This window comes from Streptomyces sp. HSS9-12, from assembly GCF_054963655.1.
The window spans coordinates 1-56,964 of record NZ_JBUEGC010000043.1 but is presented as its reverse complement, the minus strand read 5'-3'; the positions used below and the strand labels follow the sequence as shown (position 1 = coordinate 56,964).

The following is a 56,964-nucleotide window of genomic DNA, read 5'->3' as shown; positions in this document are numbered from 1 at the left end:
GAACGAGATGCTCTTCGCCCGCGTGCTGACGGGGGTCACCGCGCAGACCGCGCCGGTGTTTCTCACCGGGTTCATCACCAGCCAGGGGCTGTTCCTGGCACAGGTGTGCGCCGCCTCGACCGTCATCTCCCTGCCGGTGGTCGCAGCCGGTTTCGCCGCCCAGGACAAACTCGTCCAGGGCCTGTCCCTAGGAGCAGTCAAATGAGGGCCGCGATCGTGGAAGCCGCCGGCAAGGTCACGCTCACCTCGGTGCCCGACCCGGCTCCGGGGCCGCGCGAGGTCGTCGTCGATGTCGCGGCCTGCGGCCTGTGCGGCACCGATCTACACATCCTTCAGGGCGAGTTCGCACCCACCCTGCCGATCACCCCGGGCCACGAATTCGCCGGCGAGGTCGTGGGCGCCGGCAGCCGGGTCACCGAACTGACCGTGGGCGACAAGGTCGCCGTCGACCCCTCCCTCCCCTGCCACGAGTGCCGCTACTGCCGCATCGGGCGGGGAAACCTCTGCGACCGGTGGGCCGCCATCGGCGTCACCGTCCCCGGCGGCGCGGCCGAGTACGTCGTCGCCCCCGTCGCCAACTGCGTACGGCTGCCGGAGCACGTCGACGTACGGGACGCCGCGCTGATCGAGCCGCTCTCGTGCGCGGTGCGCGGCTACGACGTGCTCGCCAGCAGGATCGGCGCCGACGTGCTCATCTACGGCTCGGGCACCATGGGCCTGATGATGCTGGAGCTGGCCAAGCGCACCGGGGCCACCCGGATCGATGTGGTGGACATCAACCCGAAGCGGCTGGCGACGGCGCAGCGGCTCGGCTGCTCGCAGGCCGCGGCCTCGGCCGACGAGCTGGACCGGCCGTCCGGCTGGGAGGTCGTCATCGACGCCACCGGCAACGCGGCCGCCATCCAGGACGGGATCGGGCGAGTGGCCAAGGCCGGCACGTTCCTGCAGTTCGGCGTCGCGGATTACGCGACCAGGGCCGTCATCGAGCCGTACCGGATCTACAACCAGGAGATCACCATCACCGGCTCGATGGCGGTGCTGCACAGCTACGAGCGCGCCGCCGAGTTGTTCGCGACAGGCGTCCTGGACCCGGCCGTCTTCATCAGCGACCGGCTGCCGCTGGAGCAGTATCCGCAGGCCCTCGACCAGTTCCGGTCGGGGCAGGGCCGCAAGATCGTCGTGGAGCCATGAGCGGGCCGGGCGGGTACGTCGTAGCGGGGCGTTCAGCCGCCGGACGTTGGTGCCGTCAGGTAGGTCAGATACACCCCAACGGCGCCTGGGTCTGCCTGGACGGCACCGTCAGCGGCCGATCAGGCAGTCCGGCGCCGGTCAAGCCAGGCCATGCGCCTTCTGCGAGCGGCGCGTCAGCGAGTCGATGACCACGGCGGCGAGCAGCACACCACCGGTGATCATGAACTGGACGGCCACCTGGATGCCCAGCAGGGCCATGCCCGAGGCGATCGACTGGATGACCAGCATGCCCAGCAGCGCGGACCAGGTGGTGCCGTGCCCGCCGAAGAGGCTGGTGCCGCCGATGACGGCCGCGGCGATGGCGTTCATCAGCAGATTGCCGCCGCCCGAAGTCTGGCTTGCCGAGGTGATCCGTGAGGCCAGGAACAGGCCGCCGATCGCGGCCATCGTCCCGGACAGCATGAACACCGATATCCGGATCCACACCACACTGACGCCGGCGCGGCGGGCCGCCTCGACACCCCCGCCGACGGCGAAGACTCGCCGTCCGTAGGCCGTACGGCGCAGCACATAGTCATAGCCGGCGACGAACATCAGGAAGATCAGGAGGGCGAGCGGCAGCCCCTGGAACTGGTTGAGCACATAGGCCACGGCGAACGCGACAGCCGCCAGCAACCCCGTGCGTACCCCGATCTCGCCGAGTGGCCGGTGCGGCACCCCGGCGGCTCTCCTGCGGCGCGCATCGCTGCAGGAGATGAGGAAGAACGCGGCTGCGCTGATCGCCGCGACGCCGTACGCGGCGGCGATGTCGTTGAAGTAGTAGCTGGTCAGCTTGGCGACCAGGCCCTCGTCATCGAGATTGACGGTGCCGCTGGTGCCCAGGACGTAGAGCATCAGGCCGTTCCAGGCCAGCAGTCCCGCCAGGGTCACGACGAACGCGGGCACGCCGATCTTGGCGAAGAAGAAGCCGTGCAGGGCTCCGATGACAGCGCCGCACAGCACCGCGACGATGACCGCGAGCCATTCCGACATGCCCTGGTTCACGTTCAGCACCGCGAACATCGCCGCGGCGAGACCGCTGACGGAGCCGACCGACAGGTCGATCTCGCCGAGCAGCAGCACGAAGACGATGCCGACCGCGATCAGACCCGTGCCGACGATGTCGACGCTGAGGTTCGACAGGTTGCGCGGCGAGAGGAAGTTGCTGTTGAGGCTCTGGAAGATGGCCCAGATCATCACCAGGCCGAGGACGACGGGGATCGAACCGAGCTCACCGCTGCTCAGCCTGCGCCGGAATTCCTCGAGGTAGCCCCTGAAGCCATGCTTGCGAACCAGCAGGCGCTGGTCGACGCGCATGGGTGCGGTACCGGCGGCGCCGCCGTACGGGTTGCCGCGACGGACGTTCTTCAGAGCTCCTCTCCAGCTCACGGCTCTGCCTCCCTCCCGCTCACAGCCAGGCCTCCCCCGCCTTGCGGCGGGTCACGGCGTTGTCCGTGGCACCGGTGATGGAAGCGATGATCTGTTCCTGAGAGGTGGTCCTCACATCGAAGAATCCGTTGTTGCGGCCGAGGCGCAGCACCGCGATCCGGTCTGCGACGGCCTTGATGTCGCCCAGGTTGTGGCTGATGAGGAGCACCCCGCGCCCGCGGTCCCGCAGCTGCTCCACAAGGTCGAGGACCTGCATGGTCTGCTCGACACCCAGGGAGGCGGTGGGCTCGTCGAGCAGGACGACCTCGGGGTCGCCGAGGAGGGAGCGGGAGATCGCGACGGTTTGCCGCTGGCCGCCGGAAAGCGAGGCGACAGGGACGCGCACGCTGGGGATCCGGATGGCCAGTTTGGCCAGCAGCTCGCGGGTGCGGCGTTCCATCTCCACCTCATCCAGGACGCCGACCCTGCGGATCTCCCGGCCGAGGAAGAGGTTTCCCACGACGTCGAGGTTGTCGCACAGGGCGAGGTCCTGGTAAACGGTCGCGATGCCCAGCGCCTGGGCGTCGTGGGGGCGCTTGATCTGGACGATCCGCTGCTTCCACAGGATGACGCCCTCGTCGGCGGGGCTGACACCTGCGATCACCTTGACCAGCGTGGATTTGCCGGCGCCGTTGTCTCCCACCAGAGCGACGACCTCACCGGCGTAGATCTCCAGCTCCACGTCCGTGAGCGCCTGGACGGCGCCGAACCGCTTGGAGACTCCGCGCAACGCCAGCAGGGGTGGTGCTGACACGTGAACCATCTCCTTGTACCTCCCCGTCGGACCGGCGGTCCGGCCCTTACGGGGTGAGTCCCGCCTTGTCGCAGGCGGGCTTGTACTTCGTCGTGCAGATCTGGTCGATGGTGTACATGCCGTCCTTGACGACGGTGTCCTTGACGTTGTGAACGGTCACGGCGATGGGGGTGAGCAGGACGGCCGGGACACCCTTGGCGGTCTTGTTGCTGACCCTCTCCGTGGCGATGCGGTCGAGGCTCTGACCGCGGCCCAGGGCGACGGCCATGGCGGCCGCGGCGTCGGCCTCGGGCTTGAACGGCTTGTAGACCGTCATGTACTGCTCGCCCGTGACGATGCGCTGGATGGCCGAGAGTTCGGCGTCCTGACCGGTGATGGGGGGCAGCGGCTCGACGTTGGCGGCCTGGAGGGCCGCGACGGCGCCGGAAGCGAGGGCATCATTGGCGGCGTAGACGCCGTGGATGTTCTCGGGACCCAGGGCGGCGATGGCGCCCGACATATCGGTGTTGGCGTTCTCCGGCTTCCACCCGTCCGCTTCGTACGATTTGCCGATCCGCACCTTGCCGCGGAGGACGGACAACGCGCCGTTCTTGTACTGAGTCGCGTTGGGGTCAGTCGGAGGGCCGTTGATCATGACGATCTGACGGCCCTGCGCCGTACCGCCCAGGGCCTGGAGCAGTGCCTGGCCCTGCAATCTGCCGACCTGATCGTTGTCGAAAGAGACGTAACCCGAGATCGGGCCCTCCGTGAGGCGGTCGTAGGAGACGACCGGTATATGGGCTCGATCCGCCTTCGTCACCGACGTACGCAGTGACTTGGCATCGACCGGGTTGAGCATCAGGACATCGACCCCTTTGGTGATCATGGAGTCCACCTGCTGCTGCTGGGTGGCCACGTCCTGTCGAGCGTTGGCGTACTCCACCGTGCAGTTGCCGCACCGCTTCTTGAGACCCGCCTCGATCAGCGGCTTGTCGAAGTGCTCCCAGCGAGCGGTCTGGTTGTCCGGGAGCAGCAGGCCTATCTTGAAGCGCTTGCCGGTCTCCGCCCCGCCCGGGGCACCGGACTCACCGGCCTTTCCGCAGGCGCCGAAACTGACGGCCATGGACAGCGTGGCCACGGCCACGGCGGTACGACGCAGACAGGTGGTCACGCGAGGGACCTCCCCCACCCGTCCCCCGCCCGCCGTTCGAAGCCCGGACAGATCCGGGTGCTGCTGTTGCAGGCCACGGTTGCCATTGGTGCTTCCCTTCACCGGCAGCGAGGTGCGGCGGCCGGCGACCCACTGTGGCGAGGCGCTGCGCGAAGTATGTACGGCAAACTCCCGAACAGGCCTTTTTCCACCTTCCACCTCATTGGCAACGGCCGCAAGGAGAGGCTTCCGGCGCCGCTGGTCTAGTGCCGTCAGCCAGGGTTTGCCCGGTAGCGAGGTGACCTGGTGCGGTCAGCTGCAAGGCGCCGGATCAGCCTCGTAGTGGGCCTGCTCGGTCGATCGGGCAACGCAGCAGATGGCCGTGCCAGGACGGCGAGCGGGGCAAACCCTGGCTGACGCAGAACAACTAGCCCGCTCCAGGCTCGGCGTCCCCCGCTACAGGCTCGCTCTGGGATACCGGGACCTCGCTCCACACCTGCTTGCCACCGCTGAGCGGCACCGAGCCCCAGGACGCCGACATCGCCTCGACGAGCAGCAGGCCCCGGCCGCCGGTGGACTCCCAGTCCACGCTCGACGGTTTGACGGGCGTACGCGGCGAGGAGTCGCTCACCGCGACCCGCAGGCGGTTGCCCGCGAGTGTGAGGTCGAGGCGGACCGGCCCCTGGGTGTGCACCAGGGCGTTGGTGACCAGCTCGGAGACGACGAGCAGGATCACGTCGATCTCCTCGGCCACGTTCCAGGAGCGCATGGTACGGGCGACGAAGCGACGTGCGTGCATCACGGCGTCGGGCAGCCGCCACACCGCCCACCCGACCCTGATCGGCCGGACCTTCATCCCGTCGTACCGCAGGAGGAGCAGCGCCACGTCGTCGTCGCGCCTGGCGGCGCCGCCGAGCAGTTCGTCGGCCACCCGCCCGAGGTCGGACGGGTCGGCGGCGGAGAGCGCGCCGCGTACCCGGCTCATGCCCTCTTCAAGGGTGAGGCTCTTGGACTCGACCAGCCCGTCCGTCAGCAGGGCGAGGGCCGTGCCGGGGGTCAGTCCGACCGCGGTCATGGGGAATTCCGCCTCCGCGAGCACACCGAGCGGGGGCCCGCCCTCGACCATCACCTCCTCGGTGGTGCCGTCCGGGTTTCGCAGCAACGGCGGCAGATGTCCTGCCCGGACGAACCAGGCGTTGCCCTCCTCCATGTCCAGGCCGACATAGCAGCAGGTGGCGAACAGGTCGGTCTCCATCCCGACGAGGAGCCGGTTGGCGTGGGCGATGACCACGTCGGGCGGGTGGCCCTCCACGGCGTACGCCCTGATCGCCGTACGCATCTGGCCCATGATCGTGGCAGCCGCGGCGCTGTGGCCCTGTACGTCCCCGATGACCAGCGCCACGTGGCCCTCGGACAGCGGTATGACGTCGTACCAGTCACCGCCCACTTCGAGACCCACGGTCGCCGGCAGATAGCGAGCGACGGCCACCCCTCCGGGCAGCTCCGGAAGATGGCGGGGCAGCAGGCTGCGCTGGAGCATCGTGGCCAGCTCGTGCTCGGCGTCGAAGGCACGGGCGCGCACCATGGCCTGCCCCACCAGACCCGCGGTCGCGGTCAGCAGGGACCGCTCCTCGGGGCCGAACTCGTGCGGCTTCTCCCAGCCGACCAGGCACACCCCGACCATGCGCCCCTCGGCCGGGAGCGGCAGAACCGCCAGACCGCCGGGGCCGATGCCCGCGAGACCGGGTTCGAGATCGGCGCCCGCGGGCCACAGAGTCGCATGGCCCTCGCGCAGCGCGGCCTCCAGCGTGGGCAGGGCGCGGGTGGGCGCATCGGGCCACTCCGAACGCCATTCGGACTGCCAGGTCTCCGGCCAGGCAGAGGGGTCCGGCGGGTCGAGGGTGGTCACCACCAGCCGGTCGCCCTCGAGCTCGGCGAGTGCCACCCGGTCGGCGCCCAGCGGGCGCCCCAGGTGGGCGACCACAGCGCGGCCGACGTCCCGGATGGTCATCGCGCCCGCCAGGGCGGCGGACAGCCGCTGCACCCGGGAGACGTCGTCGGCGCTGGGCCGGAGCCGCGAGGCGTCGTCGACCACGCCCAGCACCCGCTCCGGCTCGCCGGAAGAGTCGACCAGCACTCGGCAGCGCATACGCAGCCAGCGCAGCTCGCCGGTGGACCGGCGGATGCGGAACTCCAGGTCCCGGCCGCCGGAGGTCATATGGCCCGGCTCGAGGATGGACATGAGCGCGGGCAGATCGTCCGGGACGGTGTGTTCGAGCAGGGTCTCGACGCGTCCGTCGAAGTCCTCGGGGGCGATGTCGACCAGTTCCAGCAGCTGGGCGTCCGCGTCGATCCGCCCGGTACGCGGCTCCAGGGCGAATGAGCCGATACGGACCCGGTCCAGGGCGGGACCCAGGATCGAGTGCGGCTCGGTCCTGGCGGCTCCACTCAGTTCACCACTTGCCTCCAGCCGTGCGGCGACCTGGTCGGCGTACAGCTCCAGGAAATTGCGCCGCTGGGCGTCGAAACCGTCCCTGGCGTTGTCCACGACCACCAGGCACCCCAGCCGTCTGCCGTCCGCTCCCAGCGGCAGCACGCCGAGCGATACCTCGCCGGACGGCGTTCCCAGGCCGCTCTCGCGGTAGGTGGCGAGCTGCGAGGTGTTCAGCCACAGCGGCCGGCCGGTACGGAAGGCGTCGGCGACAGGAGAGCTGCCGGAGAGGGGGTAGCACTGGGAAAGCCCGTAATCGGCGGCGGCGTCCCCGACCGTCTCGGCCAGGCACAGCTCGTGGCCATCCTCCCCCAGCACATAGACAGCGGCCAGCGCCACCCCGGCGAACACCAACACTCGCTCCGTCACAGTCCGCAGCGCCCCTGTATGCCGAGAGTCGACATCGTGTGCCCCGAACACCAGGTCCGCCCGCAGCCTCGGGACCCCCGCCCCGGCGCCCCTTTCGCCCGATGTTGCATTGTTTCCTCGCCTCCGACCCGTCTTCGCCCGCCGAATCCGCCCGAGAGGCAGCCCGCCCGCCCCGCCGCGTGCCGAGGAAACAGGCCACTTCCAGCGTAAGGAAGGCGACCGCCTCCGGGGAGGTTCTGCGCATCCGGCCGGCCCGATTCCGGGGCGTGGCCGCTGTCCGCTTCAGACCCCGCATGGCCGGAAGCCGGTGGCGGACCGAGACGCCCGGTAGGGCGGTGTGGCCGGGCAGGGTCTGGAAGCCGCCGGTGTCATGACAGAGCACAGCAGCTCTCAGTGGCGCGATCCGAGCCGCCGACGGGCCCGCCACGGTCCTGCGAGCGCCGTGACCGGCGGCGCCGGCGACGATGTCGCGTTCGCCGTCATCCGGCGTTGATCACCTATGCGACCGTGATGACAGCACCTGCTCCATGACTCCTGGTCAGCCAGCGGGCGGCGGGGCGATGACGATGGCGTCCCTCGTGCTTTCGACGATGGCGACGAGGTCTCGCTCCTCCGGGGCCGGCACATGGAACCTGGCCAGCGATTGGTGCAGGTCGTCCATGAAGGCGGCCCACTCGTCGTCGGTGATGTGCAGCTGCCGGTGGGAGTCGCCCATCGACCGCCCCGAGTACTCCTGCGGCCCGCCGGCGGCCCAGCACACCATCTCCGTGACCAGGAATTTGAAGCCTTGCGGGGAAACACGGTGGTGCGCCTCGGCCACGGCCGGGTTCTTGTTCAGGCGGTCATCCGTCATGATCCGGTCGATGAGGTCGTCGACCACAACGGCGATGTTGTAGACGCCACCAAGGCGGTCGTACAGCGAGGGCTGTTGGTCAGACTGCATCGCACGATCCATAACCTGTTGGGGCGACAGGCGGGCTCGCCTCCTGGCGCCGTCCGCCCGGTGCCGGATACCGACAGTTTCAGTCTCGCAAGCGCCCATGAGGCGGTCAATCAGGCCGAATACGTCCGGCTTGGCGCCTCATTTTCTCCAGGTCTGGAAACACACCGCGAGGAATACGGGCGAATACGCCGTCCCGCCGGATTATTGATCGGGTCGAACCAGGGATGGCTCATGAACATGCGTCTGCCTCGTCTGCTCCTCTGCGTCCTCGCGATCGCGGTGTCCGCGGCCTTCCTCGCAGCCTGCGGACAGGACAAGCACGGCCGAAGCTGTCCCGACGGGGCGGGAAAGAACCTCTCCGGCCGCGCGGTCCCGGGGTCCGAGCTGTGGCAGAAGAAACTTCGTTGCGTCAATCTCGAGGGCTCGACGCTCAGTGGCCTGGTCTCCGAAGCGAACCTGAGCCGCGGCAACCTTTACGGCACACGCATGCGCGGCATGTCCCTGGAGAGTGTCGACCTGCGCGGCGCCGACCTTCGCCACGCCGTGCTCACCTCCGCTTCGCTCTCGCAGGTCGACATGCGCGGTGCGGATCTCAGCGGGGTCATGCTCGACAAGGGCGTGCTCACGAACGTCAGCTTCGAGGGAGCACAGCTCCAGGGCGCGGATCTGCGCTCCGCCTCCCTCACCCAGGTCGACTTCGGCGACGCGGACGCTCGCGGCGCCAAGCTGGCCGGTGCCACGCTGTCCGGCTCCGATCTGCGCGGAGCGCGGCTGGACGAGGCTGACTTGTCGGAGACGAGCTGGGAGAACGTGGTGTGTCCGGACGGTTCGAAATCGGTCGGCAGCCAGTCCTGTGAGGGGCACATGGCTCCCCGGCGCGCAGGAGCCGGGAAGTCGAGCGACTGAAAGCGGCGCCCGAAAACCACCGCACCGGGAGGAACCGTGGCCGAGCCACCGACCGGCGCGCCGCTCCAAGAGGCCGCGTCGCCGCAGGGCAGCGTGCCGTCCAGGGATCCGGACACCGGAGCGTTCCCACGGCGCGGCGTGCTGCACGGCCACGTGGGCGCGGCTACCGCTGGAGCCCTCGGGCCGCTCGTTGGCGGCTCCCTGGACCGGCCGCGGTGCGGCGCACGGTTCTCCGGCCTGCTCAGGTGTCCTCGGGGCGCCCGCCCTTGTCGTCGTACCGCCACAGCGGATGCATACGGCGCGCCCAGGCCGGGTCGACACTGCCCGTACGCATCCCGCGCCGGGCCTGAGGATCCGCGACGGCCATCCGGACGTGCCCGGCGATCAGCACCGTGAGGGCGAGGGCCAGCCAGTCGTGTACGAAGGTGGCGCCCGTGCGCCACACCAGCGGGGCCAGACCGGTGAACCACATCAGCAGCCCGGTGCCCAGCATGACCAGTACCGCGCCCGTGAGATGAGCGGCATACAGCTTCTGCCCCGCGTTGAACTTCCCCGCCGGACGCGCCTCAAGACGCCGGTCGCGGCGCAATGCGGAGCGCAGCCAGCGCCAGTCGTGCTCACCGAAGCGACCCAGGCGGCGCACGTCCGCGCGGACAGCGCGGGAGGCGAGGCCCAGGAGGAGGGGCGCGGGCAGCAGCAGTCCCGACCACTTGTGGATGGTGACGACGAGGAACCTGCGGCCGACGACCTCGGCCAGGGCGGGTAGGTAGAGGCAGGCGGCCGTCAGTACGCAAGCCGCCATCAGCGCGGCGGTGGTTCGGTGGATCCAGCGTACGGCGCGTGTGAATCGACGTACGCGCGGCGGGGCGGCGGCGGTGCCGGACGGGCGGCTCGGCGGCGCGGTGGTGTGGTCAGACGGTTGGTGCATCGTCGCGTCCGTTCGAGCGGCCGACCCAGGCGTCGACGTCATAGCCGCGCTGCTCCCAGTAACCGGGCTGGACCTGGTCGGTGACGGTGATGCCGGACAGCCATTTCGCCGACTTGTAGAAGTACATGGGCGCGACGTACAGGCGCACCGGGCCGCCGTGGGAGTGGGTCAGCGGCTTGTCCTGCATGCGCAGCGCCACCATCACGTCGTCGCGACGGGCCTGTTCCAGCGTCAGGCTCTCGCTGTAGGCGCCGTCAAAGCAGGTGAAGCGGACGGCCTTGGCCTGCGGTCGTACGCCCGCGGCGTCGAGCAGCCGGGAGAGCCGTACGCCCGTGAAGGAGGTCTGCGGCACTCGCCAGCCGGTCACGCACTGGACATCGCGCACGAGCCGGTCCTGAGGAAGCGCGCGCAGATCCGCCAGATGGTGACTGGCGGGGCGGTCGACGAGGCCGTCGATGGTGAGGCGGTAGTCGGACGCGGTGCGGGGGGGGACGGATGGGGCGACCGAGTAGTAGCGGAAGCCTCCACCGGTGGGCAGAAGTCCGCTCAGGCCGGTGGGGTCTTTCCCAGCTACACGGCTCAGGGCGGACTCCAGGCCGCGCTGCGCCCGGGGCGCGACGGCCACGCCCGCGGCACCGAGGCCGAGCATTCCGAGTACGACACGGCGGCCGACCGGTGTGCCGACTCCGTCGACGTTGCTGTCTTCGGCGTTCACATGGTGATTCGAGCACCCGCGGACCGGCGACGGCCAGTGCCTTCGGCTCATCGTCAGACTTCCGTCACCTTTGCCGGTCGTGCTCTGAGCGGCCCGCGACCAGGCGCTCCACCCACCAGCGACATGTGCACGATTTGTCACCTATGCACGCTTGCTATCGTTTTGCCCGCGTATTAGCGTCCTCCGCAGTCACAGAGCGCCGCGCAGGTAGTCAGGTGGCCGTGGAGCCGCCGGCTCGGGAGTGAGGTCTGCGAGCGTATGTACGGAACAGCCACCGCGGCAGTGGGGCAGCGGCCACGCGGCGGGCGCGGATCGCTCAGGCGCCGCGGATGGCAGCGGACTGTTGCCACACTGCCCTTGCTGGCGGCGCCGCTGGCCGCGTGCGCCGGCGCCGAGCCGACCGGCCGCGCCACCCTCAACTGGTACGCCTTCGCCGAGGAATCGGGCGCGTTCCAGCAGGCAGCCGACCAGTGCGGCCGGGCTTCGGGCGGCCGCTACACCATCAGCTACAACAAGCTGCCACGGTCGGCGGACGGCCAGCGGCAGCAACTCGTACGCAGGCTCGCTGCCCATGACACATCGTTGGACATCCTGGGTCTCGATGTGACCTGGGCGGCGGAATTCGCCGAAGCCGGCTGGGTCCTTCCGTGGACCGGGGCGGACCGGCGGCAGGCCACCACCGGCACGCTGCGCGAACCGCTGCGGACGGCGATATGGAAGGGCAGGCTGTACGCGGTCCCGTTCACCACCAACACGCAGCTGCTGTGGTACCGCAAGGACCTGGTCCCCACTCCGCCGAAGACCTGGGCCCAGATGCTCGACATGGCCCGCGATCTCGCCCGGAAGGGCAAGCCGCACTATGTGGAGATCCAGGGGGCCCAGTACGAGGGGCTGACCGTCTGGTTCAACACGCTCGTGGAGAGCGCCGGAGGGTCGATTCTCACACCGAACGCCTCAGCGCCCGCGCTGGGTGCGCCGGCGGTCAAGGCTGCCCGGATCATGCACGATCTGGCGACCTCGCCGGCGGCGGACCCCTCGCTGTCCAACCAGATGGAGGACCAGAACCGGCTGGCCATGGAGTCCGGAAGCGCGGCATTCGAGCTGAACTACCCGTTCGTCCATCCCTCGATGAAGGCGAACAACCCCGCGCTGTTCAAGCACTTGCGCTGGGCCCCCTACCCGAGGGTGGACGCCGACCGGCCATCGCGGCCGACCGTCGGCGGCCTCGATCTGGCGATCAGTGCCTACTCGCGCCACCCCCGGCTGGCTTTTGAGGCGGCGCTGTGCCTGCGCAACCGGGAGAACCAGTTGACCGCCGCCATCAAGGGCGGCCGCCCGCCCACCCTGCGCGAGCTGTACTCGGAGCGGGCGTTCGTTTCCGACTCCCCGTACGCGCCCGCGGTGCTGAGGGCACTGGAATCAGGAAGCGTACGTCCGCAGACCCCCGCCTACCAGAACGTCTCGATCGCGATCTCGCACACCCTCTCGCCCCCAGCCACGATCAAGCCGGTGAGTTCTGTCGCCCGTATCGGACGCCAGATCGACGACGCCCTGAGATCCGAAGGGCTGATCCCATGAACCACCCCAGCACATCCACCGATCCCGCAGCAGCTCCGGGGAGACCGTGATGAACCGCCGGACGGTACCGGCCGGTTCCGCACCGCCCGGCCGGCTGGAGAGGCGACGGCAGGCGGCGAAAGCACTGTCCGCGGGGGCACAGCAGGAGCGCCGGCTGGGCTGGCTGCTGTGTGCTCCGGCAGTCGTCGTCATGCTCGCCGTGACCGCCTACCCCATCGGGTACGCCGTCTATCTCTCTCTTCAGCGCTACGACCTGCGCTTCCCCGCCATGGCTCAGTCCGTCGGCCTGCGCAACTACCAAGCGGTGCTCTCCTCGGACTTCTGGTGGCAGGCGTTCTGGGTGACCGTGCTCATCACAGCCGTCTCCGTGACCGTCGAGTTCGTCCTCGGCATGGGACTGGCCGTGGTCATGCACCGAGCCGTGTTCGGTCGCGGCGCGGTACGGACCGCGATCCTGATCCCGTACGGCATCGTCACGGTCGTCGCGGCCTTTTCCTGGCAGTACGCCTGGACGCCCGGCACCGGCTACCTGGCCGGCCTGCTGCCCGCCGGCAGCGCGCCGCTGACCGACCGCTGGCAGGCCATCGGCCTGATCATCCTTGCCGAGGTGTGGAAGACCACCCCGTTCATGGCCCTGCTGCTCCTCGCGGGACTGGCTCTGGTCCCGGAGGAGACGCTACGGGCCTCCATGGTCGACGGCGCGTCCGCCTGGCAGCGCTTCCTGCTGGTCACGCTGCCGCTGATGAAATCGGCGATTCTCGTGGCGCTGCTCTTTCGCACCCTGGACGCATTCCGCATCTTCGACAACATTTATGTGCTGACGGGCGGTTCCAACGGCACCGGATCCGTGTCGATCCTCGGATACGACAACCTCTTCACCGCCCTCAACCTGGGCATCGGGTCGGCGATCTCGGTGCTGCTCTTCATGTGCGTCGCCGCCATTGCCTTCACCTACGTCAAGCTGTTCGGCGCGGCCGCACCCGGCTCGGAGGTGGAACGCTGATGGCTGCCGTTGGCGAGCGCCACGCGGTGGGCTGGGGCATCACGAATCTGGTGGTCGTGGCCTACGCCCTGTTCCCGGTGTGGTGGATCATCGCCCTGTCATTCAAGGAACCCAGCACGCTCGCGGACGGCAACTTCGTCCCAACGAAGTGGACCTTCCAGAACTACCGGGGGATCTTCCAGACCTCCGAGTTCACCCGCGCCCTGGTCAACTCGATCGGTATCGCCCTGATCTCGACGGTGGTCGCGGTGGCCCTGGGCACTATGGCCGCCTATGCGGTGGCCAGGCTGCGGTTTCCCGGCAAGAGGCTGCTCATCGGCATGTCGCTGCTGATCGCCATGTTCCCGCCGATCTCGCTGGTTTCGCCGCTGTTCAATATCGAGCGCATCCTGGGGATCTTCGACACCTGGCCGGGGCTGATCATCCCGTATATGACCTTCTCGCTGCCGTTGGCGATCTACACCCTGTCGGCCTTCTTCCGGGAGATCCCCTGGGATCTGGAAAAGGCGGCCAAGGTCGACGGCGCCACGCCCGCGCAGGCGTTCCGCATGGTGATCGCTCCGCTGGCCGCCCCTGGTGTGTTCACCACCGCCATCCTCGTCTTCATCCACTGCTGGAACGACTTTCTGTTCGCCATCTCGCTCACGTCCACCACCGCCGCCCGCACCGTGCCGGCCGCGATCGCGTTCTTCACCGGAAGCTCCGAATTCCAGCAGCCCACCGGATCGATCGCCGCGGCCGCTGTCGTCATCACCGTCCCCATCATCGTGTTCGTCCTGCTGTTCCAGCGGCGCATCGTCGCCGGACTGACCTCCGGGGCGGTCAAGGGCTGACCGGCGAGCACCGGACAGGCGCGAGAAGCAGGTCATCGACCAGAAGCAAAGGAGCCACGGCCGTGGCCGAGATCATCCTCGAGGGGATCACCAAGCGCTTTCCGGACGGCGCTGTCGCCGTCAGGGACGTCAACCTCGATATCGCCGACGGCGAGTTCGTGATCCTTGTCGGGCCATCCGGATGCGGCAAGTCCACGACCCTCAACATGATCGCGGGCCTGGAGGACATCACGGAAGGCACGCTGCGTATCGGCGGCCAAGTGGTCAATGACAAGTCGCCCAAGGACCGTGACATCGCCATGGTGTTCCAGAGCTATGCCCTCTACCCGCATATGAGCGTCCGGGACAACATGGGCTTCGCACTGCGACTGGCGAAAGTCGACAAAGCCACCATCCGCTCCAAGGTCGAAGAGGCAGCGCAGATCCTTGATCTGACAGAGCATCTGGACCGCAGGCCCGCCAACCTCTCCGGTGGCCAGCGGCAGCGGGTCGCCATGGGACGGGCGATCGTACGCAATCCCAAGGCGTTCCTGATGGACGAGCCGCTGTCCAACCTCGATGCGAAGCTCCGCGTCCAGATGCGCACGCAGATCTCCCGGCTGCAAAAGCGGCTCGGCACCACCACCGTCTACGTCACGCACGACCAGACCGAGGCGATGACCCTCGGAGACCGCGTTGTGGTGCTGCGCAGCGGCATCGTCCAGCAGATCGGGACCCCTCAGCACCTCTACGACGAGCCCCGCAACCTCTTCGTGGCGGGGTTCATCGGATCACCGGCCATGAACTTTCTCCGCGCCACGCTGGAAGAGACCACCCTGCACACCTCGCTGGGCGACCTGCCTCTCGACGACCGGACGCGACGGGCCCTGGAACGGCAGAACGCCCCGCGCGAACTCATCGTCGGACTACGGCCGGAGGACTTCGAGGATGTGCAACTGGCGGACACCAGCCGGGGAGGCCATGCCTTCACCGTCACCGTGGATGTGCTGGAGTCCCTGGGCTCGGATGTCTATGTGCACTTCACGGAGGAGTACGGAGCGGCCGCGAGCGTGGAACTGGAGGAGTTGGCGGCGGACTCCGGAAGCAGGGACACCGGGGCTCGGGCCCATCAGATCGTGGCGCGGCTCCCAGCGGTCACCGGCGCCCGCGAAGGCCGGCCGCTCGAACTGTGGGTGGGCACGGCGAGATTCCACGTCTTCGACCCGGCGACGGGGGCCAACCTCACCCACCCGGAGCACACCGGCCGCGCTTAAAGGATTCTCAGAGGCTGTCGCTCAGGGTGTCCGCGAGTCTGCGGCGGGCCGCCTTCGCGGCCGGGAGCGTGGAGGCGGCGACCGCGAGCACCACCCCGGCCACCACGAGTAGCAGCAGCGAGCCCAACGACGGCGTGGCCGCGATGCCCGAGCCGATCCCACTGGAGCGCCCCTGCAGGTCGATCAGCCAGTCCGAAGCGGCGACGCCAAGGGCGGTCCCGGCCACGGCGGCGGTCAGCGCGGTGAACCCTGACCCGGCCACGATCACCGCCGTCACCTGACGCGGACTCAGCCCGATGGCCTTGAGGGCGAGCAGGTCGCGCCTGCGGTCGCGTACCCCGGCGCCCACCGTGGTCGACAGTTCGGCCAGGCCTATCAGTACGAGCACCGCGACCAGCCCGATGATGACGCCGCGCACGGCCGAGAGCCGGTCGGCCGGGTTCGGCACCTCCCGTACATCCAGCCGCCCGCCCGAGGAGTGCACCAGCGCTGCGCTCACCGCCCCCTGGTCGGCCCCTGGCCGCAGCGCCACGCGGTAGAAGTCGGGCTGCAGTGTGTCGTCGCGCTCCCGCAGGGTGTCGATGGTCGTGGAGACCACCCGGCCGCCGTCCTCCGGCTCGATGTTGCGCCCCACGATGTGCAGGACCTGGGGGCGCCCTTCGACGGTCATCCGTACCCAGTCGCCGACCTTGATGTTCAGCAGGTCGAGCAAGCCTTGGCCGGCGACCGCCTCGTCCGGGCCGCGGGCGGCGCGGCCTTCGGCGATGGGGAAGGGGTACGGATCCTTGGCCGTGCCAAGGGCGCGCAGCGTGATCGTCCCGGTCTGGCCGGGGATCAGCGCCTCGACTTCGACACCCGGATAGGCCGCGGTCACATCCGGCTCAGCGGTCAGCAGCTTCCGCGCCGCGGCATCGCCGAGTTCGTCCCCGGCCCGGGCCGTGAGGCCGGCCGAGAACCCACCCTGTTCAGGGTGGCGTTCGAAGCGGTCGAGGGTGGTCCAGGCCCCGAGCGCGACCGTGATCAGCAGCAGCGGCACGGCAAGCCGGCCTACGGCCGCCCAGGAACGTACCGGCCGCTGGAAGGCTCCGCGCCAGCCGAGCACCAGGGCGGGAGGTATGCGCAGGCCGAGCGCCAGCCGGGCAGTTCGGGACATACGGCGCCCGGCGGGCAGCGCCGCGCGGGCGATGGGCACCGGCGGTACGCGGCCGGCGCGCCATGCGGCGAGGCCGGTTGCCGCGCCGATGAAGAGCACCGCCCCGGATGCGATGGCGAGCGGGGCCCAGGCGTGGCCGGGCAGCGACTGCCACAGCCCCATCGCCTCCCCGAGCTGTCCGGGGAGCTTGGCCCCGAGCGTCTCGGTGACGACGGCCCCGAAAGTGACGCCGGACAGCGCGAAGACGAGGTGCTCGACAAGGAACATGCGCACGACCTGCGCGGGTGTGAACCCGATCGCCTTGAGGACGGCGATGTCCCGCAGATGGCCGTGAACGCGGGTACTGATCGCCCCGACCAGGGCGAGGGCCGCGGCCAGCAGGGCACCGAGCCCGAAGAGGCCGAGAAGCAGCCCGAGGAGCCGGTTGTCGCCCTCGGCATCGGCTCGCGCCTGCTGCCAGCGTGAGACGGCGGCGACCTGGTCGGCGCCGAGTTCGGTGACCGCCCGCTGGACCATGAAGTCCGTGTCGTCGGGGTTTCGCAGGCGTAGCCCGATCGTCTGGCCGCGCTGCTCGCGGTCGGGTTCGATCCGGTTCAGAGTGCCGCGGAGAACCCAGCCCACGCCGGGGGTCTCGCCGGACCTGTAGGTGCGCTCGGCGGTGTCCGCGATGCCCACGACGCGCAGGGTTCGTACGGTACCGCCGGTGCCGCGGACGCCCAGGGAGTCGCCCGGCTCGGCCCACAGCGCAGTGGCGAGCGAGCTCTCCAGCACGATGCCGTCGGCCGTCCCCCGGTCCAGCCAGCTGCCCGTTTCGATCAGCGGGCGGGCGGTGCCCGGCGGCCGGGAGCCGGCGGCGCGCAATTCGACGGAGGCTTCCGTGCCGCGCAGCCCAACCGTCGCCCGCGCGGTCTGGAACGGGCCGGACACAGCCTTGACGCCCTCCAGCTCGCCCAGCTTGCCGGTGTCCGCGTCCTGCCCGGCGCGGATCCACACATGGGCCCCGGAGGTCTGGGTGAACAGCCGCTGCCAGGGGTTGGTCGCGTACGCGAAGAGGGCGCCGGCCAGCAGCAGGGAGGCGATCACGCCGGCCGTGGCGAGGACGATGAACGCAGCCTCGCCTCGGTGCGTCCGCAGGTCCGCGAGCGCCCAGCGCACGGTGGCTCGCACCGCGGTCAGCCCTTCAGCTCGAGGACGTCGGCCACGCCGCCCCCGCGCCGGTCCGTCCCCCCGCCGAGGGCGGCGTCGTCCACGATCTGGCCGTCGAAGAAGCTGATGACCCGGTCGGCGGCACTGGCCATCCTGGCGTCGTGGGTGACGAGCAGGATCGTCTGGCCCCGCCGGTGACAGCGGGACAGCAGGCGCAGGACTTCGCGGGTGCCCTTGCTGTCCAGGCTGCCGGCGGGCTCGTCGGCGAGCAGCAGGCTCGGCTGGTTGATCAGGGCGCGGGCGAGCGCCACCCGCTGCTGCTCGCCGCCGGACAGCTCACCGGGTGTGCTCTTCTCCTTGCCCTGAAGGCCCAGCTCGGCCAGCAGCTCCTCGCGGCTCGCCCGGGCCTGCCGCGGGGAGCGGCCCGCCAGCAGGGCGGGCAGCTCCACGTTGTCGGCCACGGTCAGGTTGGAGACCAGGTTGAAGAACTGGAAGACGATGCCGATGCTGCGGCGGCGCAGCTCGGCCCAGCGGGCCTCGCTGTAGGAGTCGACCTGCCGGCCGTCGAGCCAGATGCTGCCGCTGTCGGGACGGTCCAGCCCGCCGATGAGATGGAGCAGAGTGGACTTGCCGGCTCCGGAGGGCCCGGTGACGGCGACGAACTCCCCGCGCTCCACGCGCAGGTCGACACCTCGCACCGCCCTGACCTCGTTGCCCTCCGCCCGGTGCGTCTTGACCAGGCCCTCTGCTCGGACTATGGGCGGGGCGTCGTCGCGGCTCATTCCAACTCCTCCTGACAACGCTCCAGCCAGTCGAGGTCAGCCTGCAGATGCAGCATGGCTCCCTCGATCAGCAGCTGTGCGATCCGGTTGTCCCGGTCCTCGGCCGCGGCCAGCTTCGACAGGTCGCGCATGGTCTTGAGGTACTGGCGGCGCTGCTTGTTGATCAAGGCGATCTGGTCGGCCATGCCCGACTCCGGGGCGAGGGCGAGCTTCATGAAGAACTCGTCCCGCACCCGGGCTTCGTCGGTGGGCTCCTCGAACCAGGCGGCAACCGCCTCCCGTCCCGCGTCGGTGAGGCGGTAGATACGCTTGTTCGGCCGGCTCGACTGAGAGACTTCTTCGCCCTCGATCAATCCGGACTTTTCGAGTCTGCCCAGGGTGACGTAGATCTGCCCGATGTTCGGCTGAGGGTACGCGGCGCCCAGAAGCTTCTCAAGGGCCTGCTTGAGCTCATAGCCATGAGCCGGCCCGCTTGCCAGAAGCGCCAGGAGCGGAAGACGCACTCCACCCCTCCTCCTCCCCCGCGATACCTGCTCGTTAGGGGATCTCTTCCGGCTTGTGACCGGTCCGACCTCTAATCTTGCTGACATGTCTAGTATCCCGCATGGCTAACCGGTATACAGGTGCCGGACGTCGGGCACCGTGGGCCGACGCCGGTGCACGAGGAGGAACCTATGCGGTGGGCGCGAGCCGCGGCCAGGGGCCTCCTGGCGGCGGTGCTGGTTGTCGCGTGCCTGACCACTGCTGACACCCGCCTCAGTGAGCCGGCGGGCCACTCCGGCGGCAGAGGGCCGATGACCCTGGTGACGGGCGGGGACCTCACCGGTTATCTGAGCGGGGTCCTGGCGGACTGGAATCGCTCGCACCCGGCGGAGAAGGTCACGCTCGTCGAGTTGCCGGATGCCGCCGACGAGGTCCGGGCTCAGATGGTGGAAAGTCTGCGGTCCGGCAGCGACCGCTTCGACGTCCTCAATATCGATGTGGCGTGGACCTCGGAGTTCGCCGCGGCGGGCTGGATCGCTCCGCTCGACGCGCACCGCTTTCCGCTGAAACGGTTTCTGCCGCCGGTGGTGCAGACCGCCACCTTCGGCAAACGCCTGCACGCTGTCCCATATGTAACGAACGCGGGTCTGCTCTACTACCGCAAGGACATCCTGGACCGGGCCGGCAAACAGCCGCCGCGCACCTGGGCGCAGCTGCGACAGCTGGCCAAGGAGGTCGCTCCGCCGTACGGGCTCGGCGGCTACGCGGGCCAGTTCCTGCCGTACGAGGGGCTGACCATCAACGCCGCGGAGGCCATGCAGTCCGCGGGTACGGGCATCCTCGCCCAGGAGGGCGCGAAGGTCACCGTGGACACCCCGGCCGCGCGCGAGGGGCTGTCCTTCCTGGCCGACGGGGTGCGCGAGGGCTGGATCCCCAGGGGGGCGCTGACCTTCAAGGAGGAGGAGTCCCGGAAGGCGTTCCAGGACGGCCGGCTGCTCTTCCTGCGCAACTGGCCGTATGTCTACTCCCTGGCGAACGGTCAGCAGTCGGCGGTCGCCGGAAAGGTCGGCGCCGTACCGCTACCGGGTCCGCACGGCCCCGGTGTCGGCATCCTCGGCGGTTCCAATCTCGCGATCAACGCCAACTCGCGGCACCAGCAGTCGGCTGCCGATCTGATCGCCTATCTGACGAGCGAGCCGGTGCAACACCGGGTCCTCACCGAGGGATCACTGCCGCCCGTGTGGGCCGATCTGTATACCGATCCCGCGCTGGTACGGCGCTTCCCGTACCTGCCGACGCTCCGTGAGAGCGTTCTGTCGGCCAAGCCGCGCCCCAAGAGCCCGCGGTACGACCAGGTGAGCCTTGTCGTCCAGGCCGTGGTTCAGGATGTGCTGGCGCAGCGGATCTCTCCCGAGGGGGCCGTGGAGCGGCTCACCCATGAGCTGAAGGCCATCGCCGACCGCAGCTGACCCCACTTTACTACCTACATGTTAGGCAGCAGCCCATCTCTGGAGCCCCCTGAGACCTGGACATATAGCGGAAATATAGCGCCAGCTTCTGTGCGACCCGTTGACACCTGTTCGTCATGCCTACATAACATGCATGCACAACAGCGGCTGAAGTCCGCACGCTCCACGTCAGAACAGGTCCTCGGGAATGCTCATAGCCACGGCCGGCAGCGGCCCCTCTTCCAGCTCCTCGCCGTCCTACCCCGCCTCGGCGGACGGCACCGCTCCGCGCCGCTGGTGGCGAGACGCCGTCATCTATCAGGTGTATGTGCGCAGCTTCCTGGACAGCACCGGGGACGGCATCGGGGACCTGGCCGGAGTCCGGGTGGGGCTTCCCTACCTCAAGAAGCTCGGCGTGGACGGCATCTGGCTCAGTCCGTTCTATCCCTCCCCGCAGCACGATCACGGCTACGACGTCGCCGACTACTGCGGCGTCGACCCCGTGTACGGCGACCTGGACGAGTTCGACCGCCTGGTCGCCGATGCCCACCGGCTCGGGATGAAGATCCTCATAGACATCGTCCCCAACCACTGCTCCAGCGCACACCCGTGGTTCCAGGCGGCGCTGGAGGAAGGTCCGGGCAGCCCCGCCCGCGAGCGCTTCCACTTCGCCGCAGGCCGCGGCGCGAACGGCGAACTGCCCCCCAACAACTGGCACGCCATGTTCGGCGGTCCCGCCTGGTCCCGCGTCCAGGAGCCCAACGATGAGCCCGGCCAGTGGTACCTCCACCTGTTCACCCCGGAGCAGCCCGACCTCAACTGGCGCAACCCGGCCGTGAGCGCGTACTTCGACAAGGTGCTGCGGTTCTGGCTGGACCGCGGGGTCGACGGCTTCCGCATCGACGTGGCCGCCGGGCTCTACAAGCACCCCGAACTCCCCGACTCCCCCGACCCCGCCGCCGACGAACGCACCCGGGACTCGGTCAACCCGCTGGCCTGGAACCAGCCCGAGGTGCACCAGGTGTGGCGCGACTGGCGCGCGGTGTGCGAGGAGTACACCGCCCGCGACGGGCTCGAGCGGCTGCTGGTCGGCGAGGTGTCCGTGCCGAGCGCCCGCGAGCACGCCGCGTACGTCCGCCCTGACGAGCTCCACCAGGCGTTCTTCTTCCACCTGCTCAGCGCCGAGTGGGACGTCGACGCCTTCCGGCAGGTCATCACCGAGGCGATGCACGACATCGCGGGGACGGGTTCCACCGTCACCTGGGTGCTCAACAACCACGACCAGGTCCGCAGCGTCACCCGGTACGCCGGTGAACCGACCGGCGAGGCGAGCGGACTGGGCGCGGCCCGTGCCCGCGCGGCCGCCCTGCTGATGCTGGCGCTGCCCGGGGGCGCGTACATCTACCAGGGCGAGGAGCTGGGGCTGCCCGAGGTGGTCGATCTGCCGGACGAGGTCATCACCGATCCGATCTTCCGCAGGACGGGCAGCCGGCTGCGCGTCCGCGACGGCTGCCGGGTGCCGCTGCCCTGGTCCGGTCACGCCTCCCCGTTCGGCTTCACCGCCAGCGACACCGGGGCTCGGCCGTGGCTGCCGCAGCCCGAATGGTTCGCGGAGCACGCCACCGAGCGGGCCCTGGCCGACACCACCTCGTTCTGGCACCTGTACCGCGACGGACTGCATCTGCGCCGCGGTCTTCCCCAGCTCGGTGAAGGCACCCTGCGCTGGCTGGAGTCCCCGCCGCAGGTCCTCGCGTTCGTCCGCGGCGACAGCCTTGTCTGCGCGGTCAACTTCGGCACGGAGCCGGTCCCGGCCCCAGTGCCCGGCACCCCCCTGCTGGCCAGCGGCGAGTGCCCCGCCGGAACGCTCCCGGGCTCCACCGCCGCCTGGTGGATGAGCGACCAGTTCTGAATCTCCCTGCTCTCAACTCCTCTTATCCCTGAAGGGACAGCACCATGAGACGACGCACAGCGGCATCGAGCGCGGCAGCGATCGGCCTCCTCCTCACGGCCACCGGCTGCGGCGGAACCACTGGCCCGGCCTCCGCCGGCAGCCAGGAGCTGAAGGGTCAGACGGTGACCGTCGCCGGAGTGTGGACCGGCGTGGAGCAGAAGAACTTCAAGAAGGTGCTGGACGCCTTCTCCGCGAAGACCGGCGCCAAGACCACGTTCATCTCCACCGGCGACAACGTCTCCACCGTCGTGGGCAGCAAGATCGAAGGCGGCAACGCACCTGATGTGGTGATGGTGCCGCAGGTCGGTGTGCTTCAGCAGTTCGCCGACAAGGGCTGGCTCAAGCAGCTCTCGGCCACGACGTACGAGCGGGCCGGCATCAACTTCGCCCCGGTGTGGCGGGACTACGGCACGGTCAACGGCGAGTTCTACGGCCTCTACTTCAAGGCCTCGCACAAGTCCACCGTCTGGTACAGCCAGGACGCCTTCGACCAGGCCGGCGTCACCCCGCCGAAGACCTACGACGCGATGCTGAAGTCCGGCAAGACGATCGCCGATTCGGGACTGCCCGCCTTCTCCGTCGCCGGTGAGGCCGGCTGGCCGCTCACCGACTGGTTCGAGAACATCTATCTCTCCCAGGCCGGAACCAAGAACTACGACAAGCTGGCCGCTCACCGGATCCCGTGGACCGACCCCACCGTGGTCAAGGCCCTGACCACCCTGGGCAAGCTGTTCAAGGACAAGAACCTGGTCGCCGGAGGCGGAGCCGAGGCGCTGCGCACCGACTTCCCCGAGTCCGTCGAGCAGGTCTTCGGCAACAAGCCCACCGCGGGCATGGTCTACGAGGGCGACTTCGTGGGCGGCCTGATCTCGGGTCAGTTCAACAAGAAGGTCGGCGAGGACGCCAAGTTCTTCCCCTTCCCGGCGGTCGATGGCGGCAAGGCACCCGTGGTCGGCGGCGGCGACGCGGCCGCCGTGCTCAAGTCCGGCAAGAACCCGGAAGCGGCCATGAAGCTGCTGGAGTACCTGGCCACGCCCGAGGCCGCGGAGGTCTGGGCCAAGGCGGGCGGCTTCATCTCGCCGAACGAGAAGGTGGACCTGGCCGCGTACCCGGACGACACCACCCGCAAGACCGCCCAGTCGCTGGTGAAGGCGGGTGACTCGGTCCGGTTCGACATGTCCGACCAGGCCCCGGCCGCCTTCGGCGGCACACAGGGCGCAGGCGAGTGGAAGCTGCTCCAGGACTTCCTCCGCGACCCGTCCGACCCCGCGGGCACCGCGCGCAAGCTCGAGGCCGCGGCCGCCAAGGCGTACAAGGGCTGAGAACTCTCCATGTCTGTCACCACCTGTCAGGTGCCGCCCGCGAAAGCGGGCGGCACCCCGCCGCCCCCCAACCCCCGCCGTCGCGCAACCCGGCGACGGCGGCTGATCGCGGGCGCGTTCCTGCTGCCCGCGCTGCTGCTGCTCGGTGCCCTGGTCGCGTACCCGATCCTGTTCTCGGTCGGCCGCAGCTTCTTCGACGCCTCGGGGACGCAGTTCGTCGGCACCGAGAACTACGCCGAGATGTTCCGCGACCCGGCGACGCTCAAGGCCATCCGCAACAGCACGTTGTGGGTTGTCGTCGCCCCGGCCCTGCTGACCGGTCTCGGCCTCATCCTCGCCGTGCTGACCGAAAAGGTGCGCTGGGCGACCGCCTTCAAGCTGTTGATGTTCATGCCGATGGCGATCTCCTTCCTCGCCGCGGGCATCATCTTCCGGGTCGTGTACGAGCAGGACCCCGCACGCGGCGTCCTCAACGCGGTCGCCGTCGGCGTCCACGACTCCTTCTCCGAGGGGTCGGCGTACCCGAACGCCCGGGCCCGGACCGGCCACGGGCTTCAGGAGGGCCGGGACGGCTCGTACCGTACGGCCGCGGACCTCGGCCCCGGCCGGACCGTCTCCCTCGGCTTCGTCGGGATCCCGCCCAAGGATGTGCCGAAGTCGGCGAAGCCCGCCCGGAAGGCCGCGGCCGCGCCCGCAGGCGACCGCGAGCTCCGCGGTGTGGTCTACCTCGACTTCACGCGCGGCGGAGGCGGCCGTCCGGGCAAGGTGGACCCGGCCGAGCGCGGGCTTCCGGGCATGACGGTCGAGGCGGTCCACGGCGGCAAGGTCGTGGGCGAGGCCACCACCGCGGCCGACGGCTCGTTCCGCTTCGCCGATCTGCCGGCCGGCTCGTATGCCGTCCAACTGCCCGCGAAGAACTTCGCCGAGCCCTATCAGGGGATCGCCTGGCTCGGTCCGGCCCTGGTCACACCGGCGATCATCGGCGCGTATCTGTGGATCTGGACCGGATTCGCCATGGTCCTCATCGGCGCCGGGCTCGCCGCGCTGCCCCGGGACGCCCTGGAGGCCGCTCGGATGGACGGCGCCAACGAGTGGCAGATCTTCCGGAAGATCACCGTCCCGCTGCTGGCGCCCGTCCTGGGTGTGGTCTTCGTGACCCTCGTGATCAACGTGATGAAGGTCTTCGACCTCGTCTACATCATCGCCCCGGGCCCCGTGCAACAGGACGCCAATGTGCTGGCCATGCAGATGTGGCTGGTCTCCTTCGGCGGCGGCAACAACCAGGGTCTGGGCAGCGCGCTCGGGGTGCTGCTGCTGCTCCTGGTGGTCCCGGCGATGGTCTTCAACATCCGACGTTTCCGCAGGAGCCAGTCATGACCGCCCACGGTGCTCTCGTCGAGAAGGACGAGCCGACCGCCCAGGTGCCCGCTTCACGCACCCGGTCCGCTCGCCGCTCCGCCGCGCGTGTCAAGCGGGGGCCGAGCGCGTGGCTGGCGCGGCAGCTCAGCCGCGGCCTGGTGCAGGCAGTGCTGATCGTCATCGGACTGATCTGGCTCACCCCGGCGTTGGGGCTCTTCCTCTCCTCGCTGCGCTCGGAGCAGGACAATGCCACCAGCGGGTGGTGGACCGCCTTCACCAGCCCTGAGCGGCTGTCAATCGACAACTACACGGCCCTGCTGCACGATGCCGGGATCATCCAGGCGTTCTGGAACACCGTGCTGATCTCGGTCCCGGCGACCCTCGCGGTCGTCGTCATCGCCGCGCTCGCCGGATACGCCTTCGCCTGGCTGGAGTTCCCCGGCCGCGACTGGATCTTCCTGCTGGTCGTCGCCCTGCTGGTGGTGCCGGTTCAGGTCGGCCTGCTGCCGGTGGCCAAACTGCTCGGCGCGGTGGGGCTGTTCGGCTCGATCCCCGGCGTGGTGCTCTTCCATGTCGCCTACGGACTGCCGTTCGCCATCTTCCTGCTGCGGAACTACTTCGCCGAGATCCCGCGCGAAATGCTGGAGGCGGCACGGATGGACGGTGGCAGCGAGTGGCGGATCTTCACCCGGCTCATCCTGCCGGTCGGCAGGCCCGCCATCGCCAGCCTGGCCATCTTCCAGTTCCTGTGGGTGTGGAACGACATGCTGGTCGCGCTGATCTTCGCGGACAGCGAGTCGCAGCCGCTCACGGTGGCACTGCAGTCCCAGATGCGGCAGTTCGGCAGCAATATCGGGGTGCTGGCACCAGGAGCGTTCCTGTCCCTGATCGTGCCCGTGGTGGTCTTCTTCGCCTTTCAGCGCCACTTCGTACAGGGAGTCATGGCCGGATCCGTGAAGTGACCGGCGGCAGCCGGCACAGCCGCGACCACCGGCCATAGAAGGGGTGAACAACCCAAAACCACCGGGGCTTTGCGTTCACTTGTTGAAGCGCAAAGCCCCGTTTTCAATAATCTCGACCACATCTCTTGCCGTCCCGGCTCCGGGGGAGCACAGTGTCCGGCAACCCAGTGTGAGAGCGCTCTCAATCGCATGGCCCCCACCCTCCCAAGAGAGGTCCCATGAGCATGAGTGCAACTCCCGTAAGACGAGGTCCCCATGGGCGGGCGGTCCTCGCAGCCGTCACCGCACTCCTCGTAGCCGCGGCAGCGGCCGTATCGCTGCCCGCGCAGGCCGCTGTGCCACCGGACCCGCCGGGCTGGACGTCCGTCTTCCGTGATGACTTCAACGGGCCTGCCGGTACGGGGGTGAACACGGCCGACTGGCAGTACACCACTGGTACCAGCTACCCGGGCGGCCCGGCCAACTTCGGCACCGGCGAAGTCGAGACGATGACCTCCAGCACCTCCAACGTCTCGCTGGACGGGGCAGGGAATCTGCGCATCACCCCACTGCGCGACGGATCAGGGCAGTGGACATCGGGCCGGATCGAAACCAGGCGGTCCGACTTCCAGCCTCCTGCCGGCGGCAAGCTCCGCGTGGAGGCGCGGCTTCAGATGCCGAACGTGACCGGTTCCGCCGCCAAGGGTTACTGGCCTGCCTTCTGGATGCTGGGCGCCCCGTACCGCGGCAACTGGTGGAACTGGCCCGGCATCGGCGAGCTCGACATCATGGAGAACGTCCAGGGCATCAACAACGAGTGGGCCACGATGCACTGTGGCACCAGTCCCGGCGGTCCGTGCAACGAGACCTCCGGCATCGGCGGCCAGCGCGCCTGCTCACCGACGTCCTGCCAGGCCGGCTTCCACACCTACGCCCTTGAGTGGGACCGCAGCACCAGCCCCGAGCAGATGCGCTTCTACCTCGACGGCGTCAACTTCCACACGGTCCGCGCCGACCAGATGGACGCCGGCACCTGGAAGGCCGCGACCGATCACGGCTACTTCATCATCCTGAACGTCGCCATGGGCGGCGCCTTCCCGGCGGCGTTCGGCGGCGGGCCGGACGCCGGCACATCCCCCGGCCACCCCCTCACCGTCGACTATGTCGCGGTGTGGCAGAGCACGAGCGGCGGCCCGGGCCCCTCGCCCACGCCGACGGACCCGCCGCCGTCGGGCAACCGCGACGCGTACAGCACGATCCAGGCCGAGTCATGCGACCAGCAGTCCGGTCTGACCACCGAGTCCGCGACGGACACCGGTGGCGGGCAGAACGTGGGCTGGGCCGCCCATGGCGACTGGGCGCTGTACCGGAACGTCGACTTCGGCGGGACGCCCGCGAAGCAGTTCTACGGCAGGGTCGCCAGCGGGGCGGCCGGTGGCGTCAGCGGTCTGGTCGAGGTACGGCTGGACAGCCGTGGCAGCGCACCGATCGGCAGCTTCGCCGTCGCCAACACCGGCGGCTGGCAGAGCTGGAAGACGGTGCCGGCGAACATCAGCGCCGTGACCGGCAAGCACGATGTGTACCTCACCTTCGCCAGCGGCCAGCCTGCCGACTTCGTGAACGTCAACTGGTTCGACTTCGGCCACTGACCCGGCCCCGGGGCGGGCGTGTGCCCACAAGGCCGCCCGCCCCCGGCTTCACTCCCGAACCCGGCCCGAACCCGGCCCGAACCAGGAAGGCAACCATGGCCGCAACCCGCAACCGCGGCGCCGGGCAGCCTCGTCCGGCCGCATCCCCCACTGCGCTCCGCAGGCTGCCAACCCGCCGACCGCTGTGACGCTCGGCATCGGCTGGTAACCGTACGGCAGGCCGACCGCTTCCCCCTGACAGGAGCGGCCGGCCTGCGCCGCCCGCCGCAGATGTCAGCCTCCGCCTCGACCGGCGGCGTAAAGGGTCGAGACGGAGGCGTCGGGGCCGGAGGGGTGGGGGTCCTGGACGCAAGAGTGTGGCCAGGGCCGCCAGGCCCGAGGGCGCGCAGTCCAGGACCCCCACCCCGGAGGCCGCCCGGCGCCGGCACCAGCCACCCGGAAGCCCGCCGCAACCAGCCCGCGGCTGGGAGCGCTCTCATCAATGGTGGCAAGCGGATACGCTGCCTCATAGCGCCGTCGCCCGCCGCAGAGGAGAAAGTCGTTGTCCGACCAGACCGCTGTGCCGCGCCCGACACTCGAGTCCGTGGCCGCACGCGCCGGGGTCTCCCGGGCCACCGCATCGCGCGTCGTCAACGGCGGGGCCGGCGTCCGCGAGCCGCTGGTGGAGCGGGTGCGCAAGGCTGTCGAGGAGCTGGGATACGTCCCCAACCAGGCCGCCCGTACCCTGGTGACCCGGCGGCACGAAGCCGTGGCCGTCGTGATCGCCGAGCCCGAGACACGGGTGTTCTCCGACCCCTTCTTCGCCCAGCAGGTGCGTGGCATCAGCAGGGAGTTGACCGCGCACGATTCGCAGCTGGTCCTGCTCCTGGTCGAGGGGGCGAGCGACTACGAGCGGGTGGGGCGCTACCTGGCGGGCGGCCATGTCGACGGGGCGCTCGTCTTCTCCCTGCACACCGACGACCCGCTGCCGGAGATCACCCGCCGGGCGGGCCTGCCCACGGTATTCGGCGGACGGCCCGGCTGGTCCCCGGCGAAGGGTGACCGCAGCACCCTCTACGTCGACTGCGACAACCGGGGCGGCGCCCGGGAGGCGGTACGGCATCTGGTGTCGCTCGGCCGCGGGCGCATCGCCCATATCACGGGCCCGCTCGACCAGACCTCGGCGATCGACCGGCTGGACGGCTTCCGTGACGTGATGCTCGACGCGGACCCCCAGCTGATCGCGACGGGCGACTTCACCCCGGACGGCGGTGAACGCGCCATGGCGGAACTTCTGGACCGCTGTCCGGACCTGGACGCCGTGTTCGCGGCCTCCGACCTGACGGCATCGGGGGCGCTGCGCGTACTGCGCCGGCGCGGCCGCCGAGTACCGGAGGACGTGGCGGTCGTCGGCTTCGACGACATGGCGGCGGTCGCGGAACAGACCGATCCGCCCCTGACCACGATCCGGCAGGACATCGAGGGCATGGGCCGACTGATGGCCCGGCTGCTGCTGCGCGCTGTGGACCAGCACACACCGGCGCAGCCCCAGGCCGGGGCCCTGACCTCGGTCATCACCGAAACCCACCTGGTACGCAGGGCGTCCGCCTAACGGCCCCGAGGGGGGCGTGCTTGCCGGCAATCCGTGCCGCGCTGGTCTGGTCTCAACCTGGCGCGCTGGTTGGCGAGTTGAATGGTGACCTTCCGGAGCGCACCGGCTTGACGGCCCTTCAGGGTTCCGGGCTCGGCAATACCAACTGTTACGCGTTCACATCTTGACGCCGGGAAGCGGGCACGGCAGCCTCCTGAGCACTGCATGAGAGCGCTCTCAATTCCTCGGTCCCCACCCGAAGCCAGAGGAGGCTTCCATGCCCATCCCCCGAGCCGCCAAGCGCGCCGCCACCCGTATGGGTGCCGTGCTGCTCACCGGGGCACTGCTCGCCGGCTGCGGATCCGGCTCGTCCGGCACCAGCGCGGGCGGAGCCGACGGTGACCGGATCACCCTGACGATCGACCTCTTCGGCACGTTCGGGTACAAGGAAGCCGGCCTGTACAAGAAGTACGAGAAGCTCCACCCGAACGTCACCATCAAGCAGACCGACACTGAGAATGAGGCCGACTACTGGCCGGCTCTGCAGACCCGTCTCGCGGGCGGCGGCGGACTCGCCGACATTCAGGCCATCGAGGTCGGCCGTATCGCGTCCGTCACCCAGCGCCAGGCCGACAAGTTCGAGGACCTGAACCGCTTCGGCGCCAAGGACCTCAAGGACCAGTACGCGCAGGCCAAATGGTCGGCGGCCACCACCCAGGACGGCCACGTCCTGGGCCTGGGCACGGACATGGGCCCCGAGGCCATCTGCTACCGCACCGACCTGCTGAAGAAGGCAGGCCTGCCCATCGACCGCGACGTACTCGCCAAGAAGTGGTCCACCTGGGACGGTTACCTGAAACTGGGCAAGCAGTACCAGGCCAAGGCCCCCGCCAAGAGCGCCTGGATCGACTCCGTCGCCAGCCTCTACCAGATCATGATGGGCCAGGAGACCGAGCGCTATTACAACGCCTCCGGAAAGCTCATCTACGACTCCAACGCGGCCGTCAGGACCGCCTGGAACACCTCGGTCAAGGCCGCGCAGGACGGTCTGAGCGCCAAGCTCAACCAGTGGTCCCCCGAGTGGAACCAGGCCTTCAGCTCGGGTTCCTTCGCCACCCTCCCGTGCCCCGCCTGGATGCTGAGCTACATCAAGGGACAGGCCGGCGAGAAGGGCAAGGGCACCTGGGATATCGCGACCCTTCCCGGCGGCAAGGGCGGCAACTGGGGCGGCTCGTATCTGTCGATCCCCAGAGCTGCCAAGCACCCCAAGGAGGCATATGAGTTCATCACCTGGCTGACCGCCTCCGAGCAGCAGGCCGAACTCTTCCGGCAGCAGGGCATTTTCCCGTCCAATATCGGTGCCATCAGCAAGGTGAAGGACATCAGGGACCCCTACTTCAGCAATGCGCCCACCGGTGAGCTCTTCGGCGCCGCCGCCGAGAACTCCCCCGTGCAAGTCCTCGGTGTCCATGACGGCGATGTGACGACGCAGATCACCAACGCCCTCGCTGAGGTCGAGAAGAAGGGCGTGTCATCCGGCCGGGCCTGGAGCAGCGCCCAGAAGGGCATCAAGAACGCTCTCGGCTGACCCCCCGACCGCTTCGGGTCCGGGCCGCCGCCGCCCCCGCGACTGTCCACCCGGCCCGGCCCGGACCCGAAGCAACCAGTCATGACCTCAACCGTCCCGACGCCGAAGGGCCGCCATGACCCTGTCCGCCAGCGCCCCCTCGCTGCCGCGAGCCCGCACCGAGCGCCACGGCCACCTGCTGCGAAAGCTGTCGCCGTACACCTACATCGCTCCGTTCTTCGCCCTGTTCGCGGCCTTCGGGGTCTTCCCGCTGCTGTACACCGCGTACGTCTCCCTCTACCGGGCGGAGCTGCAGAGTCCCGGTGAGCTGGAGTGGCGAGGGGTGGGCAACTACACCGCTCTGCTGGGGGACGATTTCTTCTGGACCGCGCTGCGCAACACCGTCACCATCGGGGTCATCTCGACGGTGCCACAGCTGCTGATGGCGCTGGGGCTGGCCCACCTGCTCAACTACAAGCTGCGTGGCAGGGCGTTCCTCAGGATCGCGGTCCTGCTGCCGTACGCCACGTCCGTCGCCGCCGCGACCCTGGTCTTCGCCCAGCTCTTCGGCCGCGACTTCGGCCTGATCAACTGGCTGCTGGGGCTGGCAGGATTCAGCCACGTCGACTGGCAGTCGGGCACGGTCGCCTCGCAGATCGCCGTGTCCACGATCGTCATCTGGCGCTGGACCGGCTACAACGCGCTGATCTACCTCGCCGCCATGCAGTCGATCCCCGGCGAGCTGTACGAGGCGGCGTCGATCGACGGGGCCTCGCGCTGGCGGCAGTTCATCCATGTCACCCTGCCCGGGCTGCGGCCCACCATCCTGTTCACCGTCGTCGTCTCCACGATCGGCGCGACCCAGCTCTTCGGCGAGCCGCTGCTGTTCGAGGGCAGCGTCTCCGGCGGGATCTCGCACCAGTACCAGACCCTCGGTCTCTACATGTACGAGCAGGGCTGGGCCTTCTTCCACCTCGGCCGCGCCGCCGCCGTCGCCTGGGTGATGTTCGTCCTCATCGTGCTGCTCGTCGGCGCCAACGCCCTGATCGCGCGGCGCCGCTCGGACAAGGAGGCCGCGCGATGACCGCGCTGGAATCACCACCCCGCCCCAGCCGGCCCCGAACCGAGACCGCGCGCCGGAGCACGCCCACCGGTGCCGGTCGCCGGCACCACGGAGGGCGGTTCGCCTACGCGGTCCTGATCACCGCCGTACTGGTGTCGGCCTTCCCCTTCTACTGGACCATCGTCGCCGCGACGCGCTCCAATGCCGACCTTGCCCAGGTGCCGCCCTCGCTCTTTCCGGGCGGCAACCTCCTGCACAACATCGAGGCGGTCCTGGAGGAGGCGGACATCGGCAGGGCGCTGGTGAACTCCTTCATCGTCTCCGGCACGGTCACCGTCGGAACCGTGTTCTGCTCGACGCTGGCCGGATTCGCCTTCGCCAAACTGCGGTTCCGCGGCCGGAACGCCCTGCTGGCCTTGACCGTCGGCACGATGATGATTCCGCCGCAGCTCGGTGTCATCCCGCTGTTCATGCTGGTCGCCGAGCTGGGGTGGGTGAACCAGCTGCAGTCGGTGATTCTGCCCGGCCTGGTCTCCGCATTCGGTGTGTTCTTCATGCGGCAGTACCTGGTGCAGGCGCTGCCGGACGAGCTGATCGAGGCGGGCCGGGTCGACGGTGCAACTACCGCCCGGATCTTCTGGAGCATCGTGGTGCCGGTGGCCAGGCCGGGGATGGCCGTCCTCGCCATGCTGACCTTCATGGCCTCCTGGAACGACTTCTTCTGGCCGATCGTCGCGCTGACCTCCCAGGAGCCCACGGTGCAGGTGGCGCTGCGCCAGCTCGGCGGCGGCTATGTCCACGACCAGTCGGTGATCATGGCGGGCACGCTGCTCGGCACGCTCCCCGTGCTGCTGGTCTTCGGCCTGCTCGGCCGGCAGATCGTGGGCGGCATCATGCAGGGCGCCATCAAGGGCTGACTTGCTCTCCGCTGTCCCTTCCCTCTCACGCTTCGTAGGGAGTTCTCCGCGATGACCACTGTCGACGCCTGCCGGGAAACCGGCACCGCCCTGCGCTTCCCGCCGGGATTCCGGTGGGGCGCGGCCACCTCCGCGTACCAGATCGAGGGTGCCGCCGCGGCGGACGGACGTACGCCCTCCATCTGGGACACCTTCAGCCGTATGCCCGGCAAGGTCCGAAACGGTGACACCGGCGATATCGCCGCGGATCACTACCACCGAATGCGCGAGGACGTCGCGCTGATGCGGGAGTTGGGTCTGACCGACTACCGGTTCTCGGTCTCCTGGCCGCGGGTCCAGCCGACGGGCCGCGGGCCGGCCAATCAGCGCGGGCTGGATTTCTACCGCCGCCTGGTGGACGCGTTGCTGCGAGCAGGCATCCGGCCCGTACTCACCCTCTATCACTGGGATCTGCCCCAGGAGCTGGAGACCGGCTCCGCCACGGCTGGCGGCTGGGCGCACCGCGACACCGCGGAGCGGTTCGCCGAGTACACGGCGCTGGTCGCCGACGCCCTGGGGGACCGGGTGCCCACCTGGACCACCCTCAACGAGCCCTGGTGCAGCGCCTTCCTGGGGTACGCGGCCGGGGTGCACGCTCCTGGGCGTACGGACCCGGCCGCGTCCTTGCGTGCCGCGCATCATCTCAACCTGGCGCACGGCATGGCCGTCCAGGTCCTCCGGGACCGGATTCCCTCGCACGCCGACGTCTCGTTGACCTTGAACCTGGCCGCCGTGCGCGCCTCCAGCGACACCGTCGAGGACACCGACGCGGCGCGCCGCATCGACGCGCTCGCCAACCGGATCTTCCTCGACCCGGTCTTCCGCGCCCGCTATCCCCGGGACCTGATCGAGGACACGGCGTCCGTCACCGACTGGTCCTTCGTACGCGACGGTGACCTGAGGACGATCTCCACCCCGATCGGATCCCTGGGCCTCAACTACTACTCGCCCACGGTGGTCACGGCCGGTCGCTCCGAGCGCCCGTCTCCATGGCCCGGAGCGGAGGACCACGTCCGCTTCCTGCCGGCGCCGGGACCGCGTACGGCAATGGACTGGCCGGTGGACGCCGACGGTCTGTATCAGCTCCTCACCAGAGTGCGCGACGAGTTGCCCGGCACGCCGTTGCTCATCACCGAGAACGGTGCCGCGTACGACGACTACGCCGACCCCTCTGGCGCCGTTCGCGACCCGGAGCGTGTCGCGTATCTGCACAGCCACCTGACCGCCGTACATCGCGCCATCGCCGACGGCGCCACCGTCCAGGGGTACTTCCTGTGGTCGCTGCTGGACAACTACGAGTGGGCGTACGGCTACAGCAAGCGTTTCGGCCTGATCCATGTCGACTTTCCCAGCCAGCGCCGTACGCCCAAGGACAGCGCGCGCTGGTACGCGAAGATCATCGCCCGCAACGGACTCGATGCCCCCTGATGAGCGGTGTTCCGCGCGCCGTCAATCCGCGGGGACGGGCAGTCCTCAGGTACTCGGATGCCGTTCACAGCAGCGATGGTGAAGGGAATCTGCGGGGTACCCGGAGCAATCAGTCGTCGAGCGCCTGGTAGGCCAGCGTCTCGAAGTCGACGAAGATACCGGGCGGCTGCGGCGACTCCCACATGCGCTGGGTGAGCAGAATGCCGGTCAAGTCCTCGGCCGGGTCGGCGAACCAGCTCGTACCCAGCCCGCCCTCCCAGCCGTAACGGCCCACATTGGCCAGGCCCTCTCGCCTGGTCCGCACGGACACGCCGAATCCCCAGCCCATCGCGTCCCACTGGCCGGGGACGAGCGAGGCGCGTTCCTTCTGCGGCGGAGTCAGGTGATCGGTCGTCATGGCTTCGACCGAAGGGCGCGAGAGGATGCGGGTGCCTTCGTAGCTGCCCTTGGCGAGCATCATCCGGGAAAAGGCGAGGAAGTCGTCGACGGTCGAGACGAGGTCGCCGCCGGCGTCGGCGAAGGCAGGCGGCTCAGCCCATTTGCTGTCGTCGACGCCGTCGTAGAGCACCATGGACCCGCTCGCCGGGTCCACCGCGTAGCTGGACGCCAGCCTGTTCCGGCTCTCCGGCGGCACGCTGAAGCCGGTGTCCTTCATGCCGAGCGGTGCGAAGATGCGCTCGCGCAGGAACTCCTCCAGCGGCCGGCCCGAGGCCCGGGCGATGAGGACGCCCAGCACGGTTGACCCGATGTGGTACATCCACGACTCGCCCGGCTGGTGAAGCAGCGGCAGTTCGGAGAGGCGCCGAATCCACTCGTCCGGCTCCGGCAGCGGCACCGATTTCGGCGGTCCGGTGGCGAGACCCTGCTCGGCGACCGCCCGCATGATGGGGTATGTCTCCGGTGCCATCAGCATGCCGAAGCCGAGGCGGAAGGTCAGCAGGTCGCGCAGGGTGATCGCACGGTGGGCCGGGACGGTGTCGTCCACCGGGCCGTCCAGCCGCTTGAGGACCCGGCGGTCGGCAAGTTCGGGCAGGAACTCATCCACGGGATCGTCCAGGCGCAGCACGCACTCCTCCACGAGGATCATTGCGGCCACCGCGGTGATCGGTTTGCTCATCGAGGCGATCCGGAAGATGGTGTCGCGGCGCATCGGGTCCCCGCCGCCGAGCGCCTTGTTCCCCAGCACCTCGATGTGCAGCTCACCGTGCCGGTTCACTGCCGACACCAGGCCTGGTACGGCGCCCCGCTCGACGTGACGCGCCAGCACGTCGTGCATCCGGTCAAGCCGCTCTTCGGAGAACTGCCGACTGCCCATACCGTGATTCCCCTCTCCGAGACCAGCCCGCACCGATGAGCCGCCGGTGCGCCCGTCACTGATCGTTTCTACTGTCCACCCGCGCACCAACCATGCGCAGCGAGCCGCGCCGCGGCGCGGCTGATGCGGGAGGCCGGTCCAGCACGGGCCGGTAGATCAGTGAGTGGAACTCGGTGTCGAAGTCGTTGAACCTGCTCGCGGGCCCCAACACCGATGGCCGGCACACCACCAGGACACTGTTGGCGCTTATATGAGGATTGAGCAAGCCGGGGTAGCGAGGTGCGGCCCGGGTAGTGCTGAACCGACCGGGTGGGTCGGCACCACCTGGGGCCAATGACACGCACATCGCTCCGTATGACGGACGCCATCGGAAAGGCCGGGCACCCGTGACACAGCCCTTTGAACTGCCGCACTTCTACATGCCGTATCCGGCCCGACTGAATCCGCACCTGGAGCCGGCCCGGGCCCACACCAAGCAGTGGGCCCGCGATATGGGGATGCTGGAAGGCTCGGGCATCTGGGAGGAGCACGACCTCGAATCCCACGACTACGCCCTGCTGTGCGCCTACACCCACCCCGACTCGTCCGGTCCGGCGCTCTCGCTGGTGACCGACTGGTATGTGTGGGTCTTTTTCTTCGACGACCACTTCCTGGAGACTTTCAAACGGTCGCAGGACCGGGCGGGCGGCAAGGAGTATCTGGACAGGCTTCCGGCCTTTATGCCGATGGACCTGAGCGCCGGGACCCCGGAACCGACCAATCCCGTTGAAGCGGGCCTGGCTGACCTGTGGGCCCGAACCGTACCCACCATGTCCATGGAGTGGCGGGAGCGGTTCGCCGAAAGCACCAAAAACCTTCTGAACGAGTCCCTTTGGGAACTGTCCAATATCCATGCGCACCGGGTCCCCAACCCGGTCGAGTACATCGAGATGCGCCGCAAGGTCGGCGGAGCGCCGTGGTCGGCCGGGCTCGTCGAGTACGCGGCTGGCGCGGAGGTGCCGGCCGCCGTCGCCGACAGCCGGCCGCTTCGGGTGCTGCGGGACACCTTCTCCGACGGGGTTCATCTGCGCAACGACCTGTTCTCGTACCAGCGGGAGACCGAGGAGGAGGGCGAACTCGCCAATGGTGTTCTGGTCCTGGAGACCTTCCTGAACTGCACGGCCCAGGAGGCGGCGGACCAGGTGGGTGAACTGCTCACCTCGCGGCTCCAGCAGTTCGAGGACACCGCTCTGACCGAACTCGGCCCGCTGTTCGCCGAGAGGGGCCTGGACCCCGGGGCGTGCGCCGACGTCCTGGCGTACGTCAAGGGGCTCCAGGACTGGCAGGCCGGCGGCCATGAGTGGCACATGCGCTCCAGCCGCTATATGAACGGCGGAGCCACTTCCTCAGCGCCGTCCGTACCAGGGTTCTCCCTTGTGCCGCGCGGCCTGGGAACTTCCGCGGCCAGCATCGGACAGCTCAGCGGCCGGGCGGGGGCCGGCCGGGTCCGGCGGTTCACCCACGTCCCCTACCAGCGGGTCGGGCCCTCGCAACTTCCCGACTTCTCCATGCCGTTCACCACCAGGCTCAGCCCGCACCTGGATGCATCGCGCCGCAACACCGTCGCCTGGGCACACCAGATGGGCATCCTTCAGGCACAGCCCGGCATCCCCGGCTCCGACGTCTGGGACGAGGAGCGGCTCGTCGACATCGACCTGCCCCTGTGCGCCGCCGGGCTCCATCCGGACGCCTCCCTCGACGAACTCGACCTGGCGTCGGGCTGGCTGACCTGGGGCACGTACGGCGACGACTACTACCCCGTCGTCTTCGGCCGGACCCGGGACCTGGCAGGGGCCAAAGCCCAGACCGACCGGCTGTCCGTCTTCATGCCGGTCGAATCCCTGGAGACCCCTGCTTCTTCGAACGCGCTGGAGCGGGGTCTGGCCGACCTGTGGGCCCGTACGGCCGGGCCGATGGAGGTGGGCGCCCGCCGTGCGTTCCGTACCGCCATCGAGGACATGCTCTCCAGCTGGCTGTGGGAGCTCGCCAACCAGGCCCAGAACCGCATCCCCGAGCCCGTCGACTACATCGAGATGCGCCGGCAGACCTTCGGCTCCGACCTGACGATGAGTCTGGCCCGGCTCGGCCACGGGCGGCAGATCCCACCGGAGATCTATCGCAGCGGACCGATGCGGTCCCTGGAGAACGCCGCCGCCGACTACGCGACCCTCCTCAACGACGTCTTCTCCTACCAGAAGGAGATCGAGTACGAGGGCGAGGTCCACAACGGGATCCTCGTGGTCCAGAACTTCTTCGACTGCGACTACCCGACCGGCCTCGCCATCATCCACGATCTGATGACCTCCCGGATGCGGCAGTTCCAGCATGTCGTCGCGCATGAACTGCCCATCCTGTACGACGACTTCCAGCTGGGGCCGGACGCCCGCACGCTCCTGGACGGGTATGTGGAAGAGCTGCAGAACTGGCTGTCCGGCATCCTGACCTGGCACACGGGCTGCCACCGGTACACAGAGGCCGACCTGCGCCGCAGCCACGGTCCGACGGGAACGCTCGGCAGCCCCACGGGCATGGGCACCTCCGCCGCGCGGCTTCTGCCGGCCCGCTGACCGGGTCGCGGACGACCGCCCCGTGCCGGTCGTCCGCAGCCTCCGCCCCGGGCGGAGGAGCCGAGCCGGTCAGACCCGGAGCCGGTCGGCGGTGCGGTCGCCGCGCTTGCCGACCGGCAGCACGCCCGTGGCCGCCCCCAGCGCCGGCTGCGGCTGGTGCGCGCGCTCATCCAGGTGGGCAGGATGCCGGTGGCCACCGCTCGCGAGGTGATCGCAGCGGTCGAGGACGAGACCCTGGACCAGCACACCCGCCTTGGAGCGGCCACTCAGGCCCTGCCGCACGGCCCGGAGCCCGCCGAGGACGACCCCGCCACCGATATCGCCCGCCGCGAGGTCCAGACCCTGCTGGACAGCCTCGGCTGGCACTACGACGGCTGCGCCCGCGCGGCGGTTCACCGAGCAAAGCGCCTGGGGGTTACCGGAGCTCCACCGGGGGCGCAGATGTGCAGGCGACTCCGACCGCTATTCGGCCGAATGACAGCTGGCCTCCAGCCGCCCTTCACCGGGCCGTGGCAATGTGAGCGCACGCCGCCTGGCCCACCGTCCCCAGGCCCGAGGAGAACTGTCGTGCGTATCGCCGTGACCGGCTCGATCGCGACCGACCATCTGATGGTCTTCCCCGGTCGCTTCGCCGAACACCTGTTGACCGAACAGCTCGACCGGGTTTCGCTGTCCTTCCTTGCCGACGGGCTCGAGATCCGCCGGGGAGGCGTGGGAGCCAATATCGCCTTCGGGCTGGGCAAACTCGGACTGCGGCCCACCCTCGTCGGCGCGGCGGGCATCGACTTCGCCGACTATGACAGCCTGCTGCGGGCACATGGCGTGGACACCTCTTCGGTGCGCGTCAGCCAAACCCTTCACACCGCGCGATTCGTATGCACCACGGACGCCGACCAGAACCAGATCGCCACCTTCTACGCCGGCGCGATGGCCGAGGCCCGTATGACAGACCTCGCCGACGCGGCACAGCGCACGGGCGGGCTCGACCTCGTTCTCATCGGAGCCGACGACCCCGAAGCCATGCTGGCCCACACCGAAAGATGCCGAGAGCTGGGGATCGCGTTCGCGTCCGACCCCTCACAGCAGCTGGCCCGGCTCGACGCCGAACAGACCAGGCACCTGGTGGACGGCGCGCGCTTGCTGTTCACCAATGAGTACGAGGCGGCGCTGCTCCAGGAGCGGACCGGATGGGACGAGCCGGACATCCTCCGACGGGTCGGTACATGGATCACCACGCTGGGGGCGGACGGGGTCAAGCTCACCGGCGCGGACGCACCCCCGCGGCGGGTGTCCGCCGTGCCCACGGACAAGGCAGCCGATCCGACTGGGGTGGGCGACGGCTTCCGGGCCGGCTTCCTCGCCGGGATCGCGTGGGGCTGGCCGTACGAGCGTGCCGCCCAGCTCGGCTGTGCGCTGGCCACGGTGGTGCTGGAGTCGGTCGGCACCCAGGAGTACAAGCTGGTCGCCACCGACGTTGTGTCCAGACTCGAGGATGCCTACGGGGCTGCGGTCGCCCGGGAGATCGAACCCCATCTGGCGGGTGTGGCATGAGCACGCTGCGCGACATTCTCCAGGCCGGGACTCCCTCCTTCTCGTTCGAGTTCTTTCCCCCGAAGACCGAGGCCGGTGAACGCACCCTGTGGAGCGCCATCCGCCGTATCGAAGCCCTGGCCCCGACCTTTGTGTCCGTCACCTACGGCGCCGGCGGCTCGTCACGGGACCGCACGGTCGCGGTGACCAAGCGCATCGCGGCCGAGACGACCCTGCGGCCTGTCGCTCATCTCACCGCCGTCGGCCACTCGGTCGCCGAGCTGCGCCACATCATCGGCCAGTACGCGGACGCGGGCGTCCGGGACGTCCTCGCCCTGCGCGGCGACCCGCCCGGTGACCCCGGCGGTCGCTGGGACCCGCACCCGCAGGGGTTCACTTACGCCCACGAGCTGGTCTCGCTGGTCAGGGAGTCCGGCGAGTTCAGCGTCGGTGTGGCCGCCTTCCCCGAGCGGCATCCGCGCTCGCCGGACTGGGACAGTGACATCCGCCATTTCGTCGCCAAGTGCCGGGCCGGCGCCGACTATGCGATCACACAGATGTTCTTCCATGTCGAGGACTATCTGCGCCTGCGGGACCGGGTGGCCGCGGCAGGCTGCGACACTCCGATCATTCCGGAGATCATGCCCGCCACCGATGTACGGCAGATCCGCCGCTTCGCCCAACTCAGCAGCGCGGCCTTCCCCGACGATCTGGCCCGGCGCCTGGAAGCCGCCCGCGACAACCCGGAAGCGGGTCACCGGATCGGGGTCGAATACGCCACCGCCATGGCCGAACGGCTCTTGGCGGAAGGCGCCCCAGGACTGCACTACATCACGCTCAACCGCTCCACGGCCACGCTGGAGATCCACCGGAATCTCGGCCTGAAGCGGGTGCCGCAGCGGCCCCTCCCGGACCGGATGACCTCGGTTTCCTGACGATCAGCTCCTCCCGCAAGCGCGGCGGGCGGGCTTCCCCGGCCCGCCCGCCGTCGTCGTCGGCGGCAGCGGCAGCGGCAGCGGCAGCGGCAGCGGCAGCGGCAGCGGCAGCGGCAGCGGCAGCGGCAGCAGGGTAGTGTCCGCGGTCTTGGGGCAGTAACTGCCAAGCGGAGGGAGCCGGCATTGTCAATGATCCGCACCATACAGAAAGCAGTCCGCCTCCCTGGGGCCCGGCGGACGGTCGATCTCAGCCATCCGGCCCGGTCCCCGCTCGGCAGCGCGGTCGTGAACTGCGTGGTCTATCTGGAGGGCGTGCGCCAGCCCGGTCACTGCACCGCGGAAGAGGCGATCGAACGGGTCCGTGAGTCCGGCAATGGTTTCGTATGGATCGGCTTGCATGAACCGTCCGAAGAGGAATTCGCGGGGCTCGCCAAGCTCTTCGGCCTTCACCCGCTGGCCTCGGAGGACGCCATCACGGCCCACCAGCGGCCCAAGCTGGTGCGCTACGACGACACCTTGTTCGCCGTCTTCAAGACGGTCTGCTACGTCGAGCACGCCGAGTTGACCGCGACCAGCGAGGTGGTGGACACCGGCGAGATCATGGTGTTCACCGGGCCGGACTTCGTCATCACCGTCCGGCACGGCCGGCACGGCTCGCTCGGCCCCCTGCGGGAAGCGCTGGAGGCAGTCCCCGAACAGTTGGCCAAGGGTCCCTCCGCCGTACTGCACGCCATCGCCGACCATGTCGTCGACGACTTCCTCGACGTTGCCGCCGCCGTCCAGGAGGACATCGACGATGTGGAGACCGACGTCTTCGCCCCGCAGCGCACCAGCCGCATCGACGCCGGACGGATCTACCAGCTCAAACGCGAACTGCTGGAGCTGAAGCGTGCCGTGACACCCCTCGGCCGCCCGCTGCAGGAGCTCGCGACCCAGCCGCTGCCAACGATCACGCCGGACATCCAGACATACTTCCGGGACGTCAACGACCACCTCGTCCGCGTCAGCGAACAGATCACTGCCTTCGACGAACTGCTCAACTCGATACTTCAGGCGCACCTGGCCCAGGTGACCGTGGCCCAGAACGAGGACATGCGCAAGATCAGCGCCTGGGTCGCCATCGTCGCCGTCCCCACCATGGTGTGCGGCGTCTACGGCATGAACTTCGACCATATGCCGGAGCTCCACTGGACCTACGGATATCCGTTCGCTCTCACTGTCACCGCTGTCGTCTGCTTCACCATTCACCGAGGGTTCCGCCGCAACGGCTGGCTGTGACCAGCTGGACGTCACCAGCGGATAGGCGTGGGGCGGAGCCAGCCTGCGGGCGAGGCGCGGTGACCAGGAACGGACCCAGGTGACTTCCGGCGGAGCCAGCAGGTCGGCCACCACGACGATCACGATCACCAAGAGCGGGATCACCGCCAAGGGCCCGCCCCGCTGCCATGGCTGGGGAGGAGGTTCTCCCAGTGGCTGCGCCGTCGCCCGAGGAGCGAGGCCCCCCACGAAATCCGGGCGCAGGCGCCGTCCATGTTTCCTGGATACACCCACCCCGTCCTGGGTGCTCACCGCCCCACTGAGGCGGCCTGACAGGCCACACCGCCCCTGGCGGCTGGGGCCCACCAGTGGTCCACTGGTAGTGGAGCCAAGGACCAGTCACAGGCGCGGAGAAGCGGAGCGACGCCGTGCACCGCGTAATCAGGGTCCGCGAGAAGCGGGCGGTCCTTGGCCCCCGTCTGTGGCCCCCGTGGACAGCGTGGTCTCAGTGTCCGAGAACCTGGCGTACAGGATCGACGACACAGGGCGATACCACGGCAAGGTGAGCACAGCAGCAATCGGCCAGCCGTGGCGGCTGACGGGCAGTGGCCACGTCAGCCGCCACGGTCAGGGGCGTCCGGGCATCAGGTTGTCTGCGCCTGCTGGTAGAGGTTCCTCACTTCGTTGCCGAAGTACGGGCCGAACATCCTGTTGGGCAGGAAGGTGTAGCCGAAGCTGTTCACCGAGGCCTGCAAGCCGGTGCCGGCGCTTTCGTTGAACGAGGCGAACCAGGGACCACCGCTGGAGCCGCCCGTCATGTTGCACGCCATGCCGTGGTCGTTGGAGAAGAGGAAGTCCTTCGAGGTCTTCCCGCTGCAGTAGATCAGCTTGGTGCCGTCGTACGGGGAAGCGGCCGGGAAGCCGAAGGCGTACATGGCCTGGTTGTAGCCGCCATTGAACTGCAGGCCCTGGGCTCCGACGACCTCTGTGAGCTTCTTGCCGTTCAGGGGACTGACGACGGCCGCGCCGACATCGTAGTTGATGTCCTCACTGGCGACCCACTGGGGCGTGGACAGCGTCTTGGACGCCGTCCAGGTGCCGTACGGGGTCTGGCCGTCGTGATAGGCGGGCACGAACACCCAGTTGGTGTGCCAGCTGCCCTGGTACTTGACGCAGTGCCCGGCAGTGATCACCGTACTGGCATTCTGGCTGGTGACGGCGTCGCCCGAGCAGGAGGCCGTGCGGCCCTGGAAGGTGAAGAACACCCGGCCGGAGGTTTTCACCACGGCGCCCCCGCCGGTCCACGGTCCGCCGGCCTGCGGGAAGGCCTTGATGCTTGACGACGGGGTCGTCGGCGCGACGACGGATATCTTGCCGCTGGACTTGGGGGCCGAGAGGGCACCGGGGGCGACGCTGAGCAGATCGAGTGGAGTGGCCGTGCGCATGCGCTCGGGGGTCCAGAAGGCGCTGGCCATCTTCTGTGCGGCGGCCGAGGCCGCGGCAGTGTGCGCGACCGCCGGGGAAGGAGGCGGGGCGGCGTCGGCCGTGGTGGCTTGCAGTGCTGTGGTGAGCAGGGCGCCGACGGCCAACAGAATGCCGGCGGCGGTACGACGGGGGCTTCTCACGCGTACTCCTTCTGCCCAGGCCGCGCGAGGTTGTCGCGCGGCGGTGTGGGGGCCGGACCGCGGTGTGTGCGGTCCGGGCAGATGAGAGGTGCGGATTCGATGTACGTGAGGGCAGGTTCCCACGTGTTTGATGGTTTGTCAGGAGTGCGTTTTCAGCACGGTGGCTGAACAGGCGGGCGGTCCCGGGCGCACAACGCCGCTCGCGCGCTGCCTGGTTCACGGCGGCTGTCCTGCGCCGTGAACCAGGAGCCGCCGCTAGCCGCGTCTGCGGAGGCGGCGGATGCCGTACGGGATCGCCGCCGCCAAGGCGAGCAGGCCCGTCACCCCCGCGGCCAGGGCGACCTTCATACCGAGGCCGCCGGCCCTGCCTTCGCTGCCGTTCACGGTGATCCGCGCGGTGTTGTTCTCCGGTTTGGAATCGCGCTGTGCGTAGCCGCCCTTGAGAACGGCCGTCACACTGCCCGGCTTTCTGGGCCCCTTCTCATCAATGCGGAACGTCAGCACTTGAGTTGCCGACGCGCCATCTCAGCCTCGGCCCGCCTCCGGCCAGGTGCGGTCGCTGTGACGCGGACGGTGCCTCGGGCGCCCGGCTTGGCGGATTTGTCCGCACCGAGGACGACCAGATCCATCAGGCGGTAGCGGTGCTGGGACGAGGCGAGACGGCAGGTGAAGACGTAACCCGCGCCCTGCGTGCAGACCCGCTTCGCGTACAGGCGCACCTTTCCCTGGACGTCGGAGGCGTCCACAGTGAGCGTCACGCCGCGGACGGCCGTGCTGCCGGCGTCGACCGTGACGGGCAGCGCGACCCGGGTGGGGTCCGACACCTGGGTGTAGTAGGCATCCGGAATTTCGACTTTCAGCGCCCCGTCGTTCCCCGTCGCCGACGCAACTGGTGCCACCAGGCTTAAAAAACCAAAAGCACACAGCGCGGCAACCACAGGACGTCTCATCCCTCGACGGTGCGAGCTTCCGGACACGAAATGATCACGTGCGTGTCCCGTCTGGGCCACAACCCCGCAGCCCGGGTGCCTCTATCACGAACCGATCGTTGACACAACGTCTCGTTTTTCAAGCGTGGCTGGTTATGATCGGCGTCCCCCAACACCAGCGCGAAACCGGACCCGCCGTCTTCCTGCTCACCGCAGGTGGAACGTCGATCCCGGCAATTGCTGTCCTGCGTTTTCCGCCCACCGAGGACTGATGACTTCCACAGAACCCGAAGAGCCAGGCGAGCCCACAAAAAGCCGCCAGCGACGCGCTGTGCGCCTGCGCACCCTGCTCATTTGGCTGGCGGTTGTGCCCACCGTGGCGATGGGCGCTCAAGTCGTGGTCACCGGAGACCGGTTGCTGCAGCAGTCGGCGAACCTGCGCGCCGACGTGGTGGCTGGTGAGCGGATCGGCCTGCCGTTGCACAAGCTCATGCTCGAGATGCAGGCCGAGCGCACGATGACGGCCTCGCGCTGGTCGGGCCTCCCCCTGTCCCAGGCTGAACTGCGGGCCCAGCGTGCGGCCACGGACCGGGCCGAAGCCGAGTTCGATCGATCGGCCGGCACGGGCCTGGCAGAGGCCGCGCGGGCGGACCGCTACCTGCTCGATGTGAAGCGGCGCCTCGACGACCTGGACGCCTACCGCGAGCGCGCGGACGCCCGCAGCGGCAGCGCGGACGACGCCATCGGCTACTACAGCAGCGTGATCAGTCAGATGATCCGCATTTACCAAGAGTTCAGTCTCATGGACGACGCCGAGCTCACGCAGGAGAGCAGGCCAGTGGTGGCACTGCTCTCTGCGTCGGAGGTGCTGGCGCGGGAGGACACCATCCTCGCACTGGCCGGCCCGGACAGGAAGCTGACCTCGGCCAGGTTCGCCGAATTCACCAACGCCGTGGGAGCCCACCGGTTCCTGTACGACACGTACATCGTCCCCTATCTGCCTGCCAAGGACAGGAAGGTCTACGAGGGGATCGCCGCTTCGGACGCGTGGCAGACCAAGACCCGCATCGAGAACGCGGTCATGTCGGACCACACGGACATCCCCGCCGGCGTGGCGCTGCCGAAGTCGGTCAGCGGCTGGCCGGCCGCGCACCACAAGCTCGCGGGGGAGCTGGCCACCCTGAGCCGCGACCGCATGCGGGGAGTGCTCGCGGACGCCAACAACAAGGCCGGCCAGCTCGATGCGGAGGTCGGCTGGCTGGTGACAGGAAGCGCCGCCGGCCTCGCGCTCGTTGTGGCCGTCGTGGTGTTCACCACGCGCTCGGTGCTTCGCCGCATGGGCCGTCTGCACGAACGCACGGTGACCATTGCCGAGGAGACACTGCCGGACGTCGTGGCCCGGCTGCGGGGCGGACAGCCCGTCGACGCCGACATGCTGCCGGAGCCCAGCGGGGACCAGGACGAGGTCGGACGCATCAGTGACGCGTTCGCCCGGGTCGTCGCCGTATCCATCGACGGGCACAGGGAGCTCGCCGACGAGCGTCGCGGTTTCGGCATGTTCGCCGCAGGTATCGCCTCACGTACCGGGAACCTGGTCAGCCGGCAGCTGAGCCTCACCGAGGACCTCCAGGACACCTTCGGCCACGACGAGACGCTCCTCGCCCAGCTGATGAGATCCGACCAGCTGACGGTGGGTATGCGGCGACAGGTCGAGAACCTGCTCATTCTGGCGGGCGGTGAGATCCCGGACCCGCACACCGAGCCCATGCGCGTTGCCGACCTGCTGCGCGAGGCCGCCTCGGAGGTCGAGGAGTTCCGGCGGATCGAGCGGCAGGCGATGGATGAGATCAGCGTGGAGCCGCGCGTCATCAGCCAGATCAGCCATCTCCTGGCGGAGCTGCTGGACAACGCCACCCGGTTCTCTCCGCCGGCGTCAAAGGTCGTCATCCGGGCCGAGCTTGTGACCGACGGACTGTCGGTGGAGATCGAGGACCGCGGTCCTCGGGTCACACCGGAGAGCTACGAGGAGATGAACCGGCGTCTGCACTCCGCTCCGCCGTACGCCGTCCTCGCTGAGAACGCCCACCGGCTCGGCCTGTTCGTGGTCGGCCACCTCGCCGACCAGCTGGACGCCCGAGTCACCCTGCGCCGCTCGGCGTTCGGCGGGACATCCGCTGTCGTGATCATCCCGCAGGAACACCTCCTGAATACCGAGAAGAAACCGGTGCCCGAGTCGACGCCGTCCGCTCGCGTGCCGCAACAGCCCAGTGAAGACAAGAGGGAAGACAACAAGCCCGAACTGGTCCTGCATCTGCAGCCCGCCGCGGTCGATCCCACGCCCACCGAGTCCGGGCTGCCGCGCCGTACGACAACCGCAAAGCGAACGGAGCGGGTTGTGACACGTGCGCCGGACCGGTCCGCCCTGCCCCCCCTGCCCGAGCGCGTCCCCCAGACCCACATGGCGGACCAACTCCGCGAGCGCAGCGCACCAGAGCCGGTGGCGCACCGCGCCGATACGCCCGAAGAGGTGACCGATGCCTGGGCGGACTATGAGGACGGCACCCAAAAGGTAGAAAAAGAGCTGAAGGCAGAAGACGAGCGCCGACGGGACGAGCCATGACGACGACACCAAATGACGTGATCTACAGCATCCTGGACAACAACCTGAGCAGGATCGCCGGCATCCAGGGAGCCGTGCTGCTGTCCAACGACGGGATCAGGCTCAGCGCTTACCTGCTGGAGCGGGACCAGGCGGAGCGCATCGCGGCTGCGGCCTCCGGTATCGCGGCCACCATGAAGGCGATTTCCCGGGAGGTCGACGGCGGCCGAGTGATCCGCCAGCTCGTCGAGATGGACGACCGGTATCTCTGCATCGTCGGGTGCGGGGAGGGCAGCACGCTCATCGTCGTCACCTCCCGCAAGGCACGGCTCGGGGAGCTGGGCGGCGAGGCGGTACGGGCCTCGCAGGCGCTCGGTGAATGGCTGGGCACCCCCGAGCGTGCACAGGCGCACTCGTAATGCCCGACGCGCCGGGGCCCGGACGGCCCCGCAGAACGCGGCTGTACGCCCTGACCGACGGGCGTACAGCCGTCCCGCGCACCGCACTGACCATGGACACGATGATCATGGCGACGGTTGCCCCGGATGCCGATGGCAGCCTGTCCACGGAGTGGCAGGCCATCCTGGCGATGTGCCAGCCACCCAACGGGCGGGCGGTCGCGGAGATCGCCGCCCGTATACATATGCGCCTCACCCCGATGACGGTGCTCCTCGGTGAACTCGCCGACCGCGGCCTGATCCACCACCGGCCGCCTCTGAAGGCAGCCGAGACCTCCAATGTCCACTTGCTTATGAGAATCAGGGACAGCCTTGTCCGAATTTGACAGCACTTCCCAGGAAGAGTCTCCCGTCAAGATCCTGATCGCCGGGGGATTCGGCGTTGGCAAGACGACCCTGGTCGAGGCGATCTCCGAGATCGAGCCGCTGCGCACCGAAGAGCGGCTGACGGAAGCGGGCGTCGGTGTCGACGATCTCAACGGCATCGAGTCCAAGACGGCGACGACCGTCGCGATGGACTTCGGGCGTATCACCCTCAGCGATGCGGGCGTCGTCCTGTACCTGTTCGGCACACCGGGTCAGGAGCGCTTCTGGTTCATGTGGGACGACCTGCTGCAGGGGGCTCTGGGGGCGATCGTCCTGGTCGACACCCGGCGCCTGGACCGCAGCTTCCCGGCGGTCGACTTCTTTGAGAACCGTGCACTGCCGTTCGTCATCGGCGCGAACTGCTTCCACGGCGAGCAGCCGTACACGGCCGAGGAAATCGGCGCAGCCCTGCACCTGAGCGACCCCAGCACACCCATATTGATGCTGGACGCCCGCTCCCGTGAGGACGTCCGCGGGGCCCTGCTCTCCCTCCTGGACCTGCTCATCTCAAAGGCGCGGGCCACGGCTTCCGTCTGACGACCGATGCGCCCTCGGCGGCGTTCGCCGGGCCGGTTCAGCTCCGGGTGAGCCGCCAGGTCTTGCTGTCGGTGATCACGCACAGCCCGGGCGAGACGACGACGATCCGCAGGGTGCCCGTACGGCGGTCGTAGTCGATGCCCTCGGTCTCGAAGTTACCCGAGCAGGCACTTTTCAAGGGCACTTGGCGCAGTGCGGTCACCCGGCCCGTGACATCCGTGCCGGACAGGGCGGCGGACAGATCCACCTGCAAAAGCGGTTTGGTGATACCGAAGAGCGAGCCCTCCGGGTCGTCGGAGGAGCACAGCAGGGTGGTGGGACTGGAGAAGTCGCAGCCCTGCACATCGCGCACGGGCCGGTCGAGATTGATGGCGAAGCCGTAGGGAAGATCCGCCGACGGAGATGTGCGGGAGTTGATTCCGGGGGTGGGGAAGACCAGGAGCCGGTTCATGGTGCCCCACTCGCCGGAGACCATCCACTGCCCGTCAGGTGTGATGGCGACGAAGGAGTTGTTCATCGCCTCCCCGGACACCAGCGTGTGGACGTACTCGGCCCATCTGCCGTCCGGCGCCTGGACCCGGAACATCTTGGCGCCGCCGGAGTCCCGCTGGTAGGGCTCGATGTAGTAGCCGCTGTAGGAGGCGTCCGGGTCGCCGACATGGTTCCAGCCCCGGTTGCGGACTTCGGCGGCGATGGTGCCGATGCCGGTGTAGCGGTTCGGGCTGCCCGCGGGGACTTCGACCGACGCCAGACCCTGACTTTCCGTCAAGGGGCGTGCCCGATCCGAGCCGACCTCCGTCCAGGTGTCGGCCGCCGGGGCCGGTGCCGCGGTCAGGGCGACGGTCGCGGACGCCGCGATCGCCATGGTGAGGATTCGTCGCCGCCAGCTCATGTCCGACCCTTCGGTTATGAAGATCCTGCGAATGCCATCGCACAGTGTGGGCGGACAGAGGCGGCATGTACAGACCAATTTGCGCCTGGAGTGACGTACGTGACAGGTGAGTTCACGCCACAACCGGAGCATTTTCCCCGGCCGGCGTGGTGAGTTCCGAACCGCGGAGTAATGCTGCCGTATACGAACTCACGCCATTCACTTGACCATCACATTGGTCTGGACCAACTTGTACGGCCATGCGGTGGCCACCGTGCGCGGGGCGATGACCTGGTCGACGAACTGGGATGCGCTGAACGGCAACGCCTGGTCGAACACGGTCGGCCCGCACGTCCACGGCCTTCCGTAACGTCCGTGGCAGGCACCACGGCACGCACGGGCTCCGTACGAGCGGTACGGAGCCCGTAGCGTGCCGCAGGGCGTCAACCGCTGACCGGACTCGGCATCAACGCGGCCATGCTGTTCGGCTGGGGCGTGCTCGCCGCCAGGCGCATGGGCTACCGGCGGCGAGACACCATCCTCATCGGCGTGGCGCACAGCGCACTGGGACTGGTGATCGCCGCCGCCAACGCGCTCATCAAGTGACCGTCCACGCCTTCCTGTCGCGATGCGGAGCCGGCGCGGCAGCCCGGGGCCCGGTACTCCGCGCCGGGCTTTCCCGACCCACCCACCCATAAACGGGCGGGTGGCCGGGAACGTCCCGGGTGTGGTCATTCCCGTTTACGACGCGAATCCCGTACGGCGCACCCCCTGGGTGACATACGCGCTGATCATCATCAACGTGGTGGTGTTCGTGCGCACGCCCGTCGCCGTGTCCTCGATCGCAGGCGACAGCAGCCTCGCACAACTGTGCCATTTGAAAGCCTTCCTCGAGCAATGGGGAGCCGTACCCCGGGAACTGATCTACAACCGGCCGCCGGACCTCGTCCCGACCGGAACCGTCGCCGTCGGCCCCCAGGGGCCGGGGTGCCTGCTGAGCCCGCCCACGTACGAGAAGTCGCCCGCGCTGTCGGTGCTGTCCTCGATGTTCCTCCACGGCAGCTGGCTGCATCTGCTCGGCAACATGCTGTTCCTGTGGGTGTTCGGCAACAACGTCGAGGACCGGCTGGGGCGGGTGCGGTTCCTGCTGTTCTACCTGGTGTGCGGGTATGCGGCGGCATACGGCTTCGCACTGTCCGACCCGGAATCCTCCGCGCCGCTCATCGGGGCGTCCGGAGCCATCGCGGGAGTGCTGGGCGCCTATCTGGTGCTCTACCCACGGGCGCGGGTGTGGTCGCTGGTGCCCTTCCTGCTCTTCCTGCCGCTGCGTCTGCCGGCCTGGCTGGTCCTGGCGCTGTGGTTCGTCCTGCAGGCGTTCTACTCGATCGGCTACGGGGTCTCGCAGGCCGGCACCGTGGCCTATCTGGCGCATGTGGTCGGCTTCGTCGTGGGGGCGATCCTGGCGAGTCTCGTGCGCAACCACGAGACCGCACCGCCTCCCCGGCCCGGAAACCATCCGGCCTGACGTGGAGCACGAGATGCCGACGAGAATCCTGCTCGAGGGGCGCCCTGGCGTCGGCAAGACGACGGCGGTCCGCCGGCTGGCGGCGCTGCTGCGCGGCCGTGAGGTCCTCGGGTTCACCACGGAGGAGATCCGGCAGGGCGGCACCCGGGTCGGTTTCGCGCTGGAGACCCTGAGAGGTGAGCGAGCCATCCTCGCCCATGTCGACTTCCCCGGACCGCCACGGGTCGGGCGGTACGGCGTCGACCTGGACGTCATGGAACGGCTGGCGCTCCCATCGCTGGAACCGACGTCACCGGCTTACGCCCCCGGACAGCTGGCGATCATCGACGAGCTCGGGCGGATGGAACTGGCCTGTTCCGCTTTCAGGGACACCGTGGGGTCCCTGTTCCAGTCCGACCTCGACGTCGTCGCCACCGTTCACGCGCACCGTGACCCGTTCACCGACGCCCTGAAGCGGCGTGCCGACATCGACCTCATCCATCTGACCCCGGCGAACCGCAGCAGCGTCCCGGAGGAACTGGCGGCGCGGCTGGCCGGCCCTTGACCTTGACGCCCACCCGGCTTACTGGAACGGCACGTTCACGCAGGCCAGCCGGTTTCCTGCCACCCCCGCGCGCCCGGGGCCGGTCGCGGTGGCGTGTTCGTGCACCACAACGGAGCGGGCCTGTCCGGGCCGGAAGTGCCACCGCACGAGTGTCGCGGATTCCCCGGTTCCGTGCTTGTCGGTGGTGAAGTCCAGCCACACCTCATTGCGCGGGTTGGCGTAGGCCGGGTCGGTCGACGGCTGATGCGGGTCTGCGACGCTCTGGTAGTGCGGCCCTGAGTCATCGGGACGGGCCCCGCACGGCTTCTTGTGAACGTGGGCGCCGTAGGTGTGGTCCGGCTGCAGTCCCTCGACCCACAGCGCCACGGCGGTGCCGTGGGGGTACCGCTGCTCGACGACCCCGATCCGGCTGCCGACGGGAACGGCGTCACGGTCATACGTCACGGCAGCAGCACCCGATCCCGCCGCTTCGATGTTCTCATCGACCCTCACCACGTCATGGTTGTGGGAGCAGGCGCCCAGCAGCACCCCGGTGGCCACCACCGCCACGGCGGCGCGCACGACACTTCTCGGCATCAGCCTCTCGCCTTTCTTCCATCTCACCGCCCGCTCGGGAGGCGCGATGGCGCCTGAGCCGAGGGACGGATCAGCCGAAGTGGGTTTGCGGCCGCTCCTCCAAGACGCCGTCCAGATACAGGTCGACCTTCTCGTTGGGGAAGCAGGCCAGCCCGGCGATCTTCTCGCTTTCGGGCAGCGGAGTGCGGTAGGTCCACACCAGGTCGGGGTGGACGTTGACGCCGGTGTCCAGTGACCAGTAGGCGGCCGTGCCCTTGTACGGGCAGTGCGTCACCCTGTCCGACGGCCGGAGCAGGTCCATTCGGATGTCGGTCAGCGGCAGGTAGTAGCGCGGCGGCAGACCGGTTTCGAACAGCACGCGCGGCCGGTCGGACTCGGCGACCGTGACGCCATCGACCTCGACCCGGACGTGGCGGGAGCCGGCCAGGATGTCCACCCTGGTGTACGGGTTGCGCGGGTGGGTGTAGACCTGCTCGTCCTCCTCGAACCATGCGGTCATCGCATCCCAGTCGAACCGGACCAGGTCGCGCAACTCCTCCAGCGGCGAGTCGGGGTAGCGCCGGGCCGCCCCGGCCGCAGTGGTGCCGTCGACCCGGACGTCGTACAGCTGCGCATCACCTCGGCTCGGTGAATGCTCCACCTTGCCCGTGGGCACCAGCTTCGCCCGTACGTCGGCCACCGGCAGGTAGTACGTCGGGGCGTAGGGCCGCTCCCACACCAGGAGCGGGCGAACGGAGTCGACGACGAGATGGCCTGCCAGGTACGCGCGGATGCGCTTGAAACCGCGCTCAACCCGTAGGCGGGAGGCGTTGGTCATGAGAACCCCCATCGGTGGCCTGAGCCACCCTCGAACTCCTATAGGCCTTGATTCGACCCTAGGCAGCCGGCCCACCCGGTGCGAGTCCACCCCCATCAGCGGGATCCCTTGATCCGTACGGTCGCCCGCGTCCTCACCGCAGTGCCGCGGCCGGTGGACGCTCGCGTACAGCCCCGTAGGCGAAGAAGTACGCCGGCGCCCGCTTCAGCCATGGCACTGCGGTGAGGACCCTGGTCAGCCGCGGCGGCCGGGTCCGGTCGGCCAGGGAGGCACGCCCGGCCAGCACCGGCACGATCACCTGCGCGTGGGCGAGCCGCTGCAGCGCCTGTGTCGCAGCGGTGGTGGGCCACCGACGGCGCTGGACGCGGCGGACGTCGTGCAGCCCGACGGTGCCCTTGCGCAGCGGCTCGGCGAGGTACCGGGCAGCGGCGACGGCGTCCTCGACGGCGAGATTGATTCCGATCCCGAACACCGGCGACATCGCGTGCGCCGCGTCCCCGATGCACAGCAGACCGGGGCGGTGCCAGCGCCGCAGCCGGTCGAGGCGCACGTCCAGCAGCTTGACCTCGTCCCATGACCGCAGCGCCCCCGTACGGTCCGCCAGCCACGGCGCGGCTGCCGCCACGTCGGCCATGAACCGGTCCAGGCCGGCGCCGCGCCGCGCGGCGTCCGTCCCCTTGGGGATGACCGCGGCGCACTGCCAGTACTCGCCGCGGTCGATCATGGCGGTGAGGAACCCGTCACCGACAGCTCCGACGAGTCCCTGCGGGTCGCCGTCGCGCCGCGGCAGCCGGAACCACCAGGCGTCCATCGGGCACGGGAACCGCCGCAGCCCCAGCTCGGACAGCGACCGGGCGAGGGAGCCGCGACCGTCACAGGCCACCGTGATCGTGGCCCGCAGTTCTCCGGTACGGCCCTCCGAGTCGCGGTAGCGCACCCCCGTGACCCGCCCGCCCTCCTGGAGGAAGGCGGTCGCCTCGGTGTTCATGCGCAGGTGGAAGGAGGGCTCGCGCCCCGCCTCGTCTGCCAGGAGGTTCAGCAGGTCCCACTGCGGCACCATCGCGATGTAGTTGTATTTGCCAGGCAGCGTGCTGATGTCTCCGACGGTGAACAGCCTGCCGCCCGGGCCGATCGGCAGCTGGACGGTGCTCACCCGCCGCTGCGGCAGATCGGCGAACCGGCCGGACAGCCCCAGGTCCTCCAGCAGCGCCAGCGTGCTCGGATGCACGGTGTCACCGCGGAAGTCGCGCAGAAAGTCCCCGTGCTTCTCCAGGACGGTGACCTCCACGCCTGCACGCGCCAGCAGCAAGCCGACGACCATCCCGGCAGGACCGCCGCCCACCACACAGCACCCGGTCCGCTCCATCGCGTCTGCCTCCTTCGGCGTCGACAAGACCCGGACACCAACCATGGTCCATCGAACTGCCCCTGCGGTGCCCGCGAACGGGCGAGACCGGCATCCCGTGGATGGCGGCCTCGCTCATGGAGCCAGGGAGGTCAGACCCGTTACCTCGCGCCTTCTTCCTCCTCCTTCTCCTTCACCGCCGTGTTGCCCATCAGGGGTAGTGCTCGCGGAGGCGGATGTGGGCCTCCGGTGGGGCCTCGGTGTGGTCCAGGCCCAGCAGAGCCGCGCCGAGAACGGGCGGTGCCGTCACCACGTGCGGCACCGCCTTGGGGGCACGGGCCGCCAGTAGCTCGGTGATACGGTCGTCGAGCTCCGGATGACGGGCCGCGAGCACGCTGCCGCCCAGCAGCACCGGGGTCTCCTTGTCGAGCAGGCCGAGGCGGTTGAGCGCCACCGTCGACATCGCCACGACCTCCTCTGCCAGACGGTGCACGATCAAGCGGGCGACCGGGTCGCCGTCCGCGCTGGACGCGAAGAGCACAGGCGTGAGCTCGTGCCTGCGCCCGTACGGGATACGGCCCAGGTGCAGCGCCTCGATCAGGGCGTACATGGAGTCGAGGCCGAAGTGCCCCGGCAGGGCCCGCGCCAGCGCGGTCGGCTCCCCCCGGCCGTCCTCGGCCCGCGCCGCATACCACAGCGCCTCCTCCGTGAGTCCCCCGCCCCCGCCCCAGTCGCCCGAGATGCGGCCGATCGCCGGAAAGCGGGCGGTGCGCCCGTCCGGCAGCATGCCGACGCAGTTGATGCCCGCCCCGCACACCACTGCCACACCGCGTGGCTCGTCGACGCCCGCGCGCAGGATGGCGAAGGTGTCGTTGCGCACCTCCGTGGTACGTCCCCAGCCTCGCGCCTGCACCGCTTCCGTCAACTGCCGCTCCTCCGCCGGAAGATCGGCATTGGCCAGACAGGCCGAAACGTGGCGCACGAAGAGGGACCCGGACAGGCCGGCCGCCTCCTCGGCCTCGGCCACCGCCTTGGCGAGCACGTCGACCGCTGCCTCGACCCCCACCGTCGGTGGCTGGAACCCGCCCCCGCGCCCGGTGCCGAGAACGCTGCCGTCCTCGCCGATCACGGCGACGTCGGTCTTGCTGTTGCCCGCGTCGATGGCGAGAAGACGGGCCATCACGCCCACGCCAGAAACTCCCGGTTGTGAGCGAGCAGCTGATCGGTGAGCGCCTCCGCGTACTCGTACTGGCCGACCAGGGGATGTGCGAGCAGCGCCGTGAAGACGCGGTCCCGGCCACCGCGCAGCGCCGCGTCCAAGGCCAGGTCCTCGTACGCCGCGACATTCGCGATCAACCCGGCGTACAGCGGGTCGAGTCGGGGCACGGCCAGTGGCGTCGCGCCGGTCGCGTCCACCCGCGCCTGCACCTCGATCACCGCGTCGTCGGCGAGGAAGGGGAGCGTGCCGTCGTTGGGGGTGTTGACGACGTGGACCGGGCCGCCCTCTCCCCCGAGCAGCGCGGCCGCCAGGTCCACCGCCGCCTCCGAGTAGAACGCGCCGCCGCGCTGGGCGAGCAGGGCCGGCTTCTCGTCCAGGGACGGGTCGCCGTACATCTCCAGCAACTGCTTCTCCAGTTCCGCCACCTCGGCGGCCCGTGTCGGCTTGCCCGGTCCTCCAGGACCGGGCAGGTGCTCCCGTACGGCCGCATCGTGCGTGTAGTAGTAGCGCAGGTAGTACGAGGGGACGCTGCCCAGCCGGTCCAGCAGGGCTCGTGGCAGACGCAGACCGGCGGCGATCGCGTCGCCGTGCTCCGTGAGCAGCTTCGGCAGGACGTCCTCGCCGTACGGGCCGCCCAGCCGCACGCCCGTCTCCCAGGTCAGATGATTCAGCCCTACGTGGTCGAGATGCACCTCCGGCGGCGGGACCTCGAGCAGTCTGGCGAACTTCCGCTGGAAGCCGATCGCCACATTGCACAGCCCCACGGCCCTGTGCCCGGCCCGCAGCAGGGCCCTGGTGACGATCCCGACCGGGTTGGTGAAGTCGATGATCCAGGCGTTCGGGCTTCTGCGCCGGACCCGCTCGGCGATGTCGAGGACCACCGGCACGGTGCGCAGCGCCTTGGCGAGCCCGCCCGCGCCTGTCGTCTCCTGGCCCACGCAGCCGCACTCCAGCGGCCAGGTCTCGTCCTGGTGGCGCGCTGCCTGCCCACCGACGCGCAGTTGCAGCAGCACCGCATCGGCGTCCTCGACGCCCGCGTCGAGGTCGGAGGTGGTGGTGATACGTCCGCCCAGGCCCTGCTTGGCGAAGATCCGCCGTGCCAGGCCGCCCACCAGTTCCAGCCGGTCGGCCGCGGGGTCGATGAGGACCAGCTCGGTCACGGAGAGCGTGTCTCGCAGCCGGGCGAAGCCGTCGATCAACTCAGGGGTATAGGTGGATCCGCCACCCACTACTGCCAGTTTCATCTGTGGGTCAGCCTTTCGCTCCAGTCAGCGTGACACTCTCGACGAACGCCTTCTGCGCCAAGAAGAACACGAGGATGCGGGGGCCATGACCAGGACGGTCGCGGCCATGGTCAGGGGCCTGGTCAACGGGCGTCAATGCGGGGTGCGTTGGCAGCGACCAACTCGTTACCTGAGAGGTGCGGGCCCCGCACATGATCCATCGTCAGCTTCGTACGGGTGGGCCCGCGGCTTCTCCGCGACGAGCCGATGTCTCACAGCACCTGCACAGCCGCCACCCAGGCCGCTCTC

General features: G+C 69.2%; 51 protein-coding genes and 1 pseudogene (1 of these 52 only partly in view). 30 read left to right on the top strand and 22 right to left on the bottom strand.

Annotation, left to right across the window (positions count from 1 at the left end):
* Positions 1 to 205: the end of a carbohydrate ABC transporter permease gene (locus tag ACY34J_RS21720; RefSeq protein ID WP_462728180.1), read on the top strand. 653 nt of this gene lie to the left of the window's left edge; the window shows 205 of its 858 coding nt (coding positions 654-858); its start codon lies off the left edge, out of view; it ends in the stop codon at positions 203 to 205.
* Positions 202 to 1,191: a zinc-dependent alcohol dehydrogenase family protein gene (locus ACY34J_RS21715; RefSeq protein ID WP_462728179.1), complete on the top strand. Its 990-nt coding sequence runs from the start codon at positions 202 to 204 to the stop codon at positions 1,189 to 1,191. Before ACY34J_RS21720 ends, ACY34J_RS21715 begins: the two co-directional genes overlap by 4 nt.
* Positions 1,192 to 1,329: 138 nt before the next feature.
* On the opposite strand, the gene ACY34J_RS21710 is transcribed toward ACY34J_RS21715, so the two are convergent.
* From ACY34J_RS21710 to ACY34J_RS21690, 5 genes are all read right to left on the bottom strand, one after another.
* Positions 1,330 to 2,547, bottom strand: coding sequence for a sugar ABC transporter permease (locus ACY34J_RS21710; protein WP_462728189.1), 1,218 nt, complete (start codon positions 2,545 to 2,547; stop codon positions 1,330 to 1,332).
* Positions 2,548 to 2,638: 91 nt separating this feature from the next.
* The gene (locus ACY34J_RS21705) at positions 2,639 to 3,421 is read right to left on the bottom strand and encodes an ATP-binding cassette domain-containing protein (protein WP_462728178.1); all 783 of its coding nucleotides are present in this window, start codon (positions 3,419 to 3,421) and stop codon (positions 2,639 to 2,641) included.
* Positions 3,422 to 3,458: 37 nt separating this feature from the next.
* On the bottom strand, positions 3,459 to 4,562 hold the full coding sequence (locus tag ACY34J_RS21700; protein WP_462728177.1) for a sugar ABC transporter substrate-binding protein: 1,104 nt from the start codon (positions 4,560 to 4,562) through the stop codon (positions 3,459 to 3,461).
* 406 nt (positions 4,563 to 4,968) lie between these two features.
* A complete protein-coding gene (locus ACY34J_RS21695) occupies positions 4,969 to 7,401 on the bottom strand; it encodes a SpoIIE family protein phosphatase (RefSeq protein ID WP_462728176.1) in 2,433 nt (810 codons plus the stop codon).
* Positions 7,402 to 7,939: 538 nt separating this feature from the next.
* Positions 7,940 to 8,344, bottom strand: a complete 405-nt coding sequence (locus tag ACY34J_RS21690; protein ID WP_462728175.1) for a group I truncated hemoglobin — start codon at positions 8,342 to 8,344, stop codon at positions 7,940 to 7,942.
* Positions 8,345 to 8,575: 231 nt separating this feature from the next.
* On the opposite strand from ACY34J_RS21690, the gene ACY34J_RS21685 reads away from it, so the two are divergent.
* Entirely contained in the window at positions 8,576 to 9,250 is a 675-nt protein-coding gene (locus tag ACY34J_RS21685; protein WP_462728174.1) for a pentapeptide repeat-containing protein, read from the top strand.
* A gap of 241 nt (positions 9,251 to 9,491) precedes the next feature.
* Here ACY34J_RS21685 and ACY34J_RS21680 read toward each other — a convergent pair whose 3' ends face one another.
* Together ACY34J_RS21680 and ACY34J_RS21675 are read right to left on the bottom strand one after the other, a co-directional pair.
* Positions 9,492 to 10,178, bottom strand: coding sequence for a cytochrome b/b6 domain-containing protein (locus tag ACY34J_RS21680; RefSeq protein WP_462728173.1), 687 nt, complete (start codon positions 10,176 to 10,178; stop codon positions 9,492 to 9,494).
* Complete coding sequence (locus tag ACY34J_RS21675; protein ID WP_462728188.1) at positions 10,162 to 10,827, bottom strand: molybdopterin-dependent oxidoreductase; 666 nt, start codon at positions 10,825 to 10,827, stop codon at positions 10,162 to 10,164. The genes ACY34J_RS21680 and ACY34J_RS21675 overlap by 17 nt, the downstream gene beginning before the upstream one ends.
* Before the next feature lie 423 nt (positions 10,828 to 11,250).
* Between ACY34J_RS21675 and ACY34J_RS21670 the strand changes: the two genes are divergently transcribed.
* The 4 genes from ACY34J_RS21670 to ACY34J_RS21655 all read left to right on the top strand — a co-directional run bounded on the left by ACY34J_RS21670 (position 11,251) and on the right by ACY34J_RS21655 (position 15,560).
* A complete protein-coding gene (locus ACY34J_RS21670; RefSeq protein WP_462728172.1) occupies positions 11,251 to 12,471 on the top strand; it encodes an ABC transporter substrate-binding protein in 1,221 nt (406 codons plus the stop codon).
* Between the two features lie 49 nt (positions 12,472 to 12,520).
* Positions 12,521 to 13,474, top strand: coding sequence for a carbohydrate ABC transporter permease (locus ACY34J_RS21665; protein ID WP_462728171.1), 954 nt, complete (start codon positions 12,521 to 12,523; stop codon positions 13,472 to 13,474).
* Positions 13,474 to 14,307: a carbohydrate ABC transporter permease gene (locus ACY34J_RS21660; protein ID WP_462728170.1), complete on the top strand. Its 834-nt coding sequence runs from the start codon at positions 13,474 to 13,476 to the stop codon at positions 14,305 to 14,307. Before ACY34J_RS21665 ends, ACY34J_RS21660 begins: the two co-directional genes overlap by 1 nt.
* A gap of 62 nt (positions 14,308 to 14,369) precedes the next feature.
* On the top strand, positions 14,370 to 15,560 hold the full coding sequence (locus tag ACY34J_RS21655; protein ID WP_462728169.1) for an ABC transporter ATP-binding protein: 1,191 nt from the start codon (positions 14,370 to 14,372) through the stop codon (positions 15,558 to 15,560).
* 7 nt (positions 15,561 to 15,567) lie between these two features.
* Here the strand turns inward: ACY34J_RS21655 and ACY34J_RS21650 are convergent, their stop codons facing one another.
* The 3 genes from ACY34J_RS21650 to ACY34J_RS21640 are packed head-to-tail and all read right to left on the bottom strand — an operon-like array spanning position 15,568 to position 19,144.
* Complete coding sequence (locus ACY34J_RS21650; protein WP_462728168.1) at positions 15,568 to 17,880, bottom strand: ABC transporter permease; 2,313 nt, start codon at positions 17,878 to 17,880, stop codon at positions 15,568 to 15,570.
* Positions 17,881 to 17,885: 5 nt separating this feature from the next.
* Positions 17,886 to 18,641, bottom strand: coding sequence for an ABC transporter ATP-binding protein (locus ACY34J_RS21645; RefSeq protein ID WP_462728167.1), 756 nt, complete (start codon positions 18,639 to 18,641; stop codon positions 17,886 to 17,888).
* Positions 18,638 to 19,144, bottom strand: coding sequence for a PadR family transcriptional regulator (locus tag ACY34J_RS21640; protein WP_462728166.1), 507 nt, complete (start codon positions 19,142 to 19,144; stop codon positions 18,638 to 18,640). Before ACY34J_RS21640 ends, ACY34J_RS21645 begins: the two co-directional genes overlap by 4 nt.
* A 171-nt stretch (positions 19,145 to 19,315) precedes the next feature.
* On the opposite strand from ACY34J_RS21640, the gene ACY34J_RS21635 reads away from it, so the two are divergent.
* The 11 genes from ACY34J_RS21635 (at position 19,316) to ACY34J_RS21585 (ending at position 34,378) form a co-directional block, all read left to right on the top strand.
* A complete protein-coding gene (locus ACY34J_RS21635) occupies positions 19,316 to 20,593 on the top strand; it encodes an ABC transporter substrate-binding protein (protein WP_462728165.1) in 1,278 nt (425 codons plus the stop codon).
* A gap of 187 nt (positions 20,594 to 20,780) precedes the next feature.
* On the top strand, positions 20,781 to 22,481 hold the full coding sequence (locus tag ACY34J_RS21630; RefSeq protein WP_462728164.1) for a glycoside hydrolase family 13 protein: 1,701 nt from the start codon (positions 20,781 to 20,783) through the stop codon (positions 22,479 to 22,481).
* A 44-nt stretch (positions 22,482 to 22,525) separates the two neighbouring features.
* Positions 22,526 to 23,845: an ABC transporter substrate-binding protein gene (locus ACY34J_RS21625; protein ID WP_462728163.1), complete on the top strand. Its 1,320-nt coding sequence runs from the start codon at positions 22,526 to 22,528 to the stop codon at positions 23,843 to 23,845.
* 9 nt (positions 23,846 to 23,854) lie between these two features.
* Positions 23,855 to 25,222: an ABC transporter permease subunit gene (locus tag ACY34J_RS21620; protein ID WP_462728162.1), complete on the top strand. Its 1,368-nt coding sequence runs from the start codon at positions 23,855 to 23,857 to the stop codon at positions 25,220 to 25,222.
* Positions 25,219 to 26,166, top strand: coding sequence for a carbohydrate ABC transporter permease (locus ACY34J_RS21615; RefSeq protein ID WP_462728161.1), 948 nt, complete (start codon positions 25,219 to 25,221; stop codon positions 26,164 to 26,166). Before ACY34J_RS21620 ends, ACY34J_RS21615 begins: the two co-directional genes overlap by 4 nt.
* A 224-nt stretch (positions 26,167 to 26,390) precedes the next feature.
* Positions 26,391 to 27,794 carry a glycoside hydrolase family 16 protein gene (locus tag ACY34J_RS21610; RefSeq protein ID WP_462728160.1) on the top strand — a complete coding sequence of 468 codons (1,404 nt, stop codon included), beginning with the start codon at positions 26,391 to 26,393 and terminating at the stop codon, positions 27,792 to 27,794.
* A 541-nt stretch (positions 27,795 to 28,335) separates the two neighbouring features.
* Positions 28,336 to 29,385 (top strand): LacI family DNA-binding transcriptional regulator, encoded by a 1,050-nt coding sequence (locus ACY34J_RS21605; RefSeq protein WP_462728159.1) that lies wholly within the window; start codon positions 28,336 to 28,338, stop codon positions 29,383 to 29,385.
* 256 nt (positions 29,386 to 29,641) lie between these two features.
* Positions 29,642 to 30,952, top strand: a complete 1,311-nt coding sequence (locus tag ACY34J_RS21600) for an ABC transporter substrate-binding protein (RefSeq protein ID WP_462728158.1) — start codon at positions 29,642 to 29,644, stop codon at positions 30,950 to 30,952.
* Between the two features lie 115 nt (positions 30,953 to 31,067).
* Positions 31,068 to 32,015, top strand: coding sequence for a carbohydrate ABC transporter permease (locus ACY34J_RS21595; protein WP_462728157.1), 948 nt, complete (start codon positions 31,068 to 31,070; stop codon positions 32,013 to 32,015).
* The gene (locus ACY34J_RS21590; RefSeq protein ID WP_462728156.1) at positions 32,012 to 32,911 is read left to right on the top strand and encodes a carbohydrate ABC transporter permease; all 900 of its coding nucleotides are present in this window, start codon (positions 32,012 to 32,014) and stop codon (positions 32,909 to 32,911) included. The genes ACY34J_RS21595 and ACY34J_RS21590 overlap by 4 nt, the downstream gene beginning before the upstream one ends.
* 51 nt (positions 32,912 to 32,962) lie before the next feature.
* On the top strand, positions 32,963 to 34,378 hold the full coding sequence (locus ACY34J_RS21585; RefSeq protein ID WP_462728155.1) for a GH1 family beta-glucosidase: 1,416 nt from the start codon (positions 32,963 to 32,965) through the stop codon (positions 34,376 to 34,378).
* Between the two features lie 109 nt (positions 34,379 to 34,487).
* Here ACY34J_RS21585 and ACY34J_RS21580 read toward each other — a convergent pair whose 3' ends face one another.
* Positions 34,488 to 35,693, bottom strand: coding sequence for a serine hydrolase domain-containing protein (locus ACY34J_RS21580; RefSeq protein ID WP_462728154.1), 1,206 nt, complete (start codon positions 35,691 to 35,693; stop codon positions 34,488 to 34,490).
* A 386-nt stretch (positions 35,694 to 36,079) separates the two neighbouring features.
* Here ACY34J_RS21580 and ACY34J_RS21575 point away from each other — a divergent pair, with 386 nt between their 5' ends.
* On the top strand, positions 36,080 to 38,299 hold the full coding sequence (locus ACY34J_RS21575; RefSeq protein ID WP_462728153.1) for a family 2 encapsulin nanocompartment cargo protein terpene cyclase: 2,220 nt from the start codon (positions 36,080 to 36,082) through the stop codon (positions 38,297 to 38,299).
* Positions 38,300 to 38,368: 69 nt separating this feature from the next.
* On the opposite strand, the gene ACY34J_RS21570 is transcribed toward ACY34J_RS21575, so the two are convergent.
* Positions 38,369 to 38,695 (bottom strand): hypothetical protein, encoded by a 327-nt coding sequence (locus ACY34J_RS21570; RefSeq protein WP_462728152.1) that lies wholly within the window; start codon positions 38,693 to 38,695, stop codon positions 38,369 to 38,371.
* Between the two features lie 171 nt (positions 38,696 to 38,866).
* Between ACY34J_RS21570 and ACY34J_RS21565 the strand changes: the two genes are divergently transcribed.
* The 3 genes from ACY34J_RS21565 to ACY34J_RS21555 all read left to right on the top strand — a co-directional run bounded on the left by ACY34J_RS21565 (position 38,867) and on the right by ACY34J_RS21555 (position 42,042).
* Complete coding sequence (locus ACY34J_RS21565) at positions 38,867 to 39,850, top strand: carbohydrate kinase family protein (RefSeq protein ID WP_462728151.1); 984 nt, start codon at positions 38,867 to 38,869, stop codon at positions 39,848 to 39,850.
* On the top strand, positions 39,847 to 40,764 hold the full coding sequence (gene metF / locus ACY34J_RS21560) for a methylenetetrahydrofolate reductase [NAD(P)H] (RefSeq protein ID WP_462728150.1): 918 nt from the start codon (positions 39,847 to 39,849) through the stop codon (positions 40,762 to 40,764). The genes ACY34J_RS21565 and metF overlap by 4 nt, the downstream gene beginning before the upstream one ends.
* Before the next feature lie 189 nt (positions 40,765 to 40,953).
* On the top strand, positions 40,954 to 42,042 hold the full coding sequence (locus ACY34J_RS21555; protein ID WP_462728149.1) for a magnesium and cobalt transport protein CorA: 1,089 nt from the start codon (positions 40,954 to 40,956) through the stop codon (positions 42,040 to 42,042).
* A 623-nt stretch (positions 42,043 to 42,665) separates the two neighbouring features.
* Here ACY34J_RS21555 and ACY34J_RS21550 read toward each other — a convergent pair.
* The 3 genes from ACY34J_RS21550 to ACY34J_RS21540 form a co-directional block, all read right to left on the bottom strand.
* Positions 42,666 to 43,646 carry a trypsin-like serine peptidase gene (locus tag ACY34J_RS21550; RefSeq protein ID WP_462728148.1) on the bottom strand — a complete coding sequence of 327 codons (981 nt, stop codon included), beginning with the start codon at positions 43,644 to 43,646 and terminating at the stop codon, positions 42,666 to 42,668.
* Positions 43,647 to 43,901: 255 nt separating this feature from the next.
* Positions 43,902 to 44,102 carry a hypothetical protein gene (locus ACY34J_RS21545; RefSeq protein WP_462728147.1) on the bottom strand — a complete coding sequence of 67 codons (201 nt, stop codon included), beginning with the start codon at positions 44,100 to 44,102 and terminating at the stop codon, positions 43,902 to 43,904.
* Positions 44,103 to 44,143: 41 nt separating this feature from the next.
* Positions 44,144 to 44,545 (bottom strand): hypothetical protein, encoded by a 402-nt coding sequence (locus ACY34J_RS21540; RefSeq protein ID WP_462728146.1) that lies wholly within the window; start codon positions 44,543 to 44,545, stop codon positions 44,144 to 44,146.
* A 301-nt stretch (positions 44,546 to 44,846) separates the two neighbouring features.
* On the opposite strand from ACY34J_RS21540, the gene ACY34J_RS21535 reads away from it, so the two are divergent.
* The 4 genes from ACY34J_RS21535 to ACY34J_RS21520 are packed head-to-tail and all read left to right on the top strand — an operon-like array spanning position 44,847 to position 48,535.
* Positions 44,847 to 47,195, top strand: coding sequence for a sensor histidine kinase (locus ACY34J_RS21535; RefSeq protein ID WP_462728145.1), 2,349 nt, complete (start codon positions 44,847 to 44,849; stop codon positions 47,193 to 47,195).
* A complete protein-coding gene (locus ACY34J_RS21530) occupies positions 47,192 to 47,593 on the top strand; it encodes a roadblock/LC7 domain-containing protein (protein ID WP_462728144.1) in 402 nt (133 codons plus the stop codon). The genes ACY34J_RS21535 and ACY34J_RS21530 overlap by 4 nt, the downstream gene beginning before the upstream one ends.
* Positions 47,593 to 47,958, top strand: coding sequence for a DUF742 domain-containing protein (locus ACY34J_RS21525; RefSeq protein WP_462728143.1), 366 nt, complete (start codon positions 47,593 to 47,595; stop codon positions 47,956 to 47,958). The genes ACY34J_RS21530 and ACY34J_RS21525 overlap by 1 nt, the downstream gene beginning before the upstream one ends.
* Entirely contained in the window at positions 47,945 to 48,535 is a 591-nt protein-coding gene (locus ACY34J_RS21520) for a GTP-binding protein (protein WP_462728142.1), read from the top strand. The genes ACY34J_RS21525 and ACY34J_RS21520 overlap by 14 nt, the downstream gene beginning before the upstream one ends.
* A 37-nt stretch (positions 48,536 to 48,572) precedes the next feature.
* Here ACY34J_RS21520 and ACY34J_RS21515 read toward each other — a convergent pair whose 3' ends face one another.
* Positions 48,573 to 49,400: a hypothetical protein gene (locus ACY34J_RS21515; RefSeq protein WP_462728187.1), complete on the bottom strand. Its 828-nt coding sequence runs from the start codon at positions 49,398 to 49,400 to the stop codon at positions 48,573 to 48,575.
* 229 nt (positions 49,401 to 49,629) lie between these two features.
* On the opposite strand from ACY34J_RS21515, the gene ACY34J_RS21510 reads away from it, so the two are divergent.
* The 4 genes from ACY34J_RS21510 (at position 49,630) to ACY34J_RS21495 (ending at position 51,475) form a co-directional block, all read left to right on the top strand.
* Entirely contained in the window at positions 49,630 to 49,776 is a 147-nt protein-coding gene (locus ACY34J_RS21510) for a hypothetical protein (RefSeq protein ID WP_462728190.1), read from the top strand.
* A gap of 107 nt (positions 49,777 to 49,883) precedes the next feature.
* Positions 49,884 to 50,012 carry a hypothetical protein gene (locus ACY34J_RS21505; RefSeq protein WP_462728141.1) on the top strand — a complete coding sequence of 43 codons (129 nt, stop codon included), beginning with the start codon at positions 49,884 to 49,886 and terminating at the stop codon, positions 50,010 to 50,012.
* Between the two features lie 121 nt (positions 50,013 to 50,133).
* On the top strand, positions 50,134 to 50,931 hold the full coding sequence (locus ACY34J_RS21500) for a rhomboid family intramembrane serine protease (RefSeq protein ID WP_462728186.1): 798 nt from the start codon (positions 50,134 to 50,136) through the stop codon (positions 50,929 to 50,931).
* A gap of 13 nt (positions 50,932 to 50,944) precedes the next feature.
* Positions 50,945 to 51,475, top strand: a complete 531-nt coding sequence (locus ACY34J_RS21495) for an NTPase (protein ID WP_462728140.1) — start codon at positions 50,945 to 50,947, stop codon at positions 51,473 to 51,475.
* An 18-nt stretch (positions 51,476 to 51,493) separates the two neighbouring features.
* Here ACY34J_RS21495 and ACY34J_RS21490 read toward each other — a convergent pair whose 3' ends face one another.
* From ACY34J_RS21490 to ACY34J_RS21465, 6 genes and pseudogenes are all read right to left on the bottom strand, one after another.
* Positions 51,494 to 52,051 carry a superoxide dismutase family protein gene (locus ACY34J_RS21490; protein WP_462728139.1) on the bottom strand — a complete coding sequence of 186 codons (558 nt, stop codon included), beginning with the start codon at positions 52,049 to 52,051 and terminating at the stop codon, positions 51,494 to 51,496.
* Between the two features lie 70 nt (positions 52,052 to 52,121).
* Positions 52,122 to 52,868, bottom strand: a complete 747-nt coding sequence (locus ACY34J_RS21485) for a DUF427 domain-containing protein (RefSeq protein ID WP_462728138.1) — start codon at positions 52,866 to 52,868, stop codon at positions 52,122 to 52,124.
* Between the two features lie 133 nt (positions 52,869 to 53,001).
* Positions 53,002 to 54,234 carry an FAD-dependent oxidoreductase gene (locus ACY34J_RS21480; protein ID WP_462728137.1) on the bottom strand — a complete coding sequence of 411 codons (1,233 nt, stop codon included), beginning with the start codon at positions 54,232 to 54,234 and terminating at the stop codon, positions 53,002 to 53,004.
* Positions 54,235 to 54,424: 190 nt separating this feature from the next.
* Positions 54,425 to 55,393 (bottom strand): N-acetylglucosamine kinase, encoded by a 969-nt coding sequence (locus ACY34J_RS21475; RefSeq protein WP_462728136.1) that lies wholly within the window; start codon positions 55,391 to 55,393, stop codon positions 54,425 to 54,427.
* On the bottom strand, positions 55,393 to 56,676 hold the full coding sequence (locus ACY34J_RS21470; RefSeq protein WP_462728135.1) for a 6-phospho-beta-glucosidase: 1,284 nt from the start codon (positions 56,674 to 56,676) through the stop codon (positions 55,393 to 55,395). Before ACY34J_RS21470 ends, ACY34J_RS21475 begins: the two co-directional genes overlap by 1 nt.
* 7 nt (positions 56,677 to 56,683) lie before the next feature.
* Positions 56,684 to 56,790: pseudogene (locus tag ACY34J_RS21465) on the bottom strand (carbohydrate ABC transporter permease); the annotation flags it as partial.
* Positions 56,791 to 56,964 lie beyond the last annotated feature (174 nt).

Bases quoted from the DNA above. Each gene is read 5' to 3' on its own strand.
- ACY34J_RS21630 (WP_462728164.1), top strand. From the start codon at position 20,781: ATGCTCATAGCCACGGCCGGCAGCGGCCCCTCTTCCAGCTCCTCGCCG.
- ACY34J_RS21660 (WP_462728170.1), top strand. From the start codon at position 13,474: ATGGCTGCCGTTGGCGAGCGCCACGCGGTGGGCTGGGGCATCACGAAT.
- ACY34J_RS21485 (WP_462728138.1), bottom strand. From the start codon at position 52,868: ATGACCAACGCCTCCCGCCTACGGGTTGAGCGCGGTTTCAAGCGCATC.
- ACY34J_RS21530 (WP_462728144.1), top strand. From the start codon at position 47,192: ATGACGACGACACCAAATGACGTGATCTACAGCATCCTGGACAACAAC.
- ACY34J_RS21685 (WP_462728174.1), top strand. From the start codon at position 8,576: ATGAACATGCGTCTGCCTCGTCTGCTCCTCTGCGTCCTCGCGATCGCG.
- ACY34J_RS21635 (WP_462728165.1), top strand. From the start codon at position 19,316: ATGCGGTGGGCGCGAGCCGCGGCCAGGGGCCTCCTGGCGGCGGTGCTG.
- ACY34J_RS21470 (WP_462728135.1), bottom strand. From the start codon at position 56,676: ATGAAACTGGCAGTAGTGGGTGGCGGATCCACCTATACCCCTGAGTTG.
- ACY34J_RS21625 (WP_462728163.1), top strand. From the start codon at position 22,526: ATGAGACGACGCACAGCGGCATCGAGCGCGGCAGCGATCGGCCTCCTC.
- ACY34J_RS21665 (WP_462728171.1), top strand. From the start codon at position 12,521: ATGAACCGCCGGACGGTACCGGCCGGTTCCGCACCGCCCGGCCGGCTG.
- ACY34J_RS21515 (WP_462728187.1), bottom strand. From the start codon at position 49,400: ATGGCGATCGCGGCGTCCGCGACCGTCGCCCTGACCGCGGCACCGGCC.
- ACY34J_RS21710 (WP_462728189.1), bottom strand. From the start codon at position 2,547: ATGCGCGTCGACCAGCGCCTGCTGGTTCGCAAGCATGGCTTCAGGGGC.
- ACY34J_RS21680 (WP_462728173.1), bottom strand. From the start codon at position 10,178: ATGCACCAACCGTCTGACCACACCACCGCGCCGCCGAGCCGCCCGTCC.
- ACY34J_RS21555 (WP_462728149.1), top strand. From the start codon at position 40,954: ATGATCCGCACCATACAGAAAGCAGTCCGCCTCCCTGGGGCCCGGCGG.
- metF (WP_462728150.1), top strand. From the start codon at position 39,847: ATGAGCACGCTGCGCGACATTCTCCAGGCCGGGACTCCCTCCTTCTCG.
- ACY34J_RS21490 (WP_462728139.1), bottom strand. From the start codon at position 52,051: ATGCCGAGAAGTGTCGTGCGCGCCGCCGTGGCGGTGGTGGCCACCGGG.
- ACY34J_RS21595 (WP_462728157.1), top strand. From the start codon at position 31,068: ATGACCCTGTCCGCCAGCGCCCCCTCGCTGCCGCGAGCCCGCACCGAG.
- ACY34J_RS21495 (WP_462728140.1), top strand. From the start codon at position 50,945: ATGCCGACGAGAATCCTGCTCGAGGGGCGCCCTGGCGTCGGCAAGACG.
- ACY34J_RS21620 (WP_462728162.1), top strand. From the start codon at position 23,855: ATGTCTGTCACCACCTGTCAGGTGCCGCCCGCGAAAGCGGGCGGCACC.
- ACY34J_RS21715 (WP_462728179.1), top strand. From the start codon at position 202: ATGAGGGCCGCGATCGTGGAAGCCGCCGGCAAGGTCACGCTCACCTCG.
- ACY34J_RS21675 (WP_462728188.1), bottom strand. From the start codon at position 10,827: ATGCTCGGCCTCGGTGCCGCGGGCGTGGCCGTCGCGCCCCGGGCGCAG.
- ACY34J_RS21580 (WP_462728154.1), bottom strand. From the start codon at position 35,693: ATGGGCAGTCGGCAGTTCTCCGAAGAGCGGCTTGACCGGATGCACGAC.
- ACY34J_RS21585 (WP_462728155.1), top strand. From the start codon at position 32,963: ATGACCACTGTCGACGCCTGCCGGGAAACCGGCACCGCCCTGCGCTTC.
- ACY34J_RS21705 (WP_462728178.1), bottom strand. From the start codon at position 3,421: ATGGTTCACGTGTCAGCACCACCCCTGCTGGCGTTGCGCGGAGTCTCC.
- ACY34J_RS21525 (WP_462728143.1), top strand. From the start codon at position 47,593: ATGCCCGACGCGCCGGGGCCCGGACGGCCCCGCAGAACGCGGCTGTAC.
- ACY34J_RS21615 (WP_462728161.1), top strand. From the start codon at position 25,219: ATGACCGCCCACGGTGCTCTCGTCGAGAAGGACGAGCCGACCGCCCAG.
- ACY34J_RS21610 (WP_462728160.1), top strand. From the start codon at position 26,391: ATGAGTGCAACTCCCGTAAGACGAGGTCCCCATGGGCGGGCGGTCCTC.
- ACY34J_RS21480 (WP_462728137.1), bottom strand. From the start codon at position 54,234: ATGGAGCGGACCGGGTGCTGTGTGGTGGGCGGCGGTCCTGCCGGGATG.
- ACY34J_RS21475 (WP_462728136.1), bottom strand. From the start codon at position 55,393: ATGGCCCGTCTTCTCGCCATCGACGCGGGCAACAGCAAGACCGACGTC.
- ACY34J_RS21600 (WP_462728158.1), top strand. From the start codon at position 29,642: ATGCCCATCCCCCGAGCCGCCAAGCGCGCCGCCACCCGTATGGGTGCC.
- ACY34J_RS21590 (WP_462728156.1), top strand. From the start codon at position 32,012: ATGACCGCGCTGGAATCACCACCCCGCCCCAGCCGGCCCCGAACCGAG.
- ACY34J_RS21690 (WP_462728175.1), bottom strand. From the start codon at position 8,344: ATGCAGTCTGACCAACAGCCCTCGCTGTACGACCGCCTTGGTGGCGTC.
- ACY34J_RS21505 (WP_462728141.1), top strand. From the start codon at position 49,884: ATGCTGTTCGGCTGGGGCGTGCTCGCCGCCAGGCGCATGGGCTACCGG.
- ACY34J_RS21645 (WP_462728167.1), bottom strand. From the start codon at position 18,641: ATGAGCCGCGACGACGCCCCGCCCATAGTCCGAGCAGAGGGCCTGGTC.
- ACY34J_RS21535 (WP_462728145.1), top strand. From the start codon at position 44,847: ATGACTTCCACAGAACCCGAAGAGCCAGGCGAGCCCACAAAAAGCCGC.